Here is a 56928-nt window from a genome sequence, read left to right as displayed (position 1 = left end):
TGCCGCGCTTCGGATGGCAGGCCATGTTCTTCGCCGCCGCCGTGCCGATGCTGCTGCTCCCGCTCATCCTGCGCGGCCTGCCTGAGTCGATCGGTTTCCTTGTCCGCCGTGGCGATCAAAATCGTGCGCGTGCCGTCCTTGAACGGATCGCCCCCGGTCAGGCAGCGGGCGCGTCGCTTGCCTGGCCGGAAGCGACGACGTCGCAAGCATCGGTCGCAGAACTGTTCCGGGAGGATCGCACGCTCGGCACGCTCGCCATGTCGCTATGCTTCTTCTGCTGCCTGCTGATGGTCTACGCGCTGGGATCGTGGCTGCCGCAACTGATGCGGAGCGCCGGCTACGGGCTTGGGTCCAGTCTGTCCTTCCTGCTCGCCCTCAACCTCGGAGGAATGGCCGGGGCTATTTCGGGCGGGCGGCTGGCCGACCGGTTCGGACTGCCGCGCGTCGTCATGGCCTATTTTGGACTGGGCGCGCACAGCCTCGCGCTACTCGGCTTCAACAGTGCGACGCCGGTGCTGTACCTGCTGATCGTCATCGCCGGCGCCGGGACGACCGGCACGCAGATCCTGCTCTACGCCAGCGTCGCGGACTTCTATGCCTTGCCGGTGCGTTCGACCGGGCTTGGCTGGGCTTCTGGCATGGGGCGTGTCGGTGCGATCGTCGGGCCGTTGCTGGGGGGTCTGTTGCTCGCCGCCAAGCTGCCGATGGCGCTGAACTTCGTCGCCTTCGCCGTGCCCGGCCTGATCGCAGTCTTTGCGACCGCGCTGTTCTCGCTCAGTCGTCGGCGCGTACACCGCCGCGCTTCGCTTGCCATGGCTGTCTGAGGAAGGATGCCGAGCATGATCGCGATGATCCTCGCCGCCGCCACGCAGGCCGCCGCCGTGCCGACACCGATACCTCCGGCCGCCGCAGCCCCGCTGGAGGCACCGCCCAAGCCGGTCTTCAAGCCGATCAACCATGACGAGGACTATTCGGAGTTCCGCCCGATCCACGATGCGAACCTGTGGACGCGCCTGGAACACCTGCCGATCGCCGACGACAGCTATGCAACCGTCGGCGGAGAGTTGCGTCTGCGCCCCGAACTGCGGCTGGGCGAACGCTGGGGGCGGGGGCCGCAGGACGACGACGGCAATTTCCAGCAGCGCACGCGGCTATGGGGCGACGTCCAGGTCGAAGGGGTCTTCCGCGCCTTCGTCGACCTCGAACACGCCACCAGCGCCGGGCTGGATTCGGTCGTCGCCCCGATCGAGGAATGGCGGCTAGACTTCAACCAGGCGTTCGTCGAGGCGCACCACAAGGTCGGCGACGCGCGCATCGCAATTCGGCTGGGACGGCAGGAGGTCGGCATCGGCAACCAGACGCTGTTCGACATGCGCGAAGGAGCGAACACCCGCCGCTCGCTCGACGTACTGCGCGTGCTCGGCGGAAGGGAAGATGGGATGGCGGACTGCTGACCGGGCATGCCGTGCTGGAGAAGCTCGGTACGTTCGACGACCGCACCAACCGGAACATCGCCTTCACCGCCGTCCACGCCGGCCGCAGCTTCGGCGCTGCCACGCGCATGGGCCGGGCGGAGGGGCTGTTCCTCTTCGCCGACCGGGCCAGCCTAGCGTTCGACAGCGCGCCGGCTGCACGCGACCGGCGCAGGACGCTATCGCTGCGCTTTGCCGGTCGCGCCGATCGATGGACGGTCGATATCGAGGGCATTCGCCAGTGGGGATCGTTCGGCGACCTCGACGTCGACGCCTATTATCTGACTACCACGATCGGCCACGGCTGGACGGACGGGTGGAAGCCGCGGCTGGCGCTGCGAGTCGACATCGGCTCAGGCGATCGCAACCGGAACGACGGACGGATCGGCACGTACAGCCCACTCTTCCCCAAGCCGCTGACCTACAATGGCGATCTTGGGCCGCAGAATCTGACGGTCGTGCAGCCGATGCTGACGCTCCAGCCGATGACGCGCCTGACGCTCGATTTCTCGACGGCAGGGCTGTGGCGGACGTCCACGACCGATGGGGTCTATTCGCTGGGCGGATCGCCGCTTCGGCGTGGGGACGAGACCGACTCCCGCTTCCTCGGCAAACGCGCGACGGCGGCGGGACGCTATGCGTTGGGGTCGTTCACGACGCTCGGCTTCTATACCATCTATGGCGACGTCTCCCGCCGCTTCATGCCGGGGCGCGACCTGTTCTACGCGGCAGTCTACGTCACCTTCCGCTTCTGACGAGACCTCGTCTTCCGGCACGTTGCGGGAATGATTGATCAGAACGGAAAAAAGACACGGATCGCGCAGATCGCGACCACGAAGGTCAGGATGTTCAGCGGGAGTCCGACCCTTACGAAGTCCATGTAGCGGTAGCCCCCCATCTGGTAGACGATGACGTTCGTCTGGTAGCCGAACGGCGTCGCGAACGCCGCGCTGCCCGCCATCATCACGGCGACCAGGAATGGGCGGGCGCTGACGCCGAGGCTTTCCGCAAGCGCTACCGCGATCGGCGTCATCAGCACCGCGACGGTTGCGTTCGACAGCAGTTCGGTGAGGATCATCGTTACCGCGTACAGCACGATGAGAACGGTAAGCGGGTTGAAGTCGTGTAGTGATCCGACCAGGGCCCGCGTCGCCACGGCGGCAAGACCACTTTCCTCCATGGCGATGCCGATCACCACCATGCCCGCGATCAGCATGAGTATCTGGGGCCGGAGGCCGCCATAGGCCTGATCGGCCGTAAGCACGCGCAGAAGGATCAGAAGAACGGCTCCCGCGAAGGCGGTGGCGGCGATCGGTGCGACGTTCATCGCCGCGGCCGCGATCGCACCGACGAACGTCGTCCCGGCAATCATTGCGTGCTTGGGCCGGAAGGGACGCGGTTCGGCGAACAGTTCGGCGTGGCCGACGTGCGCAGTGTCGACTTCCAGCCTCGGTTGCGTTTCGGGCGGGGGCTCCTCGGTCACGCCCTGCCCCATCAGCCGGCCGCTGAAGAGGAACAGGTACAGGCCGCCGGCCAGCGCCATCGGCAGCCCGACAGGCGTGATTTCGAAGATCCCGAAGCGTGGCTGCCCGGAGATGCGGGCCATGTCGTCCACCAGCAGGTTCGTGGACGTTCCGATCAGCGTGCAGCAGCCTGTCAGGACGGTGATGTAGGACAGGGGCATGAGATACCGTTTGGGGGGCAGTCGGAGCGTCTTCGCGACGTCGCGCACGACGGGGGCACCGAGCACCACGATCGGTGTGCTGTTGAGGAAGCAGGAGAAGCAGCCGATGGCAGCGAGAAGCAGCCACAGACCCGCTGCACCCAGTCGGCGGCATAGGCCCACGGCTGCCACGATCGCACGGTCGAGCAGTCCTGACAGCTCGAGCGCGTAGGCGATCACGAAGAGGGACGCCAAAGCGAGGATTGCCGGGCTTGCGAAGGCGCCCTGGACCTCGACGGGACGAACGACCCCCGTGATTAGAAGCACGGCCGCCCCGGTGAGCGCGATGACGTCGGAACGTACGCCGTCCCAGATAAGCGCGACGACAACCGCGACCAGGACGGCTAGCGTCAGGATCTGGTCGAGGTTCATTCCGGACGACCGGCGGCGAAAGCCCATGCGATGCTCATGGTGCGCGTTGTGCAGGAAGTTGCTAAGCGGTGTCCATGAAGGAACCGACACCCCGATCCAGTCGACTGGCGCTGGCCGGAGTTCTCGTCGCGGCGATGGCGGTCGGAAGCGGGGGGTTTCTCCTCGGGCGTCGTTCTACAATTGAACCAGCCGCTCGGTCCGCTTCGCGTCCGCCCGTTCAACCCACACCGGTTCGGACGGCGGAGCCGACGATGTTCGGATCGCTCGATCGGTCCGGAATCCTGGCGATCGCGGCGGAAGCGGCGGACGTCTCTGCGAGCGCCGAACCGTCGTCTGGCGACACACGTCAGGCTTTGGGCCGACGCTTTTCAATCGCACTGCCGTTCGGTTGTGAAGGTCCACTCCGTGACGATCAGCAGGATGCGACCGGATGGCGCTACGACGAGTCCTCGCAGGCGCTACGTGTGCAGTTCGCACCCGTGACCTGGCGTACGACGGATTGGCGCTTTCGTTCGGAGGATGAGGTCTCCTTCGAAGGGTTCTGGATCGCACGTCCTTGGACGACGAGCGAAGCCTGTCCTGTCCCAACCGACGCCGAGCCGAGGGACGGCGGACCGATCACGCTTCCTGGCCAGACGCTGGCGATAGGCCAGGCTGTCGACGGGGACGCATCCGCACCTCAGGCGGGTACGAAGCCCCCCTACGTTGCGGTCGTTCGCGTACCGCCGGCCGATCTAAGGGCGGAACGTGGCTTCGCCATACGGTTGAAGGGGCGGCTGGCCGTCGTACGCTACGGCGGGCCCGTCGGCTGCGTACAGCCGGGTGGTTCTGAACAGCGGCCGATCTGTCTGATCGGCGCGACGTTCGACGAGATTGTTCTGGAGAACGCTGCGACCGGCGAAACCTTGGCTCGCTGGTCCGGCATCGGGAAGGGACGGGTCGGATCTGCCGCCATCAGCAACTTGCCGCAACCCTGAAACGGTACGTTCTCAGTGCCGTGGTTCGATCAGGGGACGGTCAGACCAGATGGCGGGAGCGGACACGACGTTCGACTAGCGAAGTCTCGTTCGAGCCAATCGTGCTCCACCATGATCGTGCCCGCACACTGCAAGTCTCGAAGGAGGCCGTCCCAATTCTCAATTCCAGGTGCGGCCTGCTCCGGATGGTCAGTTGCCGGCATCGGCTTTCGGATCGCGCGTCTTCCAGAGCGACCATGTAACGCCAGTGGCCAAGATCGCGACGGTGACACCGAGCGAGGCGACCGGCGGAAACTTCTCCATGCCGAACAAGTCCGCCACGAAGACCTTCGATCCGATGAAGACCAGCAGCGCTGCCAATGCGTATTTCAGGTAGGCGAAGCGATCGACCATCGCTGCGAGGGCGAAATAGAGAGCGCGCAGACCCAGTATCGCGAAGATGTTCGAAGTGTACACGATGAACGGATCGGTGGTGATGGCGAAGATCGCTGGAACGGAGTCCACTGCGAAGATCACGTCGGCACATTCGATCATCACGAGTGCCAGCAGCAGCGGCGTCGCCACCCGCTTCATGCGGCCGGTCAGCGGATCCTGCCGCTTGATCCAGAAGCGTTCGCCATGCAGGCGATCGGTTACGGGCATGCGGCTTTGGACCCAACGAAGTATGGGCGAGTTCGCGACGTCATCTTCGCTTTCCGCCGAGCGCCACATCTTGACGCCTGTGAATATCAGGAAAGCGGCGAATACGTACAGCACCCACTCGAAGCGATCGACGAGTGCAGTTCCGAACCCGATCATGAACGCGCGCAGCACGATCACGCCGAGAATTCCCCAGAATAGCACCCGGTGCTGATGGATGCGCGGGATGGCGAAGTAGCCGAAGATCATCGCGATGACGAACACGTTGTCCATCGCCAGGCTCTTCTCGATCACGAAGCCGGTGACGTAGTTCAGACCGGCAGTCGGCCCGACGTACCACCAGATCCAGCCGCCAAAGGCGAGACCCAGCGTGATGTATCCTGCGGAAAGGATGAGGCTTTCGCGTACGCCGATCTCGCGTTGACTACGATGCAGGACTCCGAGATCCAGGACGAGCAGGGTCGTGACGACGCCAAGGAACGTCAGCCACATCCATATCGGGGTGCCCAGGAACAGTCCCGTCAGCATCTCCATTTCGAGCCCTTTCAGGGTAGGTTGGCTAGGAATTGGGAAGCGGATCTGATCGACCCCGGACCGTCATGATCAACGCTCCGGGGTCGATTCCGACTACTGTGCTTGGGCGCGCGAGATGGAACGGTCGAGTTCCGCGAGCAGCACCGGCCGGTCGGCGTCGGCCGCCGCCTCGACGTGGCGACCGGCCGATCCGATGCGCTTCTTAACTTCGCCTTCGATCGCCGTGCGGCTTGCGTCGCACCAGCCGGGGCGACTTCCTTCCGCCACGCCGTTCCGAACGAAGCTGCGTGACAGCATGGTGCCTTCTCTCAGCGTCGCGACCCGATTGACAGCGAGGTCCACGGACCACGAGCAACGCAGCGTGGAAGGCCGTCCGCCCGGTGCGACGGCTCCCAACTGACTGTACCGGATCGACGGGTCGGCACGGTATTCGACGTCGGCCGGTCCGGCGGCGTGCTGAACGGTCAGGACGTGCTGCGGGGCGGGTACGGTGGCGAGCGCGATAACGGTCCCGAGGGAAGCCAGGTACGACATGATGAGTTCCAATCTTTATCAGGGAATGAACGAGACGACTTTTCCGATGATGCCGTCGATGTCAGGCTGGCGCGGGCACCGTTCCGAGGTCGCGAAGACGGTTCTTCACGAGCTGGCGGAGCCGGCGTAGTCGGAACAGGTCCAGCGGGTCGGGAACGCGCCGATCGGCTTCGGCACGGATCTGTTCGTCCAGCCGCTGATGAAGTTGGGTCATTCTGAAGAAGTTGGTATGCAATGCCTCTCTCCGCGAAGAACTAGGAGATCGGGTCGAAAACGACGGGAGGCAGGAGGCCAGGCCACGATCAGGTTCAACCCGATGCGGTCCGACATCACGATCACTTGAGAGTAACCGCCAGAGGGGCCCGGCCCGCGTTTTGGATATGGAACCTTCACGCTCCCATTCAAGGCGGCATCGAAATATTTGGCGAATGCGATTGATTTTCGTGAACCGCCGGCTAAAGTACGCGGCATGATCGGATGCGAGATCTTCTGCCGCTTCCGCCTCCACGCGGGTCAGCTAGCCGCACGTCCTTAGCCCGGGCCGGACGGCGAAGTTCGTCTGGTTCGGGACACCGCCGATGTGTCGATGCGGGCTCGAAGCGCCCGTGAGCGAAGGCCAGCGAGAACGATCATGCAGAACCAACGGGACGGCGCGCGCCTTCCTTCCCCTATTCAGAACTCCGGCAACTCCACTCGGCGGCCTTGGGGCGCTGTCTTCGGCGTCATCGATGCCCAGACGGCGTCGCTGATCGTGCTGGTCGGTATCCCGACGCTTTCGTTCTGCATACTGACCTCGGGCTGATCGACCTGCCCCCCAGAGTTGCGCGAGGGGATCGGACGCACCGTTCTCTGGTTCAGGGGGACGAAGTCGGTTCGTTTTCGAATGGACCCCACTCTCCGGGGGACGGTTCCTCAGTTCAGACCGACGTGTGCAGCGTCAGTCCAGCGCGACGGGATAGCCCCGGAACACCTTCGGTTTGTCCATGACGACGTGCGTCGTGATCCTACTTAGACCGACATCCCGAACCAGTCGCTCCTTGAGGGCGTTCCATTCAGGCATGGCCCGTACGACGACCTTGAGCACGTAGTCGGTGTCGCCGCTCACGTGCGACGCCTCCACGATCTCGGGCAGTTCGCCGATGGTCCTCTCGAACTCCTCCCGTTCCTTCCGATGACGGCCTTCGAGCGTGACCTCGACCAGCAGGACCAGACCTATGTCGACCCTGAAAGGGTCGAGGCGCGCATGGTATCCTTGAATCACGCCGGCGTCCTCCAGATGACGCACACGCGTCAGACAGGCGCTTTCCGACAGTCCTACGCGCCGCGCCAGCGTCGCGTTGCGTAGACGTCCCTCCGCCTGCAGTTCCCGTAGGATCCGGCGGTCTATCCGGTCCAGGGTACGATCCGTGGTCATGACGCCTTCAAACCGCAGAAACCACGGCGGCGGTCAAGGTCTTTCACGGCACCTGCGGGCCCTATGGTGCTAACTTGCCGTTCCGATCACGCATGCCGGACCGAAGGCACCTACGGCCTCGTTCCGACGGCAATGATCGCGACACACATTCCGGGGGCAGAGGGGAACGTCGTTGAGGAACTGGAACCTTCGGAAAAGCTTCGAGCCGTGCGGAGAGGGCGGTACGGGCACGCTCGCGCGCACGCTCGGCTGGCCGCATCTGGTTGCGATGGGGGTCGGTGCGATCGTCGGCACCGGCATCCTGACTCTGATCGGCGTCGGCGCTGCCAAGGCGGGACCTGCCGTCCTTGTCGCCTTCGTAATCGCAGGCTTCGTTTGCGCGTGCGCGGCGCTTGCCTACGCCGAGATGGCCACCATGGTGCCCGCGTCGGGCAGCGCCTACACCTACAGCTATGTCGCGATCGGCCAGCTCGCGGCGTGGCTCGTCGGATGCGCGACCTTCACGCGCATCGGCTTGCCCGAGATCTCGACGTCCTCGTGGCTCCAGTCGAACTGGTAAGCCTCGCCCGGCCGGAATAGCAGCGGGATGAACGCCGGCGCATTCATTACGTCGCGACGCCGCGCCTGCCGCCAGCGCGCCGCATAACGGCGCACCGCATCATACGAGCCGTCGAACCCCTCGCGTAGCAGCAGGTCGTGGATACGGGTGAGGCGCAGCTTCTCCCGCCGCGGCCGTGCCTCATCTTCCTCCAGCAACGCGTCCAGTCGCGATTGAAACGGCCCCAGCTTAGGCAGCGGCTGTACCTCCCGCCGATACCCCATGTCCGCCTCCGGCGCCCGGATCGCCTTACGCACCACCTTGCGCGACAGGTGCAGGTCCCGCGCTATCGCCTTGATGGCCTTCCCAGACGCGTGCTCGCGCCGGATCCTCAACACTGTCTCCAATACCAGCATCCCGATCTCGCCGCCTGACACCGCCAAGCGAGCAGCCTAGACCACCGGGATGAGGGGTCCTTTTTCGACGCCGATCACCCCGCTACCGGGGTTCTTTTTCCACGCCGATCCACACCCGAAATTTCGCTCGAAATGCGGTTGCCCATCACCGGCCACCGCTCTTTGCCCAGCCGCAGACTACCGACTGGCAGGTGAACGGACGACCGCTTTCGGGAGCGCTATTACCGCGATTGAACCACCGAAATTGGGTCGTTATAGCCTGGATCGCCGGTGAATATCTCAGCCTTGATGGTGTCACATTTTGAGCAGTGCGCCTCTCCCGAGGCATGAGGCTCGTGACGCCAGCGTGTCACGAACGCTGCATCATGCGCTCAACGATCCTAGACTGTTTGGTTGATAAAAAAAGCACGTGCAATCTCGTGTGCGGCGATGTTGGCTAACTTGGCCGAACAAAGCGGGCATATGCGATCCAGCCGTAGAAAACGGTGAGCCCGAAGAGGTTCACCACTTCGCCTGATAATTGCCGAAGGCTTCCACCCATCTGGTTGACCCCCACCATCAGATGTATCCCCGGGGTCGTGGGAAGCATCCGTGACGCTGCGACGAGCCATCCCGGCGTTGCCTCCGAGGGCCATGACAAGCCGGAGAGGAAGAAGATTGGCAGGGATGTCACGATCCAGAGCTGGATCGGCCGCTCGCGAGTCTTGAAGAAGCTGGCAAGCGCCATTGCCCCGGCGACGGTTGCCGCGACGAACGCGATTGCTGCGACGATGAGGGTGAGAGGGGCCGCCTGAGCACGTGGGTAGTCCTGAAACCAGAAAACGAAGCCAGTGTAGTAGGCCACGTCGAGGAGACCAATTGATACGAATGCCAGTGCGATGCCGAAGAACTCCCTGCGAGTGAAGCGTCGGCGGCCCTGCCGTTCCCTCATCGTCCCGGCAAGCAGAGCGAGACCCATCAGCAGCGTCTGATGAATGATCAGGAACGCGACGCCCGGAACGACCGTGCTTCCATAGCCTTCGCGCGTGTTGAAGAGCGGTCGTTGCACGAGCGACAAGGCCGGTGGCGCCGTCGCGCCGGCGGCCATCGCCTGATCCATCCCTGCCTCGCGACCGACCGCCGAAATGGCAGCGGCGATGCTGCCGAGCGAGGTGCTGCTACGAAGAAGATAGGCACCATTGCCATACAGCGCGATCGTGCCTTGGCCACCACGCAGGATGTTCCGCTCGTAGCCGTCCGGGATGACGATCACCGCGTCCGCGTGGCGAGATTGCACCCATCCGTAAGCCTCTCGAGGAGACGATAGGGAGGCGATGAGCTCGGCCTGCTGAAGGGCCGGGAGCTTCATCAGGAGCGAGCGGCTCGAACCGGTATGGTCGAGATCGACAACGACGATGGGCAGTCGCCTCGGCACCTCGCCGGAATAAGCGGCCGGGTAGAAGAACGAATAGATGATGGCCGATCCGATCAGCAGCAGGAGCGCGGATCGGTCCGAGAGGATGGCACGGAACGTGCCGAGGAAGGCGTTGCGTATCACCGGCGGCCCCAGGTTTCCGGCTGCTTCGCCGCGGCAAGGTAGCGCGGCAGTCCGACGGCAAGACCGACGATCACGAATGGTAGCATGACGATGATCTGTCGCAGTGACACTGATGCCGCCGAACCCATGATCCACTGCTCCGAAAGCAGCTTGGCAAAGGAAGAATAAGGAAGCAGCGCGCTCCATACCCGAGCAAAGCCGGAGGCGGACTCGACCGGGAATACCGCCCCGGCGAACGCGAAGGAGGCTCCCGCGTAGAGGCCAGCCGCCGAAAGCGCGCTGCTCATCGTTAGAGTAAGACCGACGAATAGAAGCCCGACACCGACATATGCCATGTACATCACCGCATAGCCGGCGCCGATCAGCAGCGGGCTGCCCGCGATCGGCCAGCCTCGCAGACCAGCCAGATAGGCGATCGCTGCGATCCCCCAGCCCATGAAGATGAGGACGTAGAGCAGCAATTTGCCGCAAACGGCCCAGGCCGCCTCGCGTCGCGAGCAGTCTGCAAGCCAGTCCCCGATCGTTCCGTCGCGAAGCTCCCGCCCGAGCGCGCCGGTGATCGCCACCATGAAGATCAGATGCAGCAATGCGGGATGAAGCAGCGCCACCAGCTGAATTTCGTAGCTGCCCTGCGGATTGAAGAGAACGGTCGAGCGTACCGCGATGGGTGGCCTGCGAACCCTCCCAGGCCCCAGCACGGCCGCGCTCTGCTGCGACGCAAGCGAGCTGGCATAGCCTTGCACGACGCTGCCGACTTCGCGGATGACGGACCCGGCCGGTGTCGAGTAGCTGGCATTGTAGAGCGCAATGACCTGAGCCGTGCCGCCGCGGAGTACCTCTCTGCTTGTGTCCCGATCGATGAGGACAATTGCATAGGCCTGTCGGGCGCGCACGGCGTTTTCCGCCATCGACAGGTCGGGTGCTATTTCGAGAACGGCCAAGCCGGGCGCCGCATCGAGACGGCGGGTCAACTCGCGGGCGATGCCGCCGCCGTCGCGATCGACCACGACGATTGGGAGGTCGCGCATGGCCCCGGCCGACATCTGGATGGCGACCGTGGCGAGAAGGATCAACGGGATCCATGTCACGAGCGACAGGTCCCAGAAGCTCTTTCGCAGGAAGCCGGCCTCCCGCCGAAAGCCGCCGACCAGCGCGGGCGGGATCATTGCGGCCAGTCGAACAGGACCGTCATACCGGGACGCAGCCCGTCGATGGGACGGGATGGCAGGGCGCGGACCTCGAAGCTCTTGACGTCGAACCCGCTGGACTGGCGGGTCGCGCGCCAGGTCGCGAACTCGCCCGCCGGCGCCAGGTACGACACGCGGAACGTCACCCGCCTGTTCGCAAGCGCAGGTATCGTTCCGACGATCTGCCGGCCTCGTGCGAGCCCGTCGAGCTGATCCTCGCGGACGTTCAGCGTGACCCAAGCGTTTTCGACGTCGGTCAGCATGAAGACCGGAAAGCCCTGCGGCACGAGTTCGCCTGGTTGAGCCATCCGCTTCCCGACTTCCCCAGCAGATGGCGCGACCACGCGCGTCTCGGCGGCGGCGGCCTGCACCTCGGCCACCGCGCCGCGCGCCTGCTGAACCTGACCGCCAGCGGCGGCCTTGTCCTGAGGGCGGGCTCCCGCCAGGGCCTGATCGTATTGCGCCCTCGCTGCCTTCGCAGCCTCCGTCGAAGCGATGGCGTTCGTCCGCGCCTCGTCCGCCTTCTGACCGGCGACGACGCCCTGGGCGAACAAGCGTTGCGTGCGGTTGCTGGTATCCTGCGCCAGATTCGCTGCCGCCTGTGCACGCCGCCATTGCGCCTCGGCCGCCCGGATGTCCTCGCTGCGCGCGCCGGCCTCGGCCTTGTCCTGCGTTGCCTGCGCGGCCTCCAGCGCCCCGCCGGCCTGCTGCTGCTTGGCGGCGACTTCGGGGCTGGAGATCGTGTAGAGTAGCTGCCCTTGCCGGACGGGCTGTCCTTCCTCCACGCCGAACGATGCGATCCGTCCCGTGACCTTGCTCGTGACGCGGATCTCGCGCGCGTCTACCATGCCTTGCAGCTGACCAGGCACGGGACGGTAGCTGAGCCAGAGTCCGACGCCCAGCAGGGCAGCGACCACGAGAGCGACAACGACCAGTTTGCCGCGGGGTGGCCTTGTCGTCCCCCCGCCGTCGTGCATTTCGTTTTCAGTTGCGGCGTTCATGGAATTACCTTGTCGGCTTTGGCGACGTATGCGGCCATCTCATCCATTTGCCCGCTGACGTTCAGAAGCTGGGCAAGTGCCTGTACATATTCGTTGGCCGCCTGCGCGCGCTGGATGCGCGATCGCCCCAGCGAAAGCTGCGCGTCGATGACGTCCAGCGATGTCGCCTGCTGTTCCCGATAGGATAGGGTCTGAAGCCGCAGATTCTCGATAGATGAAGCGAGGGAGGTATCGAGAAGCAGATACCGCTTTCGCGCCGCCTCGACGTCGTTCCACGCCTTCGTCACACCGATCTCGATCTGCGTGCGGCCTTCGCGCAGACCGGCACGCGCCTGTTCCGCCGTCGCCCGTGCCGCATCGACCGCCTGTCGGCGCCCAAGACCCCCGGCGAGCTTATAGCGCAAGCCAACACCCACTGCCCAATCCGGGTCCGTGAGGAGGGTGTCGCGCCGGTCGAAATTATACTGGCCGAAGCCGTAGACGGTCGGGCGCTGCTTCGCCTGCTGGATCAGGACGCCGGCCTTCGCCTGGTCCTCCAGCGACGACAGCCGCTCGAGTTGAGGATGTGAGGCTAGGGCCGCGGCCTTGAACGTGTCGAGCGGCGGCAGTGGACGCGAGATGACGAAGAGCGGCGTTGACGGCCTCACTCCTTCGGGTTCGCGCAGCAGCCCCGCAAGCGCCGCATTCGCCGTCTGGAGGTCAGCGATCGCCTTCTCATATTCCGCCCGTGCGTCGTCGCGTGCCACCTCTGCCTGAAGGCGTTGCGCCCGGCTGATGAAGCGCGCTTCCTCGAGCTTGACGGCGTCTGCGACGTGACGGTCGAGCCCATCGAGCACGTCGCGGCGCACGCCCAGCGCTCGCTCGGCTAGCTGCTGGCCGAAATAGGCCCGCACCAGTTGCACGAGCTGATCGTTGGCGGTGATGGCCCGGTCGGCCTGCGCCTGCGCCACCTGTGCCCGCGCACCAGCCTGCGTCCCCGAAATCTGCCCTCCGGTGTAGATCGGGAGGGTCGTCGAAGCGATGGGGCGCGTACTTTGCCTTCTAACTTGAAACCGCAGCGGGTCAGGGATGCCGAAGCCCTCGGCGACCGGCGCGAGCGAACCGAGCGGCAGATAGAGCGTCTTCTGATAGTCCAGCAGTTGCGCCTCGAGGTCGACGTCCGGCCTGCGCAATGTGCGCGTGGCTCCCTCTTGCGCCTCCTTGCTGCGCACGTTCGCGTCCGAGGCCGCGATCGCGTCGGAACGGTCCAGCAGCTGCTCCTGCGCACGGGCGTATGTCAGGACGGCGGGGCTTGAGGGGCCGATGTTCTGGGCCGATGCGGCATGCGCCGTCGCGACCGCGGCGCCGATGATGGCGATAGACCGAAGGCTCATCATCGACGTTGGCCCGCTTTGCTGTGAGGCGACAAGCCGTCTGCGGCCTCGATGCCGCAGCCATGTACGAGGGGACGAGGTCTGGGCGTCGCCGCCATGATCACGTTCACGACTGCGACCCCGGTCGTCGAAATTCGCAAGAGACGATGCTCGCCCCCCTTCGGAGGGTCAGCTCGCGGGCCGCACGTCGTTTCGCGAATGATCTTGGCAATCCCAAAGCATGGTCCAGCTCGTCGCCGATCAACGACGCACTCAGCGCGCCCGAAACGATGCCCTCGACGAGGGCCGGCAGCTCGTGGTCGGCGACTGTCGAGCCCCCCGTCGTGTCGCCCGCCAACTCGCTTGGTAGGCGGGAGAATCGGCTGAAGAGGGGTTCCAGCATCTGACGATCGGTCGCGGCAAGCCAGCCGATCAGCCGGCCCACGCCGGTCTGTGCGAACGTGTCGAAGACGAGGTCGACGAGGCCGGCTTCATCGATGTCGCCTGCCCTCAAGGCTCGGACACCGCGCCGGACGTCCTCCAGAAGCTGGCCGATGCCGTCGTCCGCGACGGCTGCCTGCAGGTTGGCCGCGGTGCCGAAATGATGGGTGATGCTTCCGTGCGCCATGCCTAATGCCCCGGCCACGCTCTGAAGCGTGATCGCTGCCGGCCCGAAACGCTCAAGGATATCGCGGGCAGCGCCGACCGCTTCGCTGCGAAGCTCGTCCGGATGACGCCGGCGGCGACGGGGAGGCTCTATTGTCATTGATGACAATATAAGTTAATGCCGTGTCGGTGTCAATGACGATCAGCGGAGACGACGCGGATGCCTAACGATAGCGCCGGCCATACCTGCGCCTTCGATGTGATCGCCTCCGACATCGATCACATGGGCCACGTCAACAATACGGTCTATTTACGCTGGATTCAGGAGGCGGTGATCTCCTTTTGGCACCGGATCGCGCCCGGCGATGCGCTGGAGTCGGTTGCCCGGGTCGCGATAAAGCATGAGATCACCTATCGCTGCCCCGCCTTCCTAGATCAGCGCGTTGACTGTCAATCGGCGTCCAAAAGGGACCCCCTACCGGCGTCCAAAAGGGACCCCCTTCGTCGAGCAGCGTACCGGGGATGACGGGCGCACTGTTCGCGCTGGTTGCGGCGTAGGGCGGGCGTAGCCCGACGGGAGGCGCAACCAGCGCGAAGCGTTCTCTGCCGGTGTCCCAGGCGTCAGCTTCGATGTTTGAAGCGCCAGCTGTCGTTGCCGGTTTCGACGATGTCGCAATGGTGGGTAATTCGGTCGAGCAGCGCGGTGGTCATCTTGGGGTCGCCGAAGACGGTGGGCCACTCACCAAAGGCCAGGTTCGTCGTGACGATGACTGAAGTCTGTTCGTAGAGCTTGCTGACGAGGTGGAAGAGCAGCTGACCGCCCGAGCGGGCAAACGGCAGGTAGCCAAGCTCGTCGAGCACCACGAGGTCGAGGCGCGAGAGCTGGGCCGCCAGCGTGCCGGCCTTCCCAAGGCGGGTTTCCTCCTCGAGCCGGTTCACCAGATCAACCGTGTGGAAATAGCGCCCGCGGGCGCCGGCCCGTACCACATTGGCGGTGATGGTGGTGGCGAGGTGCGTCTTGCTGGTGCCCGTCCCACCGACCAGCACGACGTTGCGCCGGCCCGGAAGAAACGAGCCGCTGTACAGCGAGCGTACCGCGTGCCGCTCTACACGGGCGGTGCGATCCCGGCGATCCAGGCGGGTGCGGACGGCGCGGTCGAGGTGGCCCGCGCCAGGCAGGCGGGTGGTCGCGACCTGTCTCGCGTCAGGTTGGTCCGCACCTATTTCGGTCAGCAGGTTGCCGCCCAGCTGACCCGGTCGACGCGCGAGACGCTCGCAGGGTTCGATCGGCATCTGTCGGATGCCGTGAAGCTCGAGCAGAACGGGGTCATTCCCCATGCGCGCGTCCTCCAGGTTCAGGTCGCCCGCGACGCCGCCGAACGCGCCTTCATTCGCGCGCAACTCGAGGAAGCGACTGCTGCCGACGCACTGTCGCGGTTGCTGGACCGACCCGCCGGCGTCGGCGCATCGACGCCGCTGTTCGTCAATTCGCAGCCGCTGCCTCCCGTCGGCACATTCCTGGAGGGCATAGACGCGACGCCCCGGGCCCGCGGCGCCGACGCAGCGCGTGACATCGCCAGCGCGGGGGTCGGCCTGGCGAAATCGCGCTACCGCCCGCAAGCCTTCGCGTTCGGCAGCTACAACGCCAATCGCGACAATGCGCTGCCCACGGACACGCGAAACCGCGACCGCTCTGTCGGCGAGCGCCGTCTATGCCGGTTCGGCGCTTGCCTATTCGGGCGCGACGTTACCGCTGAACGGCGCCAACGCCTTTGCCCACATCTGGAGCAACGTGCTGCCGCTGAACCCAACTCAGTCGCGGCGGGCTGCCCGTCGCGGTCACCACCGAACCGTTGTTCAATCGGACGGGTGGTTACAAGGGCTATGTCTTTCCGGCCGTAGCGGTGATCATCGTTCAGCAGACGCTGCTCTTCGGCGCCGCTACCTTCATGGGCGGACGACGCCGCTCCGGCGCATGGCGGATGGGTGTCGCGGAGTTCTGGGGAACGCTGGCGGCGTTCACGTCGGTAGGCATCCTGGGATGCTATTTCCTGTTCGGGTTCATCTTCTGGCTCCAGGCTGTGCCCGTCGATGGCGACATTACCGGCATGATGGTGATGGTCCCTGTCTTCGCCACGGCGGTTGCTGCCCTAGGGCTGCTCATCGGCAGCGTGTTCGATTGCGCCGAGCGGGCAACCTACATCCTGGCACCGACCTCAGTGCCGTTCTTCTTCCTCACCGGGACCGCCTATCCGCTCGATCAAATGCCGGGCTTCGTCGCCGCCCTCTCTCACTTGATCCCGTCCACCGCCGGCGTCCACACGTTCGTCCCGTTGAACCAGATGCATGCGAGCCTGGGCGAGGTCACGATCCCCGCCTTGACCCTTGCAAGCCTCGCCCTCGGCTATGCCATGCTGGCGTATTCGCGCCTCGTCGGCTTCGGCGCGATGGTCGGGACGTCCGCCACCGAGGCCTGAATGGAGGGCAATCCTCGCCAAGGAGCGCAAGCTCCACCGTTTCCGCGGCTGTAGTGTATCGCGCACTCCTTCTAGCCGCTCGTAGTGGCTGCGACCTCGCTTCGCATGGCCACGAGACTTCGTGTCGCTGATCGCTGCCACCTGCATCGATAGTTGCCTCACGTAGAGACCTGGTCGAGTCAGCAAGAAAGGGAACCATTCGGTTCCCTTAGGTGTTGTTGGTGGGTAATTGCCGGGAAATGGCTGGGCCAAGCGGCGCCGCGACCGGCGTCGGGACATGGGCAACAGACGAGGTCAGGCTTTGAAAGCACCGCTTCTCTATTCGTCCGACATCGAGACGATCGCCGAGGATGAAGAGCGCCTGACGGCCGAGATCGTCGAGCAGATGGCGGCCGGGAACCGCTGCGCTTTCGAGCATCACCGCCATGCGATCCGCGACGCGCATGCCAAGTCCCATGCCGTCCTGAGGGGCACGTTGACGGTTCACGACGATCTGGCGCCGGAACTGCGGCAGGGCATCTTCGGACACCCATGCACCTACGGCGTGGTCGCACGGCTGTCCTCGGCGCCCAGCGACATTCATTCGGACGCGATCCCTGCGCCGCGAGGATTCGCGATCAAGGTAATCGGCGTCGAAGGAGAGCGGTTGTCGCCCGATATCGGGGGCGCCAACCAGGATTTCCTGATGGTGAACTTTCCCGTCCTCGCCTTTGGCACCATCGCCAAATACAAGCTGATGCTGAGCCTTCTTGAGGCGAATGCGCATGCGCCCGACACCTTCCAGCGGCTGATCGCAGGCACTGCGCGGGGTGCCAAGAAGACAGTGGAGGCGTTGGGGATGACGCCCGGGGCGACGCTCGAGGGTTTGGCGCGCGACAACCATCATCCGCTCGGCGAGAGCTACCATACGCAAGGTGCTATCCGCTTCGGTGACCATGTCGCCAAGCTGGCTCTGTCCCCAGCTTCCGATAACGTCCGGGCCTTGACGGGACAGCCGGTGGGCAAGGCGGATTTCTCCACGATGCGGGATGTTATGGTGGAGCATTTCGCCGGCCAGGGCGCGGAATATGCCCTGTCGGCGCAGCTCTGCACCGATCTGGCGGAGATGCCGGTCGAGGATGCGGCGGTACGCTGGGACGAGAAGGTGTCGCCGCATCGCCCGATCGCGACGCTGCGGTTCGCAGCGCAGGACGCCTACGCCCCGGCACGCCAGGTGTATGGCGACGACGTCCTGTCTTTCAATCCATGGAACGGCGTAGCGGCGCACCGCCCACTCGGCCAGATCATGCGCATCCGCCGGGCGGCTTACGAACGCTCCACCAGCTACCGCCATCGGATGAACGCGCGCCCCCGGATCGAGCCTGACCGGCTCGATGACATTCCCGATTGAACAAGCAGGAGGTCGTGATGACCACAGACAACAAGGACCCGCGCCTCGCGGATGAGAGCAAGCTTCAGGAAATCCGTCGCCGGGTGGAGGAAGTCGCCGCCGATGCACCCCACCTCGCCAAGATCGCGCTCGAGGCGATGATCCGCAAACATAATCCGGACCTGAAGGGCAGCGCCCGGTCGGCGGGCCGCGCCGGCAAGCAATCCGGCAACGTGTCCGAACTCACCGCCATCGCGACGCTCAAGCCGGGCGGCGCAGAGCGCCTGCGGCGGATCTTCGATCTCACCGCCGGCAACATGGACGGGGCTCAGCGCGTCTCCACCCTGCACGACATGCGCTTCGTCTTTTTCGACGATGATACGCGCATCCTGTTCGCGACCGCCTACGACGGCGACTGGGATGCCTACATCAATGACTTTGCGACCAAGATCCCCGAGCTCATGGACCTTCTGTTCGCCAACGTCGAAGGCTGGCCGGGGATCGACAGCCCCAAGGTGAAGGATTTCATCGCCGACCACCAGATCGACGCTGCCGGCTGGTTCGTTGCCAATCCGCAGGTGACGGTGGTCGACGTACGCCGTTTCCAGCGAATGGAGAAGGCGCTCAACGCGTTCCTCGATGCAGAGGCCGCCAACATGGGCATCGACCCGACGACCAAGGCGGCGCTCGGCCAACTTACCGACGCCATCTCCAAGCCGGAAGGGGTGGATTACTGACATGAGCGTTCTGGCGGACCTGAGGGCGCGCTTCAGCCGGGAGCGGGTCAAGCTGCAGCTCGACGACATCCAGGCCCTGATCCTGCGATCGCGGCCCGAGCCCTATGTCGGCTTGCACGCGATGCTGCACGTCGATGAGGCGGAAGGCGGTCGCGACCTCGTCCGCCGACTCGCGCCGCATATCCCCGCGGCCGACGATTGGACGGACGACATGGACGCTTGGACCGGCGTCGCGATCAGCCATGCCGGCCTGAAGGCGCTGGGCGTGCCAGAGGCATCGCTGAAGAGCTTTCCCCTGCCGTTTCAACAGGGCATGGCCGCCCGAGCCGAGCAATTGCGCGACTTCGGCGAGAACGCACCCGACCAGTGGGAAGATGCCTTTCGGCCCGGCACCTGCCATATCGCGCTGACGATTTATGCCCGCGACGAAGCCGCGCTTGAAAAGGCGATCGAAGTTGCCATGACCGAGTTGGAAGCCTCGCATGGTGTCACGCTCGTCGGCACGCACAGCTTCGGGGCGGATGCCGATGCCAAGAACCCTTTCGGATTTCGCGACTCCATCTCGCAGCCGACAGTGGCGGGCGGCGGGGTGGACCCGCGGGGCGACGAGCGCGCGATCGCGGCGGGCGAGTTCATCCTGGGCGAAAACAGCGAGACCGGCGCGCCAGTCGCAATGCCCGAACCGGCCCCGCTCGGTCGCAACGGATCGTTCGTGGTCCTGCGCAAATATCAGAGCGCGGTTGGCGCCTTCAACGATTTCATCCGCGCAAACGCCGACAGCGAAGCCGACCAGGAGAAGCTGGCGGCCAAGATGTTCGGCCGCTGGCGCAGCGGCGCGCCGCTGATCCTGGCACCGGATCATGACGACGAGGCGCTGGGGGCGGATCGATCACGCAACAACGACTTCAATTTCGCGGAAGATCCCAAGGGACTGGTCTGTCCGCATTCAGCGCACATGCGCCGTCTGAACCCGCGCGACAGCCAGTTGACGATCCTGACCGACGTCAACATTCACCGCATCATCCGGCGCTCTTCCACCTTCGGCCCCAAGTGGACTCCGGACGTGACGGCGGCCGACGATGCGAAAGACGATCGCGGCATCTTCTTCATCTTCATCAGCGCGCGGGCGTACGATACGATCGAGTTCCTCCAGCAGGAATGGATCAACCGGGGCAACTTCATCGATCTTGGCACCGAAAAGGACCCGATCGTCGCGCTGCACGAGGAGCCCGGGACCTTCACCATTCCGCAGGAGCCGGCGCGAAAGCGCGTCAACGGCGTGACCACCTTCAACCGTCTGATGGGCGGCGAATATCTCTTCATGCCGTCGCTGACGGCGCTCCGGTGGATCGGTGAAGCAGGCTGGCACTGATCCGTCCAGCGGGCCTGAGGGGCGCTCGCAATACCGTTCGCATCGGCATGCCATCACCGTTTCGGCGGACGCGATCGACGAACTGGGCCACGTCAACAATGCTGTGTACCTGCAGTGGGTGCAGCAGGCGATAACCGCGTACTGGCGCGCGGTGGCGAGGAAGGAAGATGTCGACCGGCTTCGCTGGATCGTCGCTAGTCACGAGATCTTCTATCGAAAACCGGCCTATCACCGCGATAGTCTCATCGCGACGGTTCAGATTACCAAGCACACAGCGTCGCGAGCATGGTTCTCGACGCATATCGGCAGGGACGGCGAGACGGTCGCCGAGGTGCACTCGACGTTATGCTGTCTCGACGCGAGCTCGGGTCAACTTGTCCGCATCACTCCGGACCTTGCGCAGCCGTTCTGCCTGTAACACGCCGGGCCTATGAGGGGCGGTTAACCCTGGCGAGCAGCTTGGGTCGGATGGTGCGGCGCAGCCCGCGAGCAAGCTGCGCCACGGCCGATCATGCTCAGCCTCTGGGCATCGTCGGAACGGCTCGAGCGGTCGTCGCCGACGCTGACCGGGACCGATCAAAGCTCGGAGCGATGTAAGGAAGAGCCGCGATGGTCGGTGAAAAGAGAATGCCGAAAAGCCAACGCGGTCGGATAGGCCGGCCGAGTGCCGAAGAGGCGGCCAGTCTGGAAGACCGGATCCTGGCCGCCACTTGGGACTTGCTGCTCGCAAAGGGTGCCCGCGAACTCTCGGTCGAACGGATCGCACGTGCGGCTGCTGTCAGCAAGAAGACGATCTACACTCGCTTTCAAGGCCGCAGTGATCTCTTAATGCGCCTCCTGCGGCGCAAGCTGGAACTGGAAGAAAGCGGACTTCATGAGGACGTGGATGCGGAAAACTTTCGCGATGCATTCTGCAGCGTCGGGAGGCGTATCCTGGCCTTCTTGATCAGCGCGGAGCGTCAGGCGATCGCAGCGGTGCTGGCGGAACTACCGGACGCGCGGCATGATGCCTGGACCTCTACCTATGCTGTCGGTCTACGCGCAATTGATGCCTTGCTAGCACATCCGGGAGCCGCGATCGCGCTAGCGGATCTCGATCTTGCGACGTTCCGTCATGCTTTGTTGCAATGTCTGATCGGTCGAGCGGAGAACATGCTGCGTGCTCCTGAGTCAGATCAGCCTATGAGCGAGGATTGGATGAAGGCCTTGGCAAAGCTCTTCATACGGCATGATTCGTAACCGCGGTGGTGACTGCCATAGCCAATAGCCTTGGCAGGGTAGAACGGCCTCGCCGCATCGCTCGTCTCCATCTGACGAGCTAACCTGCAAATGGCATGATTTCCGGGGAGCAGGTCATCAGGCTTGAACGCACCCAGATTCTTGAGGTGAACCGAACCCAGCACCAAAACCAGCGTCTTCTCCCCGGCCACCTTGGACTTCTAGGCACGAGGATCAAATGCCGGGTCTCGCGCGATAGCTGCACTTCCCAGCGAAAGGCAGACCAATCCCATTATAAGTGCGCGCATCTGTAGCCTCCCTGTGTCCCGCGTGTTGATTGCCACTGAGAAGTGACCCGGGGGGCGTATAAATTACCATTGAGAATTGACCCATGTTTCCCTCGCCTCCGGCTGTCAGTCGGAGGGTCGTGGAGTGATCGACATGGACTTACTCAGTGTGATCCGCCGGTGGCATTTCCGGCAAAAGATCCCCATTCGGGAGATCAAGCGCCGAACCGGCCTATCCCGCAACACCATCCGTAAATATCTGCGTTCCGATGTGGTTGAGCCCAGCTTCAAGGTTCCAGTCCGGCCGAGCAAACTCGACCCTTTTGCCGAGAAGCTGACCGCTTGGCTTCGGGTGGAATCGAAGAAATCCTGTGGAGCGGCGTGCAAAATTGACCCCCTTAGCGGGGTGATCGGCGTCTAAAATTGACCCCCTTCATCTCATCATGAGAAGCGCCGCCGTTTGGGTTCCGGACGGCGGGTACAGGGATGTTGGTTGTGGAGACGATTACGAGGATCCGTCGGGAGCACCGGGACGGGAAGCCTATCAAGGGTAAGCGCGGTCTGGAGGCCGCCTTGCGGTAACGCCAGCGGTGGGGATGTTTATCGCCTTTGACGAGGGCGCTGGCGGTGCGGGAAGTTGTAGGTTCTACGACCAGTCATACGAGCACTCGTATGACTGGTCGGATGGAGGTGGTCGGCCGGATGTCGGGTCGCCGGCGATGGTCGGACGAGGAGAAGCTGGAGATCCTGGCCGAGGCGTTCCGGCCGGGTGTGCGGGTCTGCGACGTCATCGCCCGTCGCGAGGTGTCGAGCAGCCTGATCTACACGTGGCGCAAGCAGTTGCGGGAGGGCAAGCTGGTGTGCGTGGTGCCGTCGTTGCCGGTGTTTGCCGAAGTGCAGGTGGCGGAACCGGTTGTGCCGACATCGCAGCCAGCGCCCTGTTCATCGGGGCTTATCCAGATCGAACTGCCGGGCGGCGTGCGGGTGAGTGTCGATGCGGGCGTGGATGCGGACGCGCTTGCACGGGTGTTGTCGGTGCTGCGGTGAACCCGGTGCGGCTGCCGACGCGGGTGTTCCTGGCGTGCGGTGTGACCGACATGCGCAAGGGGTTCGATGGCCTGGCGGTGCTGGTACAGCAGGTGCTGGCACAGAACCCGCATTCGGGTGCCTTGTTCGTGTTCCGGGGCAAGCGGGGGCATCTGGTCAAGCTGCTGTGGTTCGATGGCCAGGGGCTTTGTCTGTTCTCCAAGCGGCTCGACCGTGGCCGTTTCGTCTGGCCGGTGACGGCGACCGGCACCGTGACGCTGACGCCGGCGCAATTGTCGATGCTGCTGGAGGGCATCGACTGGCGCCGGCCGGAACGGACGTTCGCGACGACGTTGGCAGGATGAAAACGGCAGTTTTGCGCCACTTTCTCTCGCTCCCCGACCTGCGATCTGCTATGAAATGCGGGTGCCGGAAGCGTCCGCTCCCCCTGCTGATGCCGCCGCGCGGATCGCCGCGCTGCAAGCCTTGCTCGCCCGGGCGAATGCCGCACTTGCCGCCCGCGACCTGCTCATCGACACCCTGCGCGGACAGATCGCGCGGCTGCGGCGGATGCAGTTCGGTGCCTCGTCCGAGAAGCTCGGCCGCGAGATCGAGCAGCTCGAATTGGCGCTGGAGGAACTGGAAACGGAGCGCGATGCACCTGTGCCCGAGGTGGCCGACAGCGGCGTAGTGGTTCGGCCGATGCCCGTCCGCAGTTTGCCGGGACATCTGCCGCGCGAAGAGGTCGTCCACGAGCCGGCGTCGGGTGCCTGCACCTGCCCGGACTGTGGCGGTGCGTTGCGCCCGCTTGGGGCAGATGCGCACGAGATGCTCGACATCGTGCCGGTGCGCTGGCGCGTCGTGCGCAATGTCCGCCCCAAATACAGCTGCCGGGTATGTGAGAAGATCGTCCAGGCTGCCGCCCCGGTCAGCGCCGTGGCACGCGGCAAGGCCACCTTCGCGACGCTGGCGCACATCGTCGTCTCGAAGTTCGACCACCATCTGCCGCTCTACCGCCAGGCCGAGATGATGGCCGCGCAGGGGCTCGACATCGACCGCTCGACATTGGCGGGCTGGACCGGACAGGCCGCAGCGCTGCTCGACCCCGTCGTCAGCCGCATCCGTGACGCGGTCCTCAAGACCGAAAAGATCCATGCCGACGATACGCCCGTGCCGGTACTCGACCCCGGTCGCGGCAAGACCGCGACCGGGCGGCTGTGGGTGTATGCCGCCGACGACCAGGCGTCCGGCAGCACGGCGCCACGCGCGACCTGGTATCGCTTCACGCCCGACCGCACCGCCGCACATCCCATGTCTCATCTCGCCGGCTTCCGCGGTTTTCTTCAGGCGGATGCCTATGCCGGATACGACGGGCTCTACCGCGGCGGCGTCACCGAGGTCGCCTGCTGGGCGCATTTCCGGCGCAAGGTCTTCGACCTGCACGAGCGCTCGCCCACGCCACTGACCACCGACATCCTCGAACGCATCGGCACCCTTTACGCTGTCGAGGCCGAGGTTCGCGGCCAACCACCCGATGTGCGATGTCGTGCCCGGAAGGAGAAAAGCCGGCCCCTGGTCGACGCCTTGCGTGAGGTGCTCGATGCAGCCTTGCGCCGTTTGTCACCCAAATCCGACATGGCACGGGCCATCGCCTATGGCACCAAGCGCTGGCCGGCGCTGTCGCGCTTCCTCGATGATGGTCGCCTCGAGATCGACAACAATATCGCGGAACGTGCGCTGCGCGGCGTTGCGGTCGGACGCCGCAACTGGCTGTTCGCTGGCTCGCGCGCCGGTGGCGAGCGTGCCGCGGCGATCTACACCGTCATCCAGACCTGCAAGGCGAACGGTGTCGACCCGCAGGCCTATATCGCCGACGTCATCGCCAGGGTCGCGGGCGACTGGCCCGCCAGTCGCTGGGACGAACTCATGCCGTGGAACTGGTCCCCCGAACCTGCCAGACTGGCGGCATGAGCGCCGAGATCATCGCCCGCCTGCATATCGTCCTGGACGACATCGAGCCCGTCATCTGGCGCCGGGTCGACGTGCCGGTCACCGCCAGCTTCAAGATGCTCCACGACATCGTCCAGGCCTCAATGGGCTGGGAAGATTGCCATCTGTGGCATTTCGAGGCCGGCGACCGGCGCTACGGCATCCCCGACCCGATGTGGCCGGAGAGCGGCATGACCGCAGCCAAAAACGTGAAGCTCGCGACGCTCATCGACCGGGGCGTGGCGGAACTCGTCTACACCTATGACATGGGCGACGACTGGCGGCACACCATCACCGTCGAGACCGTCGGCCACGGCGAACCCGACGTCAAATATCCGCGCTTCATCGACGGGGAAAGGCGCTGTCCGCCCGAGGACGTCGGCGGCTTGCCTGGGTTCGAGATGTTCCTCGATGCCATGGCCGACCCCGGCCACGAAGAACACGACTCCTTACGCGAATGGTATGGAGGCCCCTACAACGCCGACGACATCGACGAACGCTTCACCCGCCGCGCCGTCGCCGCCATCGCCATCCGCCGACACGCCGGCAAACTCGCCTACCAGAAGAGCCGCGCGCAATAACAAGGCGGTCTAGCGCCCACGCTTACTATCAAGGCGATAGCGCGGGATTCGCGGCTGTCGCGCAACACGGTGCGCAAGGCGGTTCGGGCACCGGACGCGGACGCCAGTTACGAGCGTAAGGAACAGCACCGGCCGCAGACCGGACCTTTCAGTGCTCGTCTTGAAGAGTTGCTCGAACAAAATGAAGGGCTGGCCCGGCGTGACCGGCTTCGCATGACGCGGATCCATGATCTCCTTCAGCGCGAAGGGTTCGGCGGTTCCTATGACGCTGTGCGGCGCTATGCCGCGCGCTGGAAGCGTGAGCGCCGCACCGATGCCAGCGATATGAGCAAGGTGTTCATCCCGTTGATGTACAGGCCAGGCGAGGCTTACCAGTTCGACTGGAGCCACGAGGACGTCGAGATCGCGGGCAAGCCGATGCGGGTGAAGGTCGCGCACATGCGGTTTTGCTGGTCACGGGCGCCATTCGTCCGCGCCTATCCCCGCGAGACGCAGGAGATGGTCTTTGACGCTCATGCCCGCGCCTTCGCCTTCTTCGGCGGGGTTCCGACGCGCGGTATCTACGACAACATGAAGACAGCGGTGACGACGGTCTTCATCGGCAAGGACCGGCTGTTCAACCGACGATTTCTGATCATGACGGATCATTATGGCGTGGAGCCGGTGGCCTGTAGCCCTGCCGCGGGATGGGAGAAGGGGCAGGTCGAGAACCAGGTCCAGACCAGCAGGGAACGGCTGTTCAAGCCGCGCCTGCGCTTTGCCAGCCTTGAGGAACTAAACATCTGGCTGGAAGCCGAGTGCAGGCGCTGGGCAGAGCGCAACGGGCATCCCGATCTGGATATGACGATCGCACAGGCATTGGAGGCAGAACGGCCGATGCCGCAACCGCTACCCGCCCTGTTCGACGGGTTCTTCGAGAGCGAGCACGTGGCGAGTTCGACGTGCCTGGTGAGCTTTGATCGCAACCGGTACTCGGTGATGGCAAAGGCGGCGCATCAAACCGTCCAGGTACGTGCTTACGCAACGCGCATCGGGAGGCAGCGTCGATCCGCTACCGGATGACCGCGGCGAAGCTTCCGGCAATCAAGGACCTGGATGGGTTCATGTTCGACGGAACGCCGATCAACGAAGGGCTGATCCGCTCCCTGCACGCCGGCTCCTTCCTGCCGGAGCGGCGTAATATCGTGCTGGTCGGCGGAACGGGCACCGGCAAGACTCATCTGGCGCTCGCCATTACCGCTGCCGTGGTGCGCGCCGGCACCAGAGGCCGATACTTCAATACGGTTGATCTGGTGAACCGGCTTGAGGAAGAAGCACGTCTGGGCAAAGCCGGAAGCCTTGCCGCTCAACTCTCACGTCTTGATCTCGTTGTGCTCGACGAACTGGGCTATCTCCCCTTCGCCCGTTCCGGCGGCCAAATGCTCTTCCACCTGATCAGCAAGCTCTACGAAAAGACCTCTGTGATCATCACGACCAATCTCGCCTTCGGCGAATGGCCGAGCGTTTCCCACGACGCCAAGATGACCACCGCGCTCCTCGATCGCATCACCCACCATTGCGACATCATCGAGACAGGCAACGACAGCTGGCGGTTCAAAAACCGGAACTGAGCCCAAAACCCCTTCCCCCGGACCCCCATCCCCGGCGGTTAACCCGGTGGGTCAACAGGGACCTCCCACGGACGCCGCCGCCAGCACACCTGACGGTGCGCGTCGCCGTCCGTGGGCCCCTCCTGTCGACTACCGGGACAACCGCCGCGCTGCCGAAAGGTGGGGTCAATATTGGGCGCCGATAGGGGGTCAGTTTTGCGCGCCGGTTGACATCCAGGCCATCGAGCATCACCGTAAACGGGTGCGGTTCTTCTCCACGGTCGAGCTAGTCAACGCGCTCGAACAGGAAAAGGCTCAGGGCAAGGCAGGTCAGATCGCCGGCAGGCCTGCCCACTCCGATCTCGTGATCCTCGACGAGCTTGGCTACCTGCCGTTCAGCGCCTCAGGCGGCGCCCTGCTGTTCCATCTGCTCAGCAAACTCTACGAGCGCACCAGCGTCATCATCACTACCAACCTCAGCTTCAGCGAATGGGCTACCGTGTTCGGTGATGCCAAGATGACCACCGCGCTCCTCGATCGGCTCACCCATCACTGCCACATCATTGAGACCGGCAACGACAGCTTCAGGTTCAAGAACAGCTCGGCACAGCAGCCCAAAACCCGGAAGGAGAAACCCTCATCTTGACCCACCCCTGACATCCGAAACATAATCGCAAGGTGGGTCACTTCTCAATGAAAACCCCGGGTCACTTCTCAGCAGCAATCAACAGGCAACTGAGAATTGAAGTTGGAATCGTAGGTGAGCGCATGAAGATGACATGGCGCGAGACCGGCGCCCCGGCGAATGTCCGGGGCAAGTCAGACCAGGGCTTCGGCCGCCGCTTAGAGAGGGCGAGTGTTGCGACTTTGCATGGCAAAGTGGAGCGCGCATGGTTTGATCATGGCTTGGAAATCGGGTTGGAATTTCCCGTAGGCGATCTTGGCCGCTAAGAGGATCCTAGGGCGCGGACTATTTCTGCTTTCGCATGAGGTGCGTGGTAGCCTCATGTTCGATCTTGGTCAGTTCCTCGATAGTTAAATCAAGGGCCCTACGCTGACCCTCCAGATCAATAAGTCTCTCGCGGACGCGCTCTACGAGTCTGCCCATCTGCTCATGATGTCCCGGGTCGGCATCATATAGATCGAGGAACTCCTTGATCTCTCGAATGGAGAAACCCAGCCGCTTGCCCCGGAGAATGAGTTGCATCCTCCCGATCTCGCGCTTGGAATATATGCGCGTATTGCCGACGCGTTGGGGGTCGATCAACCCCTCCTTCTCATAGAAGCGGAGAGTACGCAGTGTGACCCCCAACTCGCGGGCAACATCATTTATACCTTGCAGTGGGGGTGTAACTTCACGCGCATCCCGCGCCGCGGCACCGCGATTATCAACAGGCCCTTTGATCCGCTCACGTCTCACGTTCGCCTTGCTCCGCCTATCAATGTCCGCCACCCTCATCCCACGGTGCCTGTTGCAAAACAGCAAAGTTTGACAGTGGCAGGCTGGTGGCGCTCATGCGAGCTTTTTATTCTCCTCCTCGACAAGTTCCTTCTTCGACAGCTTGCCAATCATGGTCTTGGGCAGGCTATCGCGAATTTCGATCGCTTTTGGCATCTCGATCTTGCTGAGGCGCTCTCGAAGAAAATCCTTCAGTTCGCCCGTAGTGACGGTTGCATCCTCGTGTAGTGCCACGAAGAGCTTGGGCGACTGACCTCGGTAAGGATCCGGAATCCCAATAGCGATTGCCTCCTTGATCGCTGGATGCTGGTATGCGGCGTCCTCGATGATGCGAGGATAGACATTATAGCCGCCACAAAAAATCACGTCCTTGATGCGATCGACAAGGAAGAGGTAGCCATCTTCATCGAGATATCCGATGTCCCCAGTCCGTAGCGCTCCCTCAACGAATACCGCCTGCGTGTCTTCTTCGCGCAGCCAATATCCTTTCATGACCTGCGGGCCCCAGGCGCAGACTTCGCCTCGCTCGCCTTGGGGAAGCACCCTCGTAGGGTTCTCCGGGTCGCGGATTTCCAGGATGGTGCCGGGAAAGCGCGGCCCACAGCTGTTGTCTTTCACGACGCCGTCCAGGGGATTACACGCTATGATAGGGGCCGTCTCGGAAAGGCCGTAGCCTTCAACGACTTTTGCCCCGGTCCGCTCTTCGAAACGCTCCCGGACATCGAGGGGCAGAGGGGCGCCCCCCGATATGCAGGCTCTCACTGACGACAGGTTCGGAATCTTGTCGTCCGCGAGTCCGTTGAGAGCCACATAGATGGTGGGCACGCCGAAGAACTGGGTGGGGGGCTTGCGCTTCATGGTTTTGAGGACCTGGTCCATCTCGAAGCGGGGAAGCAGCACCATCTCCGCGCCGATCTCGACGGAGAAATTCAGCACTGTGGTGAGCGCAAAGACATGGAACATGGGCAGAACGCCGAGTGTGCGCTCTTGGCCGGGGCTGTGCCCCCCAACATGCACGATCATCTGCGCGCTGTTGGCGGCGAGGTTGGCATGCGTGAGCATCGCGCCTTTGGGAACACCGGTCGTTCCGCCGGTGTATTGCAACACCGCAACGTCGTCCGGCTCACGCCGCACAGGATCCGGGAGAACATTGCTCGACAAGAGCCTGTTCAAACGGACGTGAATGCTCTCGTCCAGTACATGAGCATGATCCTTGCGCTTGAACAAGGTAAAGCCCAAGCCTTTCATCCGCGGCAACATGTCGACCATGCCGCACAGAATGATCTTGTCCAGGCCGGCGCTTGCTGCAACCGCTTCCACTTTCCCGTGGATTTCTTTCAGATCCGGTACGGCCATGATCCGCGTGCCTGAGTCGCGGATTTGATGCTCAAGTTCTCGCTCGGTATAGAGAGGGTTGAAATTCACGATGATCGCACCAACCTGGAGTGCGGCAAAATACAGGACAACGAAGTACGGACAATTGGGCAGGCAAAGGCCGAATCGATCTCCTTTCTTCAAGCCCTGATCCTGCAGGCCCCTGGCTGCCCTCTGTACGAGGCCGCCGATCTCACCGTAGGTCCAGATTCTGCCCAGGAAATCGATCGCTATCCGGTCTGGATAGAGCGCAACCGCGTTATCCAGCAGATCGGTGATCAATCGGGGTGGAAGCGATGGATCCTGCTGTCCGTCGAAGATGTCTGAAATGGGTTCAGCCATGGCAGCCTCGAACATCAGAAGGTCAACCGACCGCCAAGGGACAGCACGACAGCATGAGCGTCGTTCACCCCGCCGTTGACCAGGATGGGGGTCTGCGCAGCACTTCCAGCATAAGCGGCAGTTGTCCGATCAATCGTCTCGTCCTTGAAGGCGATGTAAGCTGCGGCGGCATTGAGGGTGAAATTGCGGGAAAGAGCAAAGCTGCTGCCCGCCGCGAAGTTCCATCGATCCGCATCTGGCACGCGCGCGTCGCGATTGCCGTCCCTCGTCGGGGTTTGATCGTGCTGCACGCCTGCGCGGATAGTCCATTGCGGGGAGGCCGCATAATCAATGCCACCCGCGAAGCTCCACGTGTTTCGGTAGTTTTCCGGGATGGCAGTATTGAGCGGAGACCCGAGCTTGATGCTGTCGAACTCCGACCATCCGAAGCGGACAATCTGGCTGTTCAAGGTCAGTCTGGGAGACACCGCTACGCGTGCGCCGATTGTTGCCTGCCAGGGCGTGCGGAAACTCGCGCCGGTGTCGATCGAGCCATTTTGTCCGGCTAGCGGTCCGAGCAGCCCGGTCGTTGTGATCGAACCTTTCAGGTCATGCTTCACGCTGGACTTGTAGCTCGCACCCAGTGTGACGGGACCTGCGCGATATTGGAGACCAGCAGTCCAGCCCAGGTCCCAACCATCGCCCTCGAGTTCCTGATGGCCATCGGCCAGGAGCGGGGAAAGATTAGGGAGATAATTAGACAGAGTAGCGTCCGCATATTCGATATTCAGCGCCGCGCCGATGCTGAGGTTGGGCGTTGGCATAAACGCGATTGACGGCTGGATATCGTAGGTGCGCAACTTCGTCTTATCGGTGGTGTAGCGCACCCAGCTTGTCGCCTCGTAGTCGGTGGTAAAGCTGTAAGGCGATGTCAGTGCGAGCCCGACGGCCAGTTTCGGGCTGACTGCAAAGGCGATCGCTCCTGATGGGAGGATGCCGTTGTTGATGGGATTACGCGATCTCTGATCACCACCGACCGCGGCAGGCGTCTGTTCCGGCCGTACGATGAGCGTATTGACGTTGTCGATACTACCCTTGGGGAGGATCGCGCTGATCGCGAAATGGCTATCGACGCCTGACACGCCCCCGATCGCCGCCGGGTTCCACCAGAGAGATTCCGCTCCCTGATCGGCAACTTCGCCTGAGAATGCGCGGCCCGCGCCCTTGACCGACTGTTCCTGAAGATAAAAGCCACTCGCATGTGCAACCTGCGGCACTGCCAGCGCTCCGACAAGAGCTACGGTTACATGACGTTTCAGGCCGTGTTTCAACGCTATTCTCCCCTCGCGTGATTTATTTCAGATGCCTTAATGTCAGCGTAAACGTATCCAGGTCTGGGTCTTGCACAGTGGCCAGACGATGCAGCCCTTCAGGCGCAAATGATCGCTGTCGATCACGGTGACGGTCGCGCCGTAAGTGCCGCCGTCCTCGGCGTTGTAGATGGTGCCGCCGGACCAGGAGCCTGATTTCCATTGGAAGCCCTGCAGGATTCGCAAGTCTTTCAGGGGGCGGCTGCGCAGCTGCGCATCCTTATTCTTCTCATCGCGCAACTGCGGGTTCGTCCGAAGGCCGTCGGAGGACAGCAAAGTGCCGCAGATGGATGAACCGCATCTGGCAATCTCGACCACGCCATGTCGGTTTTCGGTCTGCCAACGACCCACCGCTGCGTCGGCCGGCATCGATGCCGCTGCCAGTATTGCCAGTAAGATTGTCATTCGTTCCGCTCCCATGAGGCACCGCTAACGCGATTGTTCTTTGCTGGACCGCGTCGAAGTGGCTCGAATCGGCCTCTCACCATCACGGTGACGTATAGGTAAGTCAAGGACTCAAATAGTCATCATACTTCCGATTTAGTTCGGTTGTTGTTTGCCGCTTCCATGGGCTGGCGATGCATCCCGCCGCCGTCCGGGTTTTCTTTACGTATCGACTTGACCGAGGCGTCGGCGACGGCTCGGCGACGTGCGTAGGCGATTGAGAAAAATGCGATCACCGCAACCAGCGGAGCCAAGCCCCCCAGGACAATAACGGAGGAAGGGGGGAAATGCCTTCTCGGCTGCCTTAAGAGGGTATCCGATTAGGCCGAGCGCGTAGTAGCCCACGGCAACCGCTGAGAGTCCCTCGACCAGGTGTTGGAGGCGAAGCTGCATGCGAACGCTGCGGTCCATTGAAGCAAGCAGCGACGCATTCTGATTTTCAATGTGTGTCTCGACCCGTGCGCGTAGGAGGGCAGTGAACTGTGCAGCTCGAAGGCTGACCTGGGCTAGGCGCGTCTGAAAATCCCGGCATGTTCGGACCGCTGGATTAAAGCGCCTTCCGGTGAAGTCGCTAAGCGACTGGAATCCTGGAAGGCGCGATACAACGAGATCGGTAAGCCGCTCTGCGACGATCTCAGCATAGGCGGCCGTGGCGCTCAGCCTTGAATCCGTTTCACTCGCTAATGTTAGCAATCTTGCAGTCAGCGACGACAGAGAGGCAAGAAGGCTATCATCAGTGCGCGAAGAACCGCGCAATGCCCGACCAGTCTCGTCCAGACTGCGCTCGATCTCATCCAGCACGCTCCAGCCATGTCGCGCAGTCGGCAAACCGAGAAGCGCGAGGTTCCGATAGTTCCCCAGTTCCTGCACGCGCTGGATACAGCGGGAAACCTCGTCAACGCTTGCGCCATTGGTCGCGACCACTAGGCGCCCATACCCTTCTGCATGTATGCGAAAGTCGCTCCAGATCCGGATGGCATCGTCGACGACGCATGAAACCAAATGGGCAGGGTGAAATGCAGCTCTCTCGATAAGCTCGGCGGCAGCGCTGTCGCTGGTGACGACGACGATCTGCGTGGCGCGGATCACGCTGCCAGGAAGCTCTTCCATCCAGGTCAAAGCCTCTGCAGAAGGTCCGGTCAGGGGTAAGTTCCACTCCGGATTTTTGTTTTCCGTAGCAAATGTAAGGGTGGTTGTGATTGCCTCGCTATGCCTTTCCCAAGCGATACGGACAGCATCTTTCCAGCCGGTTTCCATATGTCGCGCGGTACGATCCAGCTCTGCACCACGCAGATCGCTGATCACGGACCACTCCTTCTCCCACTGCTCGTCATCGAGCAGTCGTACGGTCTGTATGGCGAGCGCCGGCGGATCTAGTCTCGCAAATCGCCGCAGGTGCATTTCGTTGACGACCTGTCGGCGCAAGGCATGTTCATGAAGGCCCATTTCGAATCTCCTTCAGCGCGGCGCACGCTACCTTTGTGGATAGGCCGGGATCGCCGCATTGCCGGACGCATCAGCGTTTGCTTGGGTCGGGGCTGGGGGCGGGTTTTCAGGCATTCCTTGCTGTCACGGCCACCCTCCTTCTTCACATGGCCCGTGCTCGCTCGCGCCGCTTCTGGGTACCATGCCAAACATTTCTGTTGACGTATAGGTCAATCTAAGCACCATTAGGTCATCAGCGTGTTTCTGATTCCCGATTCCATGGAGAGGCTTCGATCGATGCGTAATGTGGTTGTCGCGGGTTATGCCCGTTCGCCGTTTCATCTGGCTGGCAAGGGCGCGCTTGCGCGCGTCCGCCCGGACGATCTGGCTGCTCAGGTCATCCGCGGTCTGATTGAACGTACCGGTGTAAAGCCCGAGGATATCGAGGATATCGTGCTCGGTTGCGCCTTCCCCGAGGGGGAGCAAGGCTTCAACGTCGCGCGTCTCATCGGCCTTCTGGCTGATCTGCCGCTCTCGGTCGCTGGCATGACGGTCAACCGCTTCTGCGGATCGTCGATGAGTTCTGTGCACATCGCTGCCGGGCAGATTCAACTGGGCGCGGGCGAGGTCTTTATCTGCGCGGGCGTCGAATCGATGAGCCGTGTACCGATGATGGGGTTCAATCCGCTTCCGAACGCTGAGCTGGCCAAGAAGACGGCCGCCTATCTCGGGATGGGCGACACTGCTGAAAACGTCGCCACCAAGTATCAGATTTCGCGTGCGCAGCAGGAAGCCTTTGCCGTCGCGAGCCAGGACAAGGCCGCCTCCGCCATCGCTGCGGGCAAGCTCGAGGCCGAGATCGTCCCGATCCCGACCAAAGCCGGCATCGTCGACAAGGACGGCACGCCGCGTCCCGGAACGACGGTGGAAGCGCTTGCCGGCCTCAAGCCTGCCTTTGCCCAAGAAGGAACCGTAACCGCAGGCACATCTTCACCCTTGACCGATGGCGCCAGCGCGGTTCTCATCGCCAGCGAAGACTATGCGCTTGCCAACGGGCTTCCCATTCTGGCGCGGATCAAGTCGGTCGCGGTCTCGGGATGTCAGCCCGAGATCATGGGCATCGGTCCGGTTGAGGCTTCGCGCAAGGCGCTTGGCCGTGCAGGCCTCGATGTTGGACAACTCGATATTGTCGAGTTGAACGAGGCTTTCGCCAGCCAGTCGCTGGCTTGCATTTCCGATCTTGGGCTCGATGTCGACAAGGTCAATGTCGACGGTGGCGCGATCGCCATCGGCCATCCTTTGGGAGCGACCGGCGCGCGCATCGTGGGCAAGGCTGCGGCGCTGCTGAAGCGCGAAGGTGGCAAATATGCGCTCGCGACCCAGTGCATCGGTGGCGGGCAGGGGATCGCGACGGTGCTGGAGGCAGCGGAATGAGCGGCCCTGCTTCCGTCAAGAAGGTCTGCGTCATCGGCGCAGGCACGATGGGTGCGGGCATCGCGGCGCAGGTCGCTAATGCCGGTATTCCCGTTCTCCTCCTCGATATCGTGCGCGATCCTGATGATCGCAACGCCGTGGCGGCGGGCGCGGTGGCCAAGATGCTCAAGACGGACCCGGCTCCTTTCATGTCGAAGGCGGCGGCAAAGCTGGTCGAAACTGGCAATATCGAGGACGATCTGGCGAAAATCGCCGATTGTGACTGGATCGTCGAGGCGATTGTCGAACGGCTGGATCTCAAGCACGGGCTTTACGAGAAGATCGAGGCGCATCGCAGACCGGATGCGGCCGTGTCATCCAACACCTCGACCATCCCGCTGGGGCAACTGATCGAGGGGCGGTCGGAAGGCTTTCGCAGCCACTTTCTTATCACCCATTTCTTTAATCCGCCCCGCTATATGCGGCTGCTGGAGATCGTGACAGGAGCCGAGAGCGATACGGCTCTGGTGGAACGGATCGCTGACTTCGCAGATCGCACGCTTGGGAAGAGCGTGGTTCGCGCAAAGGATACACCGGGCTTCATCGCCAATCGCATTGGCACCTTCTGGATTCAGGCGGCGCTCAACGCAGCCTTCGACCTGGGAATCACGGTCGAACAGGCTGATGCGATCGCGGGAAAGCCCATGGGGGTCCCCAAGACAGGGGTTTTCGGGCTTGTCGATCTCGTAGGCATCGATCTCATGCCCTATCTGCAAAAGAGCCTGACCTCGACCCTGCCGGCCGATGATCCCTATCAGGCGATCGCGCGGCCCGCGCCGCTAATCGACCGTATGATCGCGGACGGCTATACCGGCCGCAAGGGCAAAGGCGGCTTTTACCGCCTGAACCGAGATGCCGGCAAACGCAAGGAGGCCATCGATCTTTCGACCGGCGACTATCGGCCGGCCATTAAGGCGCCGTCTGTTTCTGGCGCGGCTGGTAAAGGCGACCTTGCAGCTCTTATCGCCCTACCCGGTGATGCGGGCGCCTATGCCTGGGCCATCCTCGGTGCGACTCTGTCCTACGCCGCCAGCCTCGTGCCGGGCATTGCTGACGACATCGTTGGCGTCGATACGGCGATGAAGCTTGGGTATAACTGGAAGTTCGGGCCCTTCGAACTCATCGACAAGATCGGCGCGGCGAAGGTCGCCGAACGGCTCGCCGCCGAAGGCCGTCCGGTGCCGGCGCTGCTGACGTTAGCGGGAGATCGCAGTTTCTACCGCGTGGAAAATGGCAAACGGCAATATCTTGGACTGGATGGCGATTATCATGATGTCGTCAGGCCCGAAGGTGTCTTGTTGCTCGAGGACATCAAGCTCTCCTCGCAGCCGCTGATCAAGAACGGTTCGGCCGCACTCTGGGATATCGGCGACGGTGTGGTGGCCTTCGAATTCACCGGCAAGATGAACGCCCTCGACGGTGACGTCATGGCCCTGATCGGCAAAGCCATCCCGCTGGTGCAAGAGAAATACAAAGCGCTGGTCGTCTATAATGAAGGCAGCAACTTCTCGGCCGGCGCGAATCTCGGGCTTGCCCTGTTCGCGCTCAATATCGCGGCATGGGGCGAAATCGAAAAGCTCGTCGCGGGTGGCCAGGAAGCCTACAAGGCGCTTAAATATGCGCCGTTCCCGGTGGTGAGCGCGCCATCGGGCATGGCCCTAGGCGGTGGTTGTGAAATACTGCTGAACAGCGACGCGGTTCAGGCACATGCCGAAAGTTATATCGGCCTCGTCGAATGTGGGGTGGGCCTGATCCCCGGCTGGGGTGGCTGCGGTGAGATGCTCGATCGCTGGCGGCAGAATCCCGCTTTGCCCAAAGGGCCCATGCCTTCCGTCGCAAAGGTTTTCGAGACTGTTTCGACAGCGACGGTCGCCAAATCCGCGGCCGAAGCAAAAGAATATGGCTTCCTGCGACCCAGTGACGGCATCACGATGAACCGCGTTCGTCTTCTCAGCGATGCGAAGGCGAAGGCTCTTGCACTGGTCGAGGGATATGCGCCGCCCGCTCCGCCGGAATTTCGTCTGCCTGGAGCCGGCGGCAAGGTGGCCCTCGAACTCGCCGTCGAAGGCTTCCAGGCTCGCGGTCTCGCCACGTCCTATGACGGGGTGGTCTCGGGTGCGCTCGCCGATGTGCTGTCTGGCGGGGAGAAGGATCTGATCGATATCGTCAGCGAAACCGATCTTCTCGCATTGGAGCGCAAGGCTTTCATGCAGCTCGTTCGTGACCCGCGTACGCAGGCGCGCGTGGAGCAGATGCTTGTGACCGGCAAGCCGCTTCGCAACTGACAAGATGCGGGTCGTGCGCCGTCAGGTGCGTTGGCCCGCGGGGAGATATTTAACCATGCAAGTCTATGACGCTCCACTGCGCGACATGCGCTTTGTCCTCAACGAGCTCCATCAGGATGACGGTTTCGGGGATATCCCCGCATTGTCCGAGTTCACCCCGGACCTGACCGATGCGGTGCTCGAGGAAGCAGCCCGCTTCTGCCGCGATGTGCTCTTGCCGCTCAACCGATCGGGTGACGAGGAAGGCTGCCACCTCGAAAATGGCGTGGTGCGCACGCCGCAGGGCTTTCCGGAAGCCTATCGCCAGTTCGCAGAAGGCGGCTGGACCTCGCTCGCGTCCGATCCGGAATGGGGTGGTCAGGGTCTACCGGAGACGGTGAACAAGCTCGTGGAGGAAATGATCTGTTCGGCTAATCTGAGCTTTGGCCTCTACCCAGGGCTCACCCACGGCGCGACGACTGCCGTGGAAGGCCATGGCAGTGATGCGCTCAAACAGGCCTATCTGCCCAAGATGGTGAGTGGCCAGTGGTCGGGCACCATGTGCTTGACCGAACCGCATTGCGGTACCGATCTTGGTCTTTTGCGTTCGCGCGCCGTGCCCCAGGGTGACGGCAGCTACAAGGTCACAGGCTCGAAGATCTTCATCTCAGCCGGCGAGCATGACCTCACCGAAAATATAATTCATCTGGTTCTGGCGCGCCTCCCCGATGCGCCAAAAGGCGTGAAGGGCATCAGCCTGTTTCTCGTGCCCAAATATCTCCCGAAGGAGGATGGCACTCCGGGACCATCGAACGGCGTGCAATGCGCGGCCATCGAACATAAGATGGGCCTCAAGGCATCCGCTACATGCCAGATGAATTTTGACGATTCCGTCGGTTGGCTGGTCGGCGAGCCCAATAAGGGCATGGCCGCGATGTTCACGATGATGAATACCGAGCGCGTGTCGGTAGGCATCCAGGGGCTGGGCGTGGGCGAGGCCGCTTATCAGGCGGCGGCATGGTATGCGAAAGACCGGATCCAGGGTCGCGCACTTTCTGGACCCAAATATCCCGATCAGGCGGCCGATCCCATCATCGTGCATCCTGACGTACGGCGCATGCTGATGACGATGCGCGCCTATAATGAGGGTTGTCGCGCCTTGTCGGCCTGGGTGTCTCGCGCGCTCGATGCGGAGAAGCATTCGCCGGAACCGGAAGTGCGGCAGCGTGCATCGGATTTCATTGCGCTGATGACGCCGGTCGTCAAAGCCATGTTCACCGATATGTCCTTTGAAAGCGCCAACCTGGCGGTCCAATGTTATGGTGGACATGGATACATTCGCGAGAGCGGTGTCGAGCAATATGCTCGCGATGCCCGCATCACCATGATCTACGAGGGCACGAACGGGGTTCAGGCACTTGACCTCGTCGGTCGAAAGCTTGGCGCTCATATGGGTCGTTATCTGCGCAGCTTCTTCCATCCCGTTTCGGCCTTCATCGAGGAGAACAATGTCGACGGGCCGATGAAGCCGATGGTCGAGGCGCTTGCCAAGGCATTTGGCGCGCTTCAGCTTTCGACCGCGACAGTCGCCCAGCGAGCAATGAAGGATCCGGAGGAAGCCGGTGCCGCGTCGACAGATTATCTTCGTCTGCTCGGTCTGGTCGCGATGGGCTATTGTTTTGCCAAAGCCACCAAAATCGCCGGATTTCAGCTGTTTTTCGGAACTGAAGACAAGCAATTCTACGACGCCAAGATCAAGACGGCGACATTCTTCTTCGAGCGAATCCTGCCGCAGGCGACCGCGCACTTCCTGTCGATCAAGGCAGGCAAGAAGTCGATGATGGCGCTGGAGGATGAGATCTTTTGACGCTCCCCGCACTTCTTGGCGACCGACTTGCGATCCCGGCCATCGTCGCGCCGATGTTTCTGGTCTCTGGTCCGGACCTGGTGGTCGAGTGCTGCAAGGCAGGGTTGCTGGGCACTTTTCCCGTCCTCAACCAGCGTAGCAGCGAAGGCTATGGAGAATGGCTCGACGAGATAGAGGGACGGCTTGCGGGGGAAGAGGGGGTTGCGCCCTTCGGTGTCAATCTCATCGTTCACAAAAGCAATCCCAGGCTCGAGGCTGATCTGGAGTTGACGGTCCGGCACCGCGTACCGCTCGTCATCACCTCGCTGGGTGCGGCAGCCGAGGTGGTTCAGGTCGTGCAGGGTTATGGGGGTCTCGTGTTTCACGACGTTACCAGCGTGCGCCATGCGGAAAAAGCGGTAGCTGCCGGCGTGGATGGACTGATCGCGGTGGCAGCCGGGGCAGGGGGGCATGGCGGAACGTTAAGTCCTTTTGCTCTGGTCGAAGAAATACGCCGCTTCTTTTCGGGGCCGCTGGCGCTGGCAGGCGCCATTACGCGGGGCCAGCAGATCGCCGCCGCCCGTCTGATGGGGGCGGACCTGGCTTATATCGGCTCGCACTTCATCGCTGCGGAGGAGAGTCTCGCTGGCGGAGACCAGAAAGATATGATGATCGAAGCGAATGCCGCCGACATCGTCTACACCGATCGCGTCACCGGGATCGGTGCCAACTTCCTGGGACGTAGCCTCGCAGCCGCAAGCGTTCCCGAGCAGCATGGCGCCCTCTCGCTCTCCGAGGAAGCGCGTGCCTGGAAGACGGTCTGGTGGGCGGGGCACGGCGTGGGGTCGACGCAGGCGCGGCGCTCCGCGCGCGCGCTGTGCGATGACCTCAAGCATGAATTCGAAGCGACACTTCAATGACAGATAGGATGTCCTGATGAAGATCCTTGTGCCCGTGAAGCGGGTTATCGATTACAATGTGAAGCCGCGCGTGAAGGCGGATGGCACGGGCGTGGACCTAGCCAACGTCAAGATGAGCATGAATCCGTTCGACGAAATCGCCGTCGAGGAAGCCATTCGCGTGAAGGAAAAGGGCGCGGCGAGCGAGGTCGTGGCTGTATCGATCGGCGTTGCCAAGGCGCAGGAAACTCTGCGCACGGCGCTCGCCATGGGTGCGGACCGCGCAATCCTGATCCAGACCGATGATGATGTCGAGCCGCTGGGCGTCGCCAAGCTGCTCGCCAAGGTGCAGGAAGAGGAAGGCGCTGGCCTGATCATCCTGGGCAAGCAGGCGATCGACGACGACAGCAACCAGACCGGCCAGATGCTCGCCGCGCTGCTGAACCTGCCGCAGGGCACGTTCGCCAGCAAGGTCGAGGTCGAGAGCGACAAGGTCAATGTCACCCGCGAAGTCGATGGCGGCCTGGAGACTTTGAAGCTCTCCATCCCGGCGATCATCACCACCGACCTGCGCCTCAACGAGCCGCGCTATGCCTCGCTGCCCAACATCATGAAGGCCAAGGCCAAGCCGCTCGCGACCAAGGCGCCAGCTGATTACGGCGTCGATATCGCGCCACGGCTGGAGACGCTCAAGGTCGTCGAGCCGCCCAAGCGTTCGGCCGGCATCAAGGTTGCCGATGTCGATGAACTGGTGGCCAAACTCAAGGCCCTGGGAGTTGCGGCGTGAGCCGCCGGAAAGCAGGAGTTGCAGCATGACGAAGACGCTCGTTTGGGTCGAACATGAGGGCGGGGCCGTCAAGGATGCGACCCTTTCTGCCGTGACCGCCGCAGCCAAGCTGGGCGAAGTCCATATGCTGGTCGTCGGCCAAGGCATCGACGGCGTGGCCGCAGAAGCCGCCAGGATCGCCGGCGTGGGCAAGGTCCATGTCGCCGACGACGGGGCTTTTGCCCATGCGCTGGCCGAGAATGTCGCACCGCTGATCGTCGAACTGATGGGCCATCATGACGCGTTCGTCGCGCCGGCCACCAGCAACGGCAAGAACATCGCGCCGCGCGTCGCTGCACTGCTGGACGTCATGCAGATCAGCGACATCCTGTCGGTTGAGAGCGAGGACACGTTCACCCGTCCAATCTATGCCGGCAATGCCATCGCCACGGTCAGGTCGAAGGACGCCAAGAAGGTCATCACTGTTCGCGGCACGGCCTTTGACAAGGCGTCGAAGGACAGCGGCAGCGGTGTGGTGGAAGCCGTGAACTCGACCGGGGACAAGGGTATCTCCTCCTTCGTCGGCGCCGAGATCGTCAAGCTGGAACGGCCCGAGCTAACCAGCGCCAAGATCATCGTGTCGGGCGGCCGTGCGTTGAAGGATGGCGAGACGTTCGAAGCGACTATCTTTCCGTTGGCTGACAAGCTGGGCGCAGCGGTTGGTGCAAGCCGCGCCGCGGTCGATGCAGGCTATGTGCCCAACGACTATCAGGTCGGCCAGACCGGTAAGATCGTAGCTCCCGAAGTCTATATCGCCGTCGGCATCTCCGGCGCGATTCAGCATCTCGCCGGCATGAAAGACTCAAAGACCATCATCGCCATCAATAAGGATGAGGATGCCCCGATCTTTCAGGTAGCGGACATCGGCCTGGTTGGCGACCTGTTCAAGGTTGTGCCAGAGCTTGCAGAAAAGCTCTAGGCGATGACCGGTCTCGACGAGATCAAAAGCCTCATGGCAGTTGGTGAGCGACCGCCGATGATGGCTATGTTTGATATCGACCTGGACGAGGTGGAACATAGCCGCGTGGTCTTTTCCGCTTCGCCCGGTCGGCAGAGCTACAATTTCATGGGCATTGCCCATGGTGGCTATGCCGCAATTTTGCTGGATTCCGACTGCGGCGTGGCCGCCAACGCGGCCGCGCCATCGCCGGTCAACTGCGTCACTCTGGAACTTAAGGTAGCCTATCACGCGCCGTTGACCGAAGAAATCGGAAGGGTGAGGGCGATTGGCCAGGTTCTCTCAATAGGCAAAAGAGTCGCGCACACCGAAGCCAAATTGATCGACGCGCAAGGCAAGCTCTATGCGTCTGCTACATCGACGTTGCTGATAACGGCGCGCCAATAATCGATTAAAGGATAACGACCGTGGAAATCACCATCCCGCATAATCTGGGTCAGGCCGAAGCGAAGCGGCGCATTGATCAGGGGCTTCCAAAGCTCGAGCAACATATCCCAGGGGGTGGCTCGCTTAAAAGTGCATGGGTCTCGGAACATTCGCTTCAGCTTACCATCGGCGCCATGGGCCAGACGATACCAGTCCGACTGGATGTCGATGATGACAAGCTGCGGGGTGACGTAACTGTCCCCATGTTCCTGAAGATGATGTCGGGACAGATCGGCGACTTTGTTCGCACCAGCGCGGAAAAGATGCTGAGTAAGGCGTAATAAGCTGATCTAACCAGTTGCGCGAGGGAGTAAATTCAGAAGCGTTGCGCTGAGCGAATTAATTTGGATTTTGTTACCCAACGCACTGGGAGGTTTAGGCCGTGAGCGATATTTCTGACCGGGTCATCGAGATCATCGTAAAGAGCTTGGGCGTGTATCCCGATCAGGTGAGGATGGAGGCTTCATTCCACGAAGATATAGGTGCAGATAGTCTGGATGTAGTAGAGCTTGTCATGGTGCTTGAGGATGAGTTCGAGATAGCAATCCCAGACGACGCTGTTGGCGGGGTCAAGACGGTCGAGGATGCGGTGAAGTTGGTCGAAAGCTTTAAAAGCTAAAGCATCCAGAGATTGTTGATTGCCACTGAGAAGTGACCCGGGGGGCGTATAAATTACCATTGAGAATTGACCCATGTTTCCCTCGCCTCCGGCTGCCAGTCGGAGGGTCGTGGAGTGATCGACATGGACTTACTCAGTGTGATCCGCCGGTGGCATTTCCGGCAAAAGATCCCCATTCGGGAGATCAAGCGCCGAACCGGCCTATCCCGCAACACCATCCGTAAATATCTGCGTTCCGATGTGGTTGAGCCCAGCTTCAAGGTTCCAGTCCGGCCGAGCAAACTCGACCCTTTTGCCGAGAAGCTGACCGCTTGGCTTCGGGTGGAATCGAAGAAATCCCGCAAACAGAAGCGGACCGCCAAGCAGCTGTACGTCGATCTGGTGAAACTGGGTTATGATCTTCCCTCGGTTCGACGGACACGCTGGGTTAGCCAGTCATGCGCTGCTCGGCTTGCTCGGGGGTTAGATACCCGAGGGCCGAATGCATACGATGCCGATTGTAGTAGCCTTCGATGTATCCGAACAGCGCCTGTCGGGCTTCCGACTGGGTCGCCCATCGGCATTGATGGACCAGCTCGACCTTCAGGGTGTGGAAGAAACTTTCCATCGGGGCATTATCGTAGCAATTGCCGGTGCGGCTCATCGAGGGCACGGCGCGGATCGCCGACAGGTAATCGACATAGGCCCCGGCTGCGTATTGCGACCCGCGATCCGAGTGGCAGATGAGGCCGGGCGCTGGACGCTGCCGCTGAGCGGCCATCATCATCGCCGCGAGCGGCAGTTCGGTCCGCATGTGATCGCGCATCGACCAACCAACGATCTTGCGTGTCGCCAGGTCGAGTACCGCGGCCAGATACAGCCAGCCCTCGCCGGTCGCGATGTAGGTGATGTCGGCAAGCCAGATCTGGTTCGGCGCGGTTGCCACGAAGCACTGCGCCAGCAGGTTCGGCGCGATCGGCAGATAGTGGCGGCTGTCGGTCGTGCAGGGCCGGAACCGGCGGCCTGCCAGCGCGCGGATCCGATGGCGGCGCATCAGCCGTTCAACGCGGCCACGGCTGCACTGATAGCCCTCCGCCCGCAGGGCGGCATGTATCCTCGGCGAGCCATATCGTCCATGATGGCGCGCCTGGAGGCGGCGGACATCTTGCAGCAGGGCCAGGTTTGCTGTCGTCCGAGCGCTCGGTGCGCGACTACGCCAGTCGTAAAAGCCGCTGCGCGACACGCCGAGCATGCGGCACATGACGTTCACCGGCCAGGTGGACGCATGCTGCTCGATAAAGGCGAACTTCACCGCGGCATCTCCGCAAAGATGCCGACGGCTTTTTTTAAGATGTCGCGCTCCATCCGCGCACGGTCCAGCTCGCGCCGCAACCGCGCAATCTCGGACGCCTGATCCGCTGGCGACCCCATGGTCGATACTGGCGGCTTCGCCGCCGGGCTTGCCGGCGGGGCGCTGCTCTCCTGCTGCTTTCGCTGCCAGCGACGCAGCATCGTCGGCATGATCCCCAGCTCCGCCGCCACCTCGGTCTGCAAGCGACCGCTCGTCTCCCACAGCGCCACCGCCTCGCGCTTGAACTCGTCCGTGAACCGACGTTTTGTCGTACTCGCCATCATGCACCTCCTGGCCCCGCAGAGCCTATCATTGGTGTCCGTCAAACCGAGGGAAGATCAGGCTGGACTCCTAAAGGCAGAGATGGCCGAACGTGAGGTCAGGTCCATTGCTTATCAGATCAAGGCGGCCCGCTTCCCGGCGTACAGGGATCTGGCTGGCTTTGACTTTGCCGCCAGCGAGATCAACGAAGTCCTCGTGCGCCAGCTTCACCAGGGCGACTTCGTGGAAAACGCCGACAACGTCGTGCTGATTGGCGGACCCGGAACCGGCAAGAGCCATATCGCCACCGCCTTGGGCGTGCAGGCTGTCGAGCATCACCGCAAGAAGGTCCGCTTCTTCTCCACGGTCGATCTGGTCAATGCGCTTGAGCAGGAAAAGACCTCGAACAGATCCGGCCAGTTGGCAGAACGCCTGCTACGCCTCGACCTGCTCATCCTCGATGAACTGAGCTACCTGCCCTTCAGTTCATCGGGCGGCGCCATGCTCTTCCATCTGCTCAGCAAGCTGTACGAGCGCACCAGCGTCGTCATCACCACCAACCTGAGCTTCAACGAATGGTCCGGCGTGTTCGGCGATGCCAAGATGACCACCGCGCTGCTTGATCGGCTTACCCACCACTGCCACATCCTGAAAACCGGGAACGATAGCTTCCGCTTCCGCGCCAGCACCGCTGCACCCAAAGCCAGAAAGGAGAAGTCAGCGTCTTGAACCTGCCGGGAAACGGCAGCACATAAACCACGCCCACCCGGGTCAGTTCTCAATGGAAACCCCGGGTCACTTCTCAGTGGCAATCAACATGCACGGCCTGCACCGCTGATCGATCCTTCGGCGATGATCGCCTCCAGCAAGTCGGCCTTGCCCGGCCCCATCGCCAGGGCGTCGCCACAAGCGATCTGGATTTTGAGCCAGAGGGGGCCGAGCTTCACGTTACTTACCGATCATCACGTCGCTGGCCTTGATGATGACGGTGACCGTCTCGCCGGTCGCCAGTCCGAGGTCGGCAATCGCTTCTTCGGTGATGTTGGCGGTGACGATGTTGCCACCTCCGATATCGACCTTGATCGAGCCGTTGACGGCGCCCGGCGTGATCGAGGTGATCGTGCCGGAAATCTGATTGCGTGCGCTGATCTTCATGATGACCCTTCGGTTGGATTACCATGGTTCTTATCGTCATCAGCTCCAACCGGCTATCCGGCCTGCGCTCCTTTCCCGAATGGGATCCCTTGCGAGACAGGGGGACGAAAAGCTAAAGCCTTTTTCAACAGCCCCGGTCGTTTTTCTGGCGGTTTGCCTTTCCCGCTTCTCTGTGTCCGGTGGCCAGTTTCGGAAAAACGCAACCGGAGATATCTTTCGGTAAGCGTCACCGCCTTCCCGGCGATCGCGCAATTCTCTCAGGTTGAGGATCAATATTTCCGACGTTAAGTACTCACATGTTCGGATAGTTCGGCCCCCCGCCGCCTTCGGGTACGACCCAGTTGATGTTTTGCGTCGGGTCCTTGATGTCGCACGTCTTGCAGTGGACGCAGTTCTGCGCGTTGATGACGAACTTGGGATTGCCGTCCGCAACGCCGGTTACTTCGTAGACACCGGCCGGGCAGTAGCGCTGGGACGGTTCGTCATAGAGCGGTAAGTTGTAGGCGATCGGGACCGAGGGATCGCGCAGCTGCAAGTGGATGGGCTGATCCTCCTCGTGGTTCGTGTTCGACAGAAAAACCGAGGAGAGGCGGTCGAAGGTCAGGACGCCATCGGGCTTGGGGTAGACCGGTGGTTTCACTAGGGCCTTCCGTTCCAGCGTCTCGTGGTCGGGATGGTGGTGCAACGTGAAGGGCATCTTTACGCCGAGATGCTCCAGCCACATGGTGATGCCCGACAGGCCGGAGCCGAAGAGATCGCCGAACTTCTTGACCAGCGGCACGACGTTGCGGACGACGGACAGCTCCTTCTTCAGCCACGACGTCTCAAACGCTGCAGGATAGGCCGCGAGCTCGTCACTCTCGCGCCCCGCCTGGATCGCCTCGAACGCCGCCTCCGCCGCCATCATCGCCGACTTCTGCGCGCCGTGCGTGCCCTTGATGCGCGGCACGTTGAGAAAGCCGGCGGAGCAGCCGATTAGCGCAGCGCCGGGGGCGACCAGCTTAGGGATCGACTGGAGACCCCCGTCATTGATCGCACGCGCTCCGTACGAGACGCGGCGGCCACCCCTCAGCAGGTCGGCGATGGCGGGATGCGTCTTCCACTTCTGCATCTCCTGGAAGGGGGAGATATACGGGTTGGTGTAACCGAGCCAGGTGACGAACCCGATCGAAACCTGCCCGTTGGCCTGATGATAGATCCAACCCCCGCCGTTGGCGTCGCTGCCCAGCGGCCAACCCTGCGTATGCACCACCTTGCCCGGTTCGTGCTTCGCGGGATCGATGTCCCACAGCTCCTTGATGCCGAGGCCATAGACCTGCGGATCGCTGTCGGCGGCGAGATCGAAGGTGCGGATCAGTTCCTTGGTCAAATGACCGCGTACACCCTCTGCGAAGAAGGTGTACTTGGCGTGGAGTTCAAGGCCGGGCTGATAGTCGTCCTTGTGCGTGCCGTCGCGGGCGACGCCCATGCCGCCGGTGGCGACACCCTTCACCCGGCCATCGTCGTGGAATAGGATTTCCGCGGCCGCGAAGCCGGGGAAGACCTCGACGCCCATCGCCTCGGCGCGGCCGGCGAGCCACCGACAAAGATTGCCGAGCGAGCCCGTGTAGGTGCCCTTGTTGTGGAGGAAGGGCGGCGTCCAGAGATGCGGCAGATTGAACTTCTTCCTGGCCGTCAGCACCCAATGATGGTTCTGCGTCACCGGCGTTTCGGCGAGCGGGCAATCCGTCTCGCGCCAGTCCGGAATGAGTTCGTCGAGTGCGCGCGGGTCGATGACCGCCCCCGACAGGATGTGCGCGCCGACCTCCGACCCCTTTTCGAGAACGCACACCGAGATCTCGGTGCCGGACGCTTCGGCGAGTTGCTTCAACCTGATCGCGGCGGTCAGACCGGCGGGGCCGGCACCGACGATCACCACGTCGTAGGGCATCGATTCCCGTTCGTTCATGCCTAGAACTCCCGTGTCGTCACGTAACTCACCTCGTTTCCCAGTCCACTCGGATCGGGCGTTCCGCCTCGAAGCCCATCACGCGACGAGCAGGGCGGGATCGACCGCATAGAGTTCGTCCGACGAAGCCCGGGCGGCCGCAGCCAAACCCAAGGCCTCGGGCACGATCTGGTTGAGGTAGAAGGCGGTCGTCGCCTTCTTGGCCTGCCAGAAATCTTCGTCCGAAGCCGCTCGACCCTGCGACTCCATCAACCACCCGCAGACCGCGACCGACAACATCGTCAGGAACGGATAGCTGGCCGCCAGGCGGTCGTCCGCATCCGCACCCGCTAGACGACGCCCCGTCTCGTCGCACAGATCGATCAGCTCGGTCAGTGCGGCGGTCTGGGATGTTTCACGCATGTCGGCGATCAGGGACGCGAACGCCGAACCGTTCCCCATGCCGAGCTTGCGACCGACCAGGTCCGCAGCCTGAATGCCGTTCGTGCCTTCGTAGATCGGGGTGATGCGAGCGTCCCGGAAGTACTGTGCCGCCCCGGTCTCCTCGACATAGCCCATCCCGCCATGCACCTGCACACCGATCGACGCGATCTCGTTGCCCAGGTCGGTGGCATGCGCCTTCGCGAGCGGAGTTAGGATTTCGAGGCGCTCGTGCGCGGCGGCGTCGCCGAGCGTCGTCCGGTCCACTTGGGCCGCAGCGTAGTACACCAGCGCACGTGCGGCCTGGGTCTGCGCCGCCATGCGCATCAGCATGCGACGGACGTCGGGATGGTCGGCGATCCGGACAGGTTTCCGATCGGTCGCGCCGGAACGCGCGGACTGTACCCTGTCCAACGCATAGGCGATGGCCTTGCGGGTCGCGGCCTCACCGATCTGCACGCCCTGCAGACCGACGTTCAGGCGGGCGTTGTTCATCATCGTGAACATCGCCCGCATTCCGCCATGCTCGGGGCCGATCAGTTCGCCGACGCAGTCGTCGTTATCGCCGAAGCTCAGGACGCAGGTCGGGGACGCATGGAGTCCCAGCTTGTGCTCGATGGAGACTACCTTGACGTCGTTGAACGCCCCGAGATGGCCCTCCTTGTCGAGGCGGAACTTCGGAACCAGGAACAGCGAGATGCCACGCGTTCCGGCCGGAGCATCGGGAGTACGAGCCAGAACGAGATGGACGATGTTGTCGGCCAAATCGTGATCACCGAACGAGATGAATATCTTTGTGCCCTTGATGGACCAGGTGCCGTCGCCGCGCGGCACGGCTTGCGCACGTAGCGCTCCCACGTCGGATCCCGCCTGTGGCTCGGTCAGATTCATCGTACCGGTCCAGGCACCGGTTGCCAGCTGCGGCAGGAATCTTGCCTGCTGTTCGGGCGTACCGTGGTGAACCAGCGCCTCGATGGCACCAACCGTCAGCGTAGGACACAGGGCGAAACCGGGGTTGGCAGTGCCCAGCAGTTCCAGCACCGCGGTCTGCAACGTAAACGGTAGCCCCTGCCCACCATGCTCTTCGGGCACTCCGATGGTACCCCATCCGCCTTCCACGTACGCGCGATAGGCCTCCGGATAGCCGTCGGGAAGGACAACCCCCTGCTCAGTCCACTTGGCGCCGACCGTGTCTCCTGCGTGGTTGAGCGGCGCCCAGACCTCGGTCGCGAAGGTGGCCGCCCCCTCCATTATCGCCTCGATGACGTCGTCGCTGGCGGCGGAGAAACGTTCGCTCTGGGCCAAATGCCCGATCTGGGCGACGTGGTCCAGGACGAAGCGGATTTCGCTCGTTGCGGCGATCGCTGTACTCATGCTCCTGCTACCTTCGACTGTGCTTCCACCGTAGCTGCGGGATCAGCCGCTAGCGCAATAGCGATCTCACGAAGCGCCTTCTTGTCGATCTTGCCGACGCTGGTCCTGGGTAGACCGTCTGCAACATGGACGACCGAAGGAATGGCGTATCGGCTGATCTGTCCGGCCGCCGCTTGCTTCGATAAGGCTTCGTAAAGCCGTTCCTCCGAGATGATTTCGTCGGGCGCGGCTGTCACGAACGCGACAGGTCGCTCACCCCAGCGGGGATGGGCAAGACCTACGACAGCGGCCTCGGACACTGCTTCATCCTCCATCAGGCGCGCCTCCAAGTCGATTGAGGAGATCCACTCCCCGCCCGACTTGATGACGTCCTTCAGACGATCGACGATACGGATGGCGCCGTCAGCGTCCTTTTCGGCCACGTCGCCGGTATGGAGCCATCCGTCTTCCCAGAGCGTGTCTGACGCGTCCTGGCTGCCGTACCCCTGCGTCAACCAAGGTGCACGCAGGACAAGCTCTCCGCCCCGCTTTTCGTCGATCTTCGCATAGACCAACGGGAGTGCGAATCCTGCGCGACAGAGACCGTGCGCATCTCCTCGCTCACCCCGCGCAAGTGCAATCACCGGTCCGGTCTCCGACATGCCGAACCCCGCAAGCGTCGTTATACCGACCTCGAACGCTTCCTCCACCAACGCCGGTGGAAGAGCCGATCCGCCGATGACGATAGTCCACGGTCCAAGAGGCTCGCCAGCGGCGGCATCAATGAGCATGCGAAGCAGCGTTGGAACGCAGTGGGAGAAGCTGACGTCCTCTGTGCGCCGAAGCCGCAGCAGGGTCGCGGGATCGTAACGCCCGGGATAGACTTGCTTGAGACCGAGCATCGTGACGGCGTAGGGCGCGCCCCACGCGTGGACGTGGAACATCGGCGTGATCGGCATGTACACGTCGGCCCGCGTCAGGTTCTGGCCCTCGGGTTGACTGGCCAGGGTCGACGTGAAGGCGAGCGTGTGCAGCACCAGCTGCCGGTGGGTGAAGAACACCTGCTTGGGGTCGCCGGTCGTGCCCGTCGTGTGAAACGTCGTCGCGATGGCGTTCTCGTCGAAGTCCTCGAACTCGAAGGTCGGATCGGTCCCGGCGAGCCATTCCTCGTACGACTGCACGCTCGGAGTGGTCATCGGGATCGCTTCGCGGAATCCTTGCAGGTGCGGCAGGATCGCTTGGCAGAGCGGACTGAAGTCGTCGTGGTACAACAGGACCGATGCTTCGGACTGTCGCAGCGTGTACCCGATCTGCATGGGTGACAGCCGGACGTTCACCGTCTGCAGGATCGCGCCCATCATCGGTATCGCGAAATAGCATTCGAGGTAGCGGTGACTGTCCCAGTCCATGACGGCGACCGTGTCGCCCGGACGGACGCCGCGCGCCGCCAGCGCCGTCGCTAGACGACGTACCCGGTCGACGAACTGACGATAGGTGAAACGCAGTTCTCCGCTGACGATCTCCGCGCTGCTCTGCTCGGCCACGTTCGCGAGCAGATGGCGGATGAGCAACGGGAAGGGGTATGCGTCCCTACTCGCGGTCTGAAGTATCTTTGGCTGGCTCACCGCGTCATCCGTATCGTTCGAGTTGACTTGAACGCCCCGCCCGAAACCGGGCGGGGCGCGTGGATCAGAAGTTGAAGTTGATGCCGGCGGTATAGAACCGTCCGATCACGTCGTAGAGTTGCGGGTTCGTCCTGTTATACTGAATCAACGTTCCGGTCGGAGCGAGCGGCGGATCCTGATCGAACAGGTTGTTGACCGTCAGGTAGAAGCGGAACTTCGGGGCGACCTTGAACGACGCCGTGAGGTCCGTGTAGAACACGTGGTCGACGGTGTTGTCTTCGATCGTAGTAGGCTCACTGCGGGTGACGTCGTAGCTCCCGGCGCTGATGAAGCGCTCCTGCGCGAACAGTTCGAACGTGTCGGACGTCCACGTCACGTTGCCGACCACGTTCCACCTCGGGTTGCTACTAAGTCCGACTTCCCCGGCCCGATCGACGATGTTGCCGTTGGTGAAGATCTGCTGCTGCTTCTCCAGGTAGCTGGCCACCACACGGAAGCCGGCCTTGCCGCCGAAGACGTCGCCCGACGGACGATAGCCGACCTCGATGTCGACGCCGCTCGCCTTCAACTCGTTGAGGTTCAGGGTCGGACTCGTGATGCGCGTGATCGTCCCTGCCGCGTTCCGGGTGATGTTGGCGCACAAGGCATCATTACCTGCACGACACTGGTCGAGGGTCAGCTGCGGCGTGAGCGACGTGATGATCCCCGACACGTTGATCGAATAGTAGTCGGCGGACAGCGTCAGCCCCGGCGCGAAGTCCGGCTGCAGGACGATGCCGCCGGTGTACGTCTTCGCGATCTCGGGCCGGAGATCGGCATTGCCGAGCGTCGCCAGGATGATCGGAACCGTGACGTTGTTCTCGATCACCGCGCCTGTCTGCTGCACGATTCCGGCGAACAGTTCGGGCACGTTCGGCGCGCGGATGTCGCGCGACGCGGTTCCCCGCAGACGCAGGCCGGCCACCGGCTCCCAGACCGCGCCACCCTTCCACGTCGTGACGCCGCCGCTGGTGCTGTAGTTGATGTACCGGACGGCCCCGTTGACGTCGAGCGCGTGGAGGAACGGCAGATCACGGGCGAGCGGGACAGCCGCTTCGCCGAACACCTCCCACACGTTGTACGATCCGGCCACCGGGAACACGTTGCTGAGCAGCAGGCCGCCGGGCTGATTTAGATAGGCCGCGGGAAAACCCCGGATGCCGGTCGCATCGTTCACGCTGTTGGCGAGGTCGTTGGTCGTTTGATCGAGCTCCACGCGTCTATACGCACCGCCCGCCGCGAGGGCCACGTCGCCCGCCCAGGTCGCGAACGGGGTCGCGCGGATCGATAGGTCCGCTACGTCCTGCTTCACCGTCGTGCGGAACGCCGGGTTGACCTCGACATAGCGGATCGCCTCCTGCGACGGGGCGCCGACGCCGAACAGGTTGATCGGGACACAACCCGGGTACAGTCCCGGATTCGTCAGCGAGACACGGCAGACGATCTGGTTGGTCGCAGGGTCCCGGACTGCATCGGCAGCGGCATACAGGCGTTCGAGCGCCACGTTGTTGTTGGTCCGGATCGTCGTCCGGTTGCGGCCCCGCTCGTAATAGCCATCAATGGTCAACCCGCCACCGCCGGTGTACTTGAAGCCTGCGGTGAGATCGAGCGTCCGACCCTTGGCGAGCGCGTTCGCCGGCGTGCCGAAATCGAAGTTGACGCGTCCCATCGCGAACGCCGGCGTGTTGGTCTGAGTGAGCACCTGCTGGACGGCGGGGTTCAGGAATGCGTTCCCGCTGAAGATAGTGAAGCCGTTGAATCCGCCCAGATTGAACTGCTGAATCTGATTGTACTCCGTCTTCGACAGGCCGAGGGCGGCCTGCCCGAAGATCGTGAGTGATGGCGTCACGTCGAATTCGGCATGGGTGAAGTAGTTCTGGGTCTCGATCCCGGCTGAAAGGCTCGAGAAGGCCTGCGCGCCGTCGCCACCGGCCTGGATGAGACCCGACTGCGCGGTCCCGCGCGAGAACGGGACCAGCGTTCCCCCCGGCCCGAACTGGCGGAGCGCGAGCGGGCCGCTCAGGATCAGACCTCCCGGAGTCGCGGTCGCGGCCCGCAGGTTGTCCCGGAAGATCAGCTGGCCGCGATTGGCCGGATTGTTCAGGAAGCCCGTATTGCTGCGGCCCCATTCGCGATCCGCCAGGCTGCCGATCTGCTGGACGTCGTAGTAGGAGGCGCTTGCCACGATGCGTCCGCGGTCGTTCGCGAACGACGTACCCGCGCTGACGCTGCCCTTGATGCTCGCGCCATCGCCGCGCTCGGAGACCCCCGACTGCAGCGTCCCCTTGATGCCCTTGAAACGGTTGTCCAACACGAAGTTTACTACGCCCGCGACCGCATCTGATCCGTAGGCGGCGGACGCGCCGCCCGTGACGATGTCGACCCGCTTCACCAGGTCGGACGGGAGCAGGTTGACGTCGGTCGCGCCTTCGCGCGAGGACGGAGCTGCACGGCGCCCGTCCAAGAGGACCAGGGTACGTTGGACGCCGAGGTTCCGGAGGTTCAGGAAGCTGCCGGCGTTCGGGCCGGTCGCGACGACGTTCCCGGTCGTGGGGCGGGTGGATCCGCGAAACGCCGGCAGCGTGTTCAGCGACTCCGCGATCAGTCCGGGGTTCGCCTTCACCAACTGCTCACCCGAGGTCACCGTCACCGGCGTCGGCACCTGCGAACCATCGGCGATCGCACGCGATCCCGTGACGATGATGTCGGCTATCGCATCCTCATCGCCGGATGCCGGCAATGCCTCCGCGCTACCCTGCAGCGGCGGGGTAGGAGCCGACGGCGTCGACGATGCCGTCTGCGCCAGACCCGTGGCCGACCACGAACATAACGCGAGTGTGCAGATGCCGGCGAAAAGCCTGCTCTTCATAATCCTACTCCCATCAAAGCCGGGGTTCGTTCCCGATCTCTTGAAGCGGAGGATGACGCCGGCATTAAACGGCGTCAATCATCTTTCTTTGCGTTGCAGGAAATAGGTTGCCGCGCATCGAATTAAGTAGAACTTTTTTTCGAACGCGAGGACGGTTAAGCGCCATGTCCAACGGCTCTGGCAACGAAAGGGCTACCCAGCGGCCGACGAGATCGGCACCGCGACGACATCAGACGGGACGTGACGAATGACGAAGGAGCAGACGGAGACAAAACGCGAGGCGCGCCGTCTTCAGACGGAACGACGTCAGGACTCGATGACGTTGATCCTCGATCATGCCGAAGCGGAATTCGCCGCCAAGGGCTACAACGGCGTCACGATCTCGAGCGTCGCCGCAAGCGCCGGCGTCGACACGTCGCTGATGCGCTACTACTTCGGCGACAAGGAGAAGCTGTTCGCCGCGGTGTTCCGTCGCCGCGCCCCGGAAGCGAACGCAAAGCGCCTCGCTGCCTTGGACGCCTACCGTCCATCGCTGGGCAACGGCGGCACGCTGGAAGGACTTCTTGACGCCTTCATGCGGCCGGCATTCGAGATGGCCGACATCGACGACAAGCATCGGAACTACGCTTCGATCGTCGCCTACGTGAACAGCAGCCGGGGCAAGATGTACGAGCTGATGTCCGAGACGTTCGACCCCGTCTCCTGGGTGCTGGTCGACGACATGAAGATCCTCCTGCCCCATGCATCGAAGGAGAAGCTGTACTGGAGCTATCACTTCCTGACCGGCTCCTTCACCTTCTCGCTCGGGCGGACGGGACGCATAGATCGCCTCTCGGCGGGCCTGGTGCATTCGGACAATTTCCTCGGCATAGCCGACCGACTGCCCGTCTTCGTGGCAGCAGGAATCCGAGCGCTCTGTGCACCGGACGGCCCGCCCGATCTCAAGCCGCCTTCCGACGAAGACCGATCGCCTTCGTAACCAACCCATCGTCATGACGGCAGATCGCGGTACCGCTACCCGAACCGGCGTACGGGGGAACGGCGTGCGTCACGAGGCTCTTCCGATCCCCGTGACGCATCCTCCGATCAGGCCGCGAACTGGTTCATCGTGTTGTGTGCGCCCCCCGCCTTCAGCGCCGCCTCGCCAGCGAAGTACTCCTTGTGATCGTCGCCGATGTCCGACCCGCTCATGTTCTGATGCCGGACGCAGGCGATACCCTGCCGGATCTCCTGCCGCTGGACGCCCTTCACGTAGCCGAGCATCCCTGCCTCGCCGAAGTACTCCTTCGCCAGATTGTCGGTAGACAGGGCGGCGGTATGATAGGTCGGTAGGGTGATGAGGTGGTGGAAGATGCCCGCCCGCGCGCTGGCGTCCTTCTGAAAGGTGCGGATGCGCTCGTCGGCCTCTTTCGCCAGATCGGTCGAGTCATACTCGGCGCTCATCAGCTTTGCACGATCATAGGTCGAAAGGTCGCGACCCTCGCCAGCCCAGCTGTCGAAGACCTGCTGACGGAAGTTCAATGTCCAGTTGAAGCTTGGGGAGTTGTTGTAGACGAGCTTGGCGTTGGGAACGACCTCGCGGATACGATCGACCATCCCCGCGATCTGCTCGATGTGCGGCTTCTCGGTCTCGATCCACAGCAGGTCGGCACCGTTCTGGAGCGACGTGATGCAATCGAGGACGCAGCGGTCAGCGCCGGTGCCCTCCCGGAACTGAAACAGGTTGGATGGCAAGCGCTTTGGCCGCATCAGTTGCCCGTCGCGTTCGATCACCACGTCACCGCGCAGTTGACCGATGTCATCTACGAGCTCGCAGTCGAGGAACGCGTTGTATCGGTCTCCGAGATCACCCTTCTCGCTCGAGTAGGCGATCTGCTTGGTGAGCCCGGCACCGAGGGAGTCGGTACGCGTCACGATGATGCCGTCGTCCACGCCCAGTTCGAGGAAGGCGTAGCGGCAGGCCCGAACCTTTGCGAGGAAGTCCTCGTGCGGAACGGTCACTTTTCCGTCCTGATGGCCGCACTGCTTCTCGTCGCTGACCTGGTTCTCGATCTGCAGCGCGCAGGCGCCTGCCTCGATCATCTTCTTGGCGAGCAGATACGTCGCCTCGGCGTTGCCAAATCCGGCATCGATGTCGGCGATAATCGGCACGACGTGCGTCTCGTAGTTGTCGATCGCGTGGACGAGCCGCTGCGCCTCCACATCGTTTCCGCTCTCGCGGACATGATCGAGTTCCCGGAACATCATGCCCAGCTCGCGGGCATCGGCCTGCTTCAGGAACGTGTACAGTTCTTCGATGAGCGCCGGCACGCTGGTTTTCTCGTGCATCGACTGGTCGGGAAGCGGACCGAAGTCCGACCGCAACGCCGCCACCATCCAACCGGAAAGGTAAAGGTAACGACCCTTGGTGGTGCCGAAGTGCTTCTTGATGCTGATGAGCTTCTGCTGGCCGATGAAGCCGTGCCAGCAGCCCAGCGACTGGGTGTAGGCGGCAGGGTCCGCATCGTAGGCGGCCATGTCACGCCGCATGATCGATGCCGTGTACCGGGCGATGTCCAGGCCGGTGTTGAAGCGGTTCTGCAGACGCATCCGCACCACGGCCTCGGCGTCGATCCCGTCCCACGTGCCGCCTTGCTGGCGGATGAGTGCGGACGTGCGTGCGGTCTGATCCTGGTAAGTCATGTCTAAATCTTCCGAAGGTTTGCGGCAGCGGCAGGACGCAGCGCTCCTCCCGACGCCGGAGTGGCGCAGGGGCGTCGTCGGCCGTTGCGGTTGGTCGTGAAAGCGTCCGTTCGGCGATCAGCCGAGCCGGCCCAGACGATGGTACAGGTTGGAGAACTTCGACGAGCGGGGATCATCGGCGATGTTTCGGACGTAGGCTCCGACCGCTTCCTTCAGGAGACTGAAATCCTCTGTCGAGAACACGGCGCGGCTGCGCGGCGGTTCTTTTGTCATCTGCTGTCTCCCAATCCGCGATCGGTGATCCGTCACGGTTGAGATGTAAAAAGCATACTGGTTCGTCGGACCCCAACAGTATTCCATCATTAAAATCGTCTGAACGTACAATTCTCGCCACTTGCGGCTGTAACATTGTAAATATTTTACAACGCCCTCAAAGCTTCGCTGATCCGGTCAAGCGGTAGGTCGTAGCTTTTTGAGCTGCCCCCTTCTGAGTGGTCCATCGACTATGACAGTCTGGATCAAGGAAGGGACGACGCATGCCTGCCAAGAAGCACAAGCCTGAGGAGATCATCGGGAAGCTGCGTGAGGTCGAGAA

51 protein-coding genes and 10 pseudogenes (1 of these 61 only partly in view) are annotated in these 56928 nt (G+C 62.8%); 35 read left to right on the top strand and 26 right to left on the bottom strand.

What is annotated here, in order from left to right; translation table 11 throughout:
- The 3 genes in view from AAIO73_RS19175 to AAIO73_RS19165 are tightly spaced (at most 15 nt apart) and all read left to right on the top strand, a layout consistent with a single transcriptional unit that may run on beyond the window.
- Positions 1-824, top strand: the 3' portion of a protein-coding gene (locus AAIO73_RS19175) for an MFS transporter (RefSeq protein ID WP_345880273.1). Its footprint begins 505 nt before the window's first position; 824 of the gene's 1329 nt are visible here — the last part of the coding sequence; the start codon falls outside the window, past its left edge; its stop codon occupies positions 822-824.
- Between the two features lie 15 nt (positions 825-839).
- Positions 840-1454: an alginate export family protein gene (locus AAIO73_RS19170; RefSeq protein ID WP_345880271.1), complete on the top strand. Its 615-nt coding sequence runs from the start codon at positions 840-842 to the stop codon at positions 1452-1454.
- Positions 1455-1465: 11 nt separating this feature from the next.
- Entirely contained in the window at positions 1466-2227 is a 762-nt protein-coding gene (locus tag AAIO73_RS19165) for an alginate export family protein (RefSeq protein ID WP_345880269.1), read from the top strand.
- Between the two features lie 38 nt (positions 2228-2265).
- On the opposite strand, the gene AAIO73_RS19160 is transcribed toward AAIO73_RS19165, so the two are convergent.
- Positions 2266-3567 (bottom strand): SLC13 family permease, encoded by a 1302-nt coding sequence (locus AAIO73_RS19160; protein ID WP_345880286.1) that lies wholly within the window; start codon positions 3565-3567, stop codon positions 2266-2268.
- Between the two features lie 251 nt (positions 3568-3818).
- Here AAIO73_RS19160 and AAIO73_RS19155 point away from each other — a divergent pair, with 251 nt between their 5' ends.
- Positions 3819-4544 (top strand): hypothetical protein, encoded by a 726-nt coding sequence (locus AAIO73_RS19155; RefSeq protein WP_345880268.1) that lies wholly within the window; start codon positions 3819-3821, stop codon positions 4542-4544.
- A gap of 189 nt (positions 4545-4733) precedes the next feature.
- On the opposite strand, the gene AAIO73_RS19150 is transcribed toward AAIO73_RS19155, so the two are convergent.
- From AAIO73_RS19150 to AAIO73_RS19140, 3 genes are all read right to left on the bottom strand, one after another.
- Complete coding sequence (locus AAIO73_RS19150; RefSeq protein WP_345880267.1) at positions 4734-5717, bottom strand: TerC family protein; 984 nt, start codon at positions 5715-5717, stop codon at positions 4734-4736.
- A 93-nt stretch (positions 5718-5810) separates the two neighbouring features.
- Positions 5811-6263: a hypothetical protein gene (locus AAIO73_RS19145; RefSeq protein ID WP_345880266.1), complete on the bottom strand. Its 453-nt coding sequence runs from the start codon at positions 6261-6263 to the stop codon at positions 5811-5813.
- A 49-nt stretch (positions 6264-6312) separates the two neighbouring features.
- Positions 6313-6465 carry a hypothetical protein gene (locus AAIO73_RS19140; protein ID WP_345880265.1) on the bottom strand — a complete coding sequence of 51 codons (153 nt, stop codon included), beginning with the start codon at positions 6463-6465 and terminating at the stop codon, positions 6313-6315.
- 417 nt (positions 6466-6882) lie between these two features.
- Between AAIO73_RS19140 and AAIO73_RS19135 the strand changes: the two genes are divergently transcribed.
- The gene (locus tag AAIO73_RS19135; protein WP_345880263.1) at positions 6883-7053 is read left to right on the top strand and encodes a hypothetical protein; all 171 of its coding nucleotides are present in this window, start codon (positions 6883-6885) and stop codon (positions 7051-7053) included.
- 135 nt (positions 7054-7188) lie between these two features.
- Here AAIO73_RS19135 and AAIO73_RS19130 read toward each other — a convergent pair whose 3' ends face one another.
- Positions 7189-7665 carry an Lrp/AsnC family transcriptional regulator gene (locus AAIO73_RS19130; protein WP_345880261.1) on the bottom strand — a complete coding sequence of 159 codons (477 nt, stop codon included), beginning with the start codon at positions 7663-7665 and terminating at the stop codon, positions 7189-7191.
- Positions 7666-7837: 172 nt separating this feature from the next.
- On the opposite strand from AAIO73_RS19130, the pseudogene AAIO73_RS19125 reads away from it, so the two are divergent.
- A pseudogene (locus tag AAIO73_RS19125) lies at positions 7838-8155 on the top strand (amino acid permease); the annotation flags it as partial.
- Here AAIO73_RS19125 and AAIO73_RS19120 read toward each other — a convergent pair.
- The 6 genes and pseudogenes from AAIO73_RS19120 to AAIO73_RS19095 all read right to left on the bottom strand — a co-directional run.
- Positions 8155-8619 (bottom strand): annotated as a pseudogene (locus AAIO73_RS19120) (IS21 family transposase); the annotation flags it as partial. The pseudogenes AAIO73_RS19125 and AAIO73_RS19120 sit on opposite strands and share 1 nt — an antisense overlap.
- Positions 8620-9055: 436 nt before the next feature.
- Positions 9056-10156: an ABC transporter permease gene (locus tag AAIO73_RS19115; protein WP_056433079.1), complete on the bottom strand. Its 1101-nt coding sequence runs from the start codon at positions 10154-10156 to the stop codon at positions 9056-9058.
- Complete coding sequence (locus AAIO73_RS19110; protein ID WP_056433082.1) at positions 10153-11322, bottom strand: ABC transporter permease; 1170 nt, start codon at positions 11320-11322, stop codon at positions 10153-10155. The genes AAIO73_RS19115 and AAIO73_RS19110 overlap by 4 nt, the downstream gene beginning before the upstream one ends.
- On the bottom strand, positions 11319-12344 hold the full coding sequence (locus AAIO73_RS19105; RefSeq protein ID WP_232834232.1) for an HlyD family secretion protein: 1026 nt from the start codon (positions 12342-12344) through the stop codon (positions 11319-11321). The genes AAIO73_RS19110 and AAIO73_RS19105 overlap by 4 nt, the downstream gene beginning before the upstream one ends.
- Positions 12341-13720 carry a TolC family protein gene (locus tag AAIO73_RS19100; protein ID WP_345880255.1) on the bottom strand — a complete coding sequence of 460 codons (1380 nt, stop codon included), beginning with the start codon at positions 13718-13720 and terminating at the stop codon, positions 12341-12343. Before AAIO73_RS19100 ends, AAIO73_RS19105 begins: the two co-directional genes overlap by 4 nt.
- 103 nt (positions 13721-13823) lie before the next feature.
- Positions 13824-14462: a TetR/AcrR family transcriptional regulator gene (locus AAIO73_RS19095; RefSeq protein WP_176484947.1), complete on the bottom strand. Its 639-nt coding sequence runs from the start codon at positions 14460-14462 to the stop codon at positions 13824-13826.
- Positions 14463-14522: 60 nt separating this feature from the next.
- Between AAIO73_RS19095 and AAIO73_RS19090 the strand changes: the two genes are divergently transcribed.
- Complete coding sequence (locus AAIO73_RS19090; RefSeq protein WP_056433088.1) at positions 14523-14828, top strand: acyl-CoA thioesterase; 306 nt, start codon at positions 14523-14525, stop codon at positions 14826-14828.
- 95 nt (positions 14829-14923) lie between these two features.
- Here the strand turns inward: AAIO73_RS19090 and AAIO73_RS19085 are convergent.
- A pseudogene (locus AAIO73_RS19085) lies at positions 14924-15397 on the bottom strand (ATP-binding protein); the annotation flags it as partial.
- Between the two features lie 3 nt (positions 15398-15400).
- Between AAIO73_RS19085 and AAIO73_RS19080 the strand changes: the two are divergent.
- The 16 genes and pseudogenes from AAIO73_RS19080 to AAIO73_RS19005 all read left to right on the top strand — a co-directional run bounded on the left by AAIO73_RS19080 (position 15401) and on the right by AAIO73_RS19005 (position 27898).
- The gene (locus AAIO73_RS19080; protein WP_236696957.1) at positions 15401-16204 is read left to right on the top strand and encodes a TolC family protein; all 804 of its coding nucleotides are present in this window, start codon (positions 15401-15403) and stop codon (positions 16202-16204) included.
- Positions 16156-16779: an ABC transporter permease gene (locus tag AAIO73_RS19075; RefSeq protein ID WP_345880247.1), complete on the top strand. Its 624-nt coding sequence runs from the start codon at positions 16156-16158 to the stop codon at positions 16777-16779. Before AAIO73_RS19080 ends, AAIO73_RS19075 begins: the two co-directional genes overlap by 49 nt.
- A 229-nt stretch (positions 16780-17008) precedes the next feature.
- Positions 17009-18169, top strand: coding sequence for a catalase family protein (locus tag AAIO73_RS19070; protein WP_345880246.1), 1161 nt, complete (start codon positions 17009-17011; stop codon positions 18167-18169).
- 17 nt (positions 18170-18186) lie between these two features.
- A complete protein-coding gene (locus AAIO73_RS19065; protein WP_096614026.1) occupies positions 18187-18885 on the top strand; it encodes a hypothetical protein in 699 nt (232 codons plus the stop codon).
- 1 nt (position 18886) lies between these two features.
- Positions 18887-20257 (top strand): Dyp-type peroxidase, encoded by a 1371-nt coding sequence (locus tag AAIO73_RS19060; RefSeq protein WP_345880243.1) that lies wholly within the window; start codon positions 18887-18889, stop codon positions 20255-20257.
- Positions 20238-20675, top strand: a complete 438-nt coding sequence (locus AAIO73_RS19055) for an acyl-CoA thioesterase (RefSeq protein ID WP_056433095.1) — start codon at positions 20238-20240, stop codon at positions 20673-20675. The genes AAIO73_RS19060 and AAIO73_RS19055 overlap by 20 nt, the downstream gene beginning before the upstream one ends.
- Positions 20676-20866: 191 nt before the next feature.
- The gene (locus tag AAIO73_RS19050; protein ID WP_345880239.1) at positions 20867-21496 is read left to right on the top strand and encodes a TetR/AcrR family transcriptional regulator; all 630 of its coding nucleotides are present in this window, start codon (positions 20867-20869) and stop codon (positions 21494-21496) included.
- A 420-nt stretch (positions 21497-21916) separates the two neighbouring features.
- Positions 21917-22132: pseudogene (locus tag AAIO73_RS19045) on the top strand (IS21 family transposase); the annotation flags it as partial.
- Positions 22133-22434: 302 nt separating this feature from the next.
- A complete protein-coding gene (gene tnpA / locus AAIO73_RS19040) occupies positions 22435-22809 on the top strand; it encodes an IS66-like element accessory protein TnpA (RefSeq protein WP_345880236.1) in 375 nt (124 codons plus the stop codon).
- The gene (gene tnpB, locus AAIO73_RS19035) at positions 22806-23153 is read left to right on the top strand and encodes an IS66 family insertion sequence element accessory protein TnpB (RefSeq protein ID WP_345880234.1); all 348 of its coding nucleotides are present in this window, start codon (positions 22806-22808) and stop codon (positions 23151-23153) included. The genes tnpA and tnpB overlap by 4 nt, the downstream gene beginning before the upstream one ends.
- A gap of 55 nt (positions 23154-23208) precedes the next feature.
- Positions 23209-24759: an IS66 family transposase gene (gene tnpC / locus AAIO73_RS19030; RefSeq protein ID WP_345880232.1), complete on the top strand. Its 1551-nt coding sequence runs from the start codon at positions 23209-23211 to the stop codon at positions 24757-24759.
- Complete coding sequence (locus AAIO73_RS19025) at positions 24756-25358, top strand: plasmid pRiA4b ORF-3 family protein (protein ID WP_345880231.1); 603 nt, start codon at positions 24756-24758, stop codon at positions 25356-25358. Before tnpC ends, AAIO73_RS19025 begins: the two co-directional genes overlap by 4 nt.
- A gap of 27 nt (positions 25359-25385) precedes the next feature.
- Positions 25386-26390 (top strand): annotated as a pseudogene (gene istA, locus AAIO73_RS19020) (IS21 family transposase); the annotation flags it as partial.
- A pseudogene (gene istB / locus AAIO73_RS19015) lies at positions 26387-26968 on the top strand (IS21-like element ISSsp4 family helper ATPase IstB); the annotation flags it as partial. The pseudogenes istA and istB (AAIO73_RS19015), both read left to right, overlap by 4 nt.
- A 211-nt stretch (positions 26969-27179) precedes the next feature.
- Positions 27180-27593, top strand: a pseudogene (locus AAIO73_RS19010) (ATP-binding protein); the annotation flags it as partial.
- Positions 27594-27715: 122 nt separating this feature from the next.
- Positions 27716-27898: a hypothetical protein gene (locus tag AAIO73_RS19005; protein ID WP_345880230.1), complete on the top strand. Its 183-nt coding sequence runs from the start codon at positions 27716-27718 to the stop codon at positions 27896-27898.
- 19 nt (positions 27899-27917) lie between these two features.
- Here the strand turns inward: AAIO73_RS19005 and AAIO73_RS19000 are convergent, their stop codons facing one another.
- From AAIO73_RS19000 to AAIO73_RS18980, 5 genes are all read right to left on the bottom strand, one after another.
- Entirely contained in the window at positions 27918-28406 is a 489-nt protein-coding gene (locus tag AAIO73_RS19000; RefSeq protein ID WP_345880228.1) for a MerR family transcriptional regulator, read from the bottom strand.
- Positions 28407-28460: 54 nt separating this feature from the next.
- The gene (locus AAIO73_RS18995; RefSeq protein ID WP_345880226.1) at positions 28461-30137 is read right to left on the bottom strand and encodes a long-chain-fatty-acid--CoA ligase; all 1677 of its coding nucleotides are present in this window, start codon (positions 30135-30137) and stop codon (positions 28461-28463) included.
- On the bottom strand, positions 30137-31438 hold the full coding sequence (locus AAIO73_RS18990; RefSeq protein ID WP_526023827.1) for an OmpP1/FadL family transporter: 1302 nt from the start codon (positions 31436-31438) through the stop codon (positions 30137-30139). Before AAIO73_RS18990 ends, AAIO73_RS18995 begins: the two co-directional genes overlap by 1 nt.
- Positions 31439-31474: 36 nt before the next feature.
- A complete protein-coding gene (locus AAIO73_RS18985) occupies positions 31475-31876 on the bottom strand; it encodes a DUF2147 domain-containing protein (RefSeq protein WP_345880223.1) in 402 nt (133 codons plus the stop codon).
- A 201-nt stretch (positions 31877-32077) separates the two neighbouring features.
- The gene (locus tag AAIO73_RS18980; protein WP_345880222.1) at positions 32078-33361 is read right to left on the bottom strand and encodes a DUF3422 domain-containing protein; all 1284 of its coding nucleotides are present in this window, start codon (positions 33359-33361) and stop codon (positions 32078-32080) included.
- Between the two features lie 276 nt (positions 33362-33637).
- On the opposite strand from AAIO73_RS18980, the gene AAIO73_RS18975 reads away from it, so the two are divergent.
- From AAIO73_RS18975 to AAIO73_RS18930, 10 genes and pseudogenes are all read left to right on the top strand, one after another.
- Positions 33638-34774 carry a thiolase family protein gene (locus AAIO73_RS18975; RefSeq protein ID WP_084277353.1) on the top strand — a complete coding sequence of 379 codons (1137 nt, stop codon included), beginning with the start codon at positions 33638-33640 and terminating at the stop codon, positions 34772-34774.
- Positions 34771-37098 (top strand): 3-hydroxyacyl-CoA dehydrogenase/enoyl-CoA hydratase family protein, encoded by a 2328-nt coding sequence (locus tag AAIO73_RS18970; RefSeq protein WP_345880221.1) that lies wholly within the window; start codon positions 34771-34773, stop codon positions 37096-37098. The genes AAIO73_RS18975 and AAIO73_RS18970 overlap by 4 nt, the downstream gene beginning before the upstream one ends.
- A 55-nt stretch (positions 37099-37153) precedes the next feature.
- Complete coding sequence (locus tag AAIO73_RS18965; protein WP_086485704.1) at positions 37154-38944, top strand: acyl-CoA dehydrogenase C-terminal domain-containing protein; 1791 nt, start codon at positions 37154-37156, stop codon at positions 38942-38944.
- A complete protein-coding gene (locus AAIO73_RS18960; protein ID WP_345880218.1) occupies positions 38941-39843 on the top strand; it encodes an NAD(P)H-dependent flavin oxidoreductase in 903 nt (300 codons plus the stop codon). Before AAIO73_RS18965 ends, AAIO73_RS18960 begins: the two co-directional genes overlap by 4 nt.
- A 16-nt stretch (positions 39844-39859) precedes the next feature.
- Positions 39860-40609 (top strand): electron transfer flavoprotein subunit beta/FixA family protein, encoded by a 750-nt coding sequence (locus AAIO73_RS18955; protein WP_345880217.1) that lies wholly within the window; start codon positions 39860-39862, stop codon positions 40607-40609.
- Positions 40610-40634: 25 nt separating this feature from the next.
- Positions 40635-41567, top strand: coding sequence for an electron transfer flavoprotein subunit alpha/FixB family protein (locus AAIO73_RS18950; RefSeq protein ID WP_345880282.1), 933 nt, complete (start codon positions 40635-40637; stop codon positions 41565-41567).
- Between the two features lie 3 nt (positions 41568-41570).
- The gene (locus AAIO73_RS18945; protein ID WP_345880214.1) at positions 41571-41993 is read left to right on the top strand and encodes a PaaI family thioesterase; all 423 of its coding nucleotides are present in this window, start codon (positions 41571-41573) and stop codon (positions 41991-41993) included.
- A 20-nt stretch (positions 41994-42013) separates the two neighbouring features.
- Positions 42014-42313, top strand: a complete 300-nt coding sequence (locus AAIO73_RS18940; protein WP_086485700.1) for a polyhydroxyalkanoic acid system family protein — start codon at positions 42014-42016, stop codon at positions 42311-42313.
- Between the two features lie 101 nt (positions 42314-42414).
- Complete coding sequence (locus tag AAIO73_RS18935; protein WP_345880210.1) at positions 42415-42651, top strand: acyl carrier protein; 237 nt, start codon at positions 42415-42417, stop codon at positions 42649-42651.
- 123 nt (positions 42652-42774) lie between these two features.
- A pseudogene (locus AAIO73_RS18930) lies at positions 42775-43050 on the top strand (IS21 family transposase); the annotation flags it as partial.
- A gap of 28 nt (positions 43051-43078) precedes the next feature.
- Here AAIO73_RS18930 and AAIO73_RS18925 read toward each other — a convergent pair.
- A protein-coding gene (locus tag AAIO73_RS18925) for an IS3 family transposase (protein WP_345880281.1) occupies positions 43079-44262 on the bottom strand; the annotation gives its coding sequence in 2 pieces (ribosomal slippage) (positions 43079-43983 and positions 43983-44262; 1185 coding nt in all).
- 67 nt (positions 44263-44329) lie between these two features.
- On the opposite strand from AAIO73_RS18925, the pseudogene istB (AAIO73_RS18920) reads away from it, so the two are divergent.
- A pseudogene (gene istB / locus AAIO73_RS18920) lies at positions 44330-44971 on the top strand (IS21-like element helper ATPase IstB); the annotation flags it as partial.
- Between the two features lie 89 nt (positions 44972-45060).
- Here the strand turns inward: istB (AAIO73_RS18920) and AAIO73_RS18915 are convergent.
- From AAIO73_RS18915 to AAIO73_RS18890, 6 genes and pseudogenes are all read right to left on the bottom strand, one after another.
- Positions 45061-45189, bottom strand: a pseudogene (locus AAIO73_RS18915) (ModE family transcriptional regulator); the annotation flags it as partial.
- A 1-nt stretch (position 45190) separates the two neighbouring features.
- The gene (locus AAIO73_RS18910) at positions 45191-45397 is read right to left on the bottom strand and encodes a TOBE domain-containing protein (RefSeq protein WP_294236587.1); all 207 of its coding nucleotides are present in this window, start codon (positions 45395-45397) and stop codon (positions 45191-45193) included.
- Positions 45398-45689: 292 nt separating this feature from the next.
- Positions 45690-47345 carry an electron transfer flavoprotein-ubiquinone oxidoreductase gene (locus tag AAIO73_RS18905; RefSeq protein WP_345880207.1) on the bottom strand — a complete coding sequence of 552 codons (1656 nt, stop codon included), beginning with the start codon at positions 47343-47345 and terminating at the stop codon, positions 45690-45692.
- 78 nt (positions 47346-47423) lie between these two features.
- Positions 47424-49139: an acyl-CoA dehydrogenase family protein gene (locus AAIO73_RS18900; RefSeq protein WP_345880205.1), complete on the bottom strand. Its 1716-nt coding sequence runs from the start codon at positions 49137-49139 to the stop codon at positions 47424-47426.
- The gene (locus AAIO73_RS18895; protein ID WP_345880203.1) at positions 49136-50689 is read right to left on the bottom strand and encodes a long-chain-fatty-acid--CoA ligase; all 1554 of its coding nucleotides are present in this window, start codon (positions 50687-50689) and stop codon (positions 49136-49138) included. The genes AAIO73_RS18900 and AAIO73_RS18895 overlap by 4 nt, the downstream gene beginning before the upstream one ends.
- Before the next feature lie 118 nt (positions 50690-50807).
- Positions 50808-53729 (bottom strand): TonB-dependent receptor plug domain-containing protein, encoded by a 2922-nt coding sequence (locus AAIO73_RS18890; RefSeq protein WP_345880202.1) that lies wholly within the window; start codon positions 53727-53729, stop codon positions 50808-50810.
- A 169-nt stretch (positions 53730-53898) separates the two neighbouring features.
- Between AAIO73_RS18890 and AAIO73_RS18885 the strand changes: the two genes are divergently transcribed.
- Positions 53899-54630, top strand: a complete 732-nt coding sequence (locus AAIO73_RS18885; protein ID WP_345880200.1) for a TetR/AcrR family transcriptional regulator — start codon at positions 53899-53901, stop codon at positions 54628-54630.
- Between the two features lie 107 nt (positions 54631-54737).
- Here AAIO73_RS18885 and AAIO73_RS18880 read toward each other — a convergent pair whose 3' ends face one another.
- Together AAIO73_RS18880 and AAIO73_RS18875 are read right to left on the bottom strand one after the other, a co-directional pair.
- Positions 54738-56333 carry an isocitrate lyase gene (locus tag AAIO73_RS18880; protein ID WP_345880199.1) on the bottom strand — a complete coding sequence of 532 codons (1596 nt, stop codon included), beginning with the start codon at positions 56331-56333 and terminating at the stop codon, positions 54738-54740.
- 117 nt (positions 56334-56450) lie between these two features.
- Positions 56451-56606 (bottom strand): hypothetical protein, encoded by a 156-nt coding sequence (locus tag AAIO73_RS18875; protein WP_345880197.1) that lies wholly within the window; start codon positions 56604-56606, stop codon positions 56451-56453.
- Positions 56607-56928 lie beyond the last annotated feature (322 nt).

Origin of the sequence: Sphingomonas epibiotica (assembly GCF_039615155.1) — a bacterium.
Lineage (GTDB): Bacteria > Pseudomonadota > Alphaproteobacteria > Sphingomonadales > Sphingomonadaceae > Sphingomonas.
Note: the sequence above shows the minus strand (reverse complement) of the source record. Positions and strands in the feature narration are given on the sequence as shown.

What these genes read in the sequence shown, in the direction of transcription:
- AAIO73_RS19170 (WP_345880271.1), top strand. Translation starts at nt 840, where the DNA reads ATGATCGCGATGATCCTCGCCGCCGCCACGCAGGCCGCCGCCGTGCCG.
- AAIO73_RS19160 (WP_345880286.1), bottom strand. Translation starts at nt 3,567, where the DNA reads ATGAACCTCGACCAGATCCTGACGCTAGCCGTCCTGGTCGCGGTTGTC.
- AAIO73_RS19155 (WP_345880268.1), top strand. Translation starts at nt 3,819, where the DNA reads ATGTTCGGATCGCTCGATCGGTCCGGAATCCTGGCGATCGCGGCGGAA.
- AAIO73_RS19150 (WP_345880267.1), bottom strand. Translation starts at nt 5,717, where the DNA reads ATGGAGATGCTGACGGGACTGTTCCTGGGCACCCCGATATGGATGTGG.
- AAIO73_RS19140 (WP_345880265.1), bottom strand. Translation starts at nt 6,465, where the DNA reads ATGACCCAACTTCATCAGCGGCTGGACGAACAGATCCGTGCCGAAGCC.
- AAIO73_RS19135 (WP_345880263.1), top strand. Translation starts at nt 6,883, where the DNA reads ATGCAGAACCAACGGGACGGCGCGCGCCTTCCTTCCCCTATTCAGAAC.
- AAIO73_RS19130 (WP_345880261.1), bottom strand. Translation starts at nt 7,665, where the DNA reads ATGACCACGGATCGTACCCTGGACCGGATAGACCGCCGGATCCTACGG.
- AAIO73_RS19110 (WP_056433082.1), bottom strand. Translation starts at nt 11,322, where the DNA reads ATGATCCCGCCCGCGCTGGTCGGCGGCTTTCGGCGGGAGGCCGGCTTC.
- AAIO73_RS19105 (WP_232834232.1), bottom strand. Translation starts at nt 12,344, where the DNA reads ATGAACGCCGCAACTGAAAACGAAATGCACGACGGCGGGGGGACGACA.
- AAIO73_RS19100 (WP_345880255.1), bottom strand. Translation starts at nt 13,720, where the DNA reads ATGATGAGCCTTCGGTCTATCGCCATCATCGGCGCCGCGGTCGCGACG.
- AAIO73_RS19095 (WP_176484947.1), bottom strand. Translation starts at nt 14,462, where the DNA reads ATGACAATAGAGCCTCCCCGTCGCCGCCGGCGTCATCCGGACGAGCTT.
- AAIO73_RS19090 (WP_056433088.1), top strand. Translation starts at nt 14,523, where the DNA reads ATGCCTAACGATAGCGCCGGCCATACCTGCGCCTTCGATGTGATCGCC.
- AAIO73_RS19065 (WP_096614026.1), top strand. Translation starts at nt 18,187, where the DNA reads ATGACCACAGACAACAAGGACCCGCGCCTCGCGGATGAGAGCAAGCTT.
- AAIO73_RS19060 (WP_345880243.1), top strand. Translation starts at nt 18,887, where the DNA reads ATGAGCGTTCTGGCGGACCTGAGGGCGCGCTTCAGCCGGGAGCGGGTC.
- AAIO73_RS19050 (WP_345880239.1), top strand. Translation starts at nt 20,867, where the DNA reads ATGGTCGGTGAAAAGAGAATGCCGAAAAGCCAACGCGGTCGGATAGGC.
- tnpA (WP_345880236.1), top strand. Translation starts at nt 22,435, where the DNA reads ATGACTGGTCGGATGGAGGTGGTCGGCCGGATGTCGGGTCGCCGGCGA.
- tnpC (WP_345880232.1), top strand. Translation starts at nt 23,209, where the DNA reads ATGCGGGTGCCGGAAGCGTCCGCTCCCCCTGCTGATGCCGCCGCGCGG.
- AAIO73_RS19025 (WP_345880231.1), top strand. Translation starts at nt 24,756, where the DNA reads ATGAGCGCCGAGATCATCGCCCGCCTGCATATCGTCCTGGACGACATC.
- AAIO73_RS19005 (WP_345880230.1), top strand. Translation starts at nt 27,716, where the DNA reads ATGAAGATGACATGGCGCGAGACCGGCGCCCCGGCGAATGTCCGGGGC.
- AAIO73_RS19000 (WP_345880228.1), bottom strand. Translation starts at nt 28,406, where the DNA reads ATGAGGGTGGCGGACATTGATAGGCGGAGCAAGGCGAACGTGAGACGT.
- AAIO73_RS18995 (WP_345880226.1), bottom strand. Translation starts at nt 30,137, where the DNA reads ATGTTCGAGGCTGCCATGGCTGAACCCATTTCAGACATCTTCGACGGA.
- AAIO73_RS18985 (WP_345880223.1), bottom strand. Translation starts at nt 31,876, where the DNA reads ATGACAATCTTACTGGCAATACTGGCAGCGGCATCGATGCCGGCCGAC.
- AAIO73_RS18980 (WP_345880222.1), bottom strand. Translation starts at nt 33,361, where the DNA reads ATGGGCCTTCATGAACATGCCTTGCGCCGACAGGTCGTCAACGAAATG.
- AAIO73_RS18975 (WP_084277353.1), top strand. Translation starts at nt 33,638, where the DNA reads ATGCGTAATGTGGTTGTCGCGGGTTATGCCCGTTCGCCGTTTCATCTG.
- AAIO73_RS18970 (WP_345880221.1), top strand. Translation starts at nt 34,771, where the DNA reads ATGAGCGGCCCTGCTTCCGTCAAGAAGGTCTGCGTCATCGGCGCAGGC.
- AAIO73_RS18965 (WP_086485704.1), top strand. Translation starts at nt 37,154, where the DNA reads ATGCAAGTCTATGACGCTCCACTGCGCGACATGCGCTTTGTCCTCAAC.
- AAIO73_RS18955 (WP_345880217.1), top strand. Translation starts at nt 39,860, where the DNA reads ATGAAGATCCTTGTGCCCGTGAAGCGGGTTATCGATTACAATGTGAAG.
- AAIO73_RS18950 (WP_345880282.1), top strand. Translation starts at nt 40,635, where the DNA reads ATGACGAAGACGCTCGTTTGGGTCGAACATGAGGGCGGGGCCGTCAAG.
- AAIO73_RS18945 (WP_345880214.1), top strand. Translation starts at nt 41,571, where the DNA reads ATGACCGGTCTCGACGAGATCAAAAGCCTCATGGCAGTTGGTGAGCGA.
- AAIO73_RS18910 (WP_294236587.1), bottom strand. Translation starts at nt 45,397, where the DNA reads ATGAAGATCAGCGCACGCAATCAGATTTCCGGCACGATCACCTCGATC.
- AAIO73_RS18905 (WP_345880207.1), bottom strand. Translation starts at nt 47,345, where the DNA reads ATGAACGAACGGGAATCGATGCCCTACGACGTGGTGATCGTCGGTGCC.
- AAIO73_RS18900 (WP_345880205.1), bottom strand. Translation starts at nt 49,139, where the DNA reads ATGAGTACAGCGATCGCCGCAACGAGCGAAATCCGCTTCGTCCTGGAC.
- AAIO73_RS18885 (WP_345880200.1), top strand. Translation starts at nt 53,899, where the DNA reads ATGACGAAGGAGCAGACGGAGACAAAACGCGAGGCGCGCCGTCTTCAG.
- AAIO73_RS18880 (WP_345880199.1), bottom strand. Translation starts at nt 56,333, where the DNA reads ATGACTTACCAGGATCAGACCGCACGCACGTCCGCACTCATCCGCCAG.
- AAIO73_RS18875 (WP_345880197.1), bottom strand. Translation starts at nt 56,606, where the DNA reads ATGACAAAAGAACCGCCGCGCAGCCGCGCCGTGTTCTCGACAGAGGAT.